This is a genomic window from Pseudomonas sp. GZD-222 (assembly GCF_049310525.1).
In the GTDB taxonomy this organism is placed as follows: Bacteria; Pseudomonadota; Gammaproteobacteria; order Pseudomonadales; family Pseudomonadaceae; genus Aquipseudomonas.
The window spans coordinates 1-54,459 of sequence record NZ_JBMOWO010000015.1 but is presented as its reverse complement, the minus strand read 5'-3'; the positions used below and the strand labels follow the sequence as shown (position 1 = coordinate 54,459).

The window sequence follows — 54,459 nt, the reverse complement described above, 5'->3', positions numbered from 1 at the left end:
GTGAGCGGGAAGTTCTGCACAAAAACGTGGTAGATCACTACAAAGAGCGCCCCCCATCCTCGAATCCCGTCGAGCGTTGATATGCGCTTCGCCCCTGTCGTTATTCCCTGCATGTCGTTCAGTGCCTTAGTGAGTTCACCGCGATAATACTAGAAACCTTAGGTCACACGGGGGAGCGATGTCCGGCAGCATGGTCTCTCGGTGCTGGCGGCGAGCAAGACTGACAGCTGCACATCAGCAGTAGCCAACTGATCACGCAGACGGCTTTGCTTGGTCTGTTCATCGATCAATTCCTGATAGTGAGTTGTATTCTGCGTCTTTAGGCGGCGCTCCCGAGCCAGACGCCGATCCAGCGCTTTCACTACAGCACGGGCGTACAGCCTCAGGCGGTCTTCCAAGCCATTGAGACCGCCATTGATACGGCGGGTGATCGTTTCGAAGTCGCCCTGATCGGCCAAGGTGTTGAGCCCCCGAGTGATGGTGACCGTGCCGAGGGCCTTGCCACTGGCGCTCTGTCCTCCCTGACGTGGCATTACCAGCAACTTGCCGTCGCCGACCTTGGCGGTGCAGTCGTACTGCTTGGCCAGGCGCGTGATGAAGTTGAAGTCCGACTCGTTGAACTGATCGACACGCGGCACCTTGGTGGCCACCGGACACATTGGCTGCCAGCCGTTGCGGGCCGCAAGGTCGCGGACAATCTGCTGCAGCGGCACCTCCTCCCGACTGCCGCTGCGGGTGGTCTTGCCACTGCCGCGCATATCGCTGGCCTTGCCGCGAATCACCAACGAGTCGGTCGGCCCCGACAGCTCGACCTCATCGACCGTGTAACGACCCAAACGTGCCAGCGCCTGCCCTTCATAGCCCAGGTACACCTCGATATGCGCCCCACGACTGGGCAGCTCGTTTATCAGTGCGGTAATGCCCCTGCCATTAGCGACAAGGCGAAAAACAGGTTTCATATACCTGCGCTGCCTGCTTACGGGCGAACGTCCGGTTCTCTTGGTAAACTAGCTTCTTGTCGCGATTGATACGAGTCTGGACGGTGTAGCTGGCTATGCCATCGGCCTTTTTGCGTGCTCTGATCGTTGCCGTGTGGAATTGGTACACGTCGATTTTGGATTGCTACATTGCACCAACCGCTTGGTAAAAACGCCCAAACCCCCCCGAAAATCGGTACAAAACACGTTGGACGAAATGCCCCTAGAATCCGCTGCAACCCCAGTAAACCTGCGCCCTGAGCCGTCCCGCCGCTTCAGCGTTGCGCCTATGATGGATTGGACTGCATAAGCAGGTTTTCCGTGGCTTGCAGATCATATCGTGTGTAATAGCTGTGCAATCGCACGCACACCATCGCTACATCTCTTCTCCACCTCCCATCCGGCTGGACTGATGCTGACTGGACAGATCGATCACTCGACTCCACCAGTCCTGGCACTACCGACTGGCACTACCCATTCTTCTACGGGCCGAGCATGCCCATGAGCCTGGCCATCATCGTGATATGAGATAAGCTGAGTCCACCAAAATGCCGGAGGGCCAAGGACGTGTCAGAGAGAGAAATGGAAGAGAAGCAGCCGCTGATGGATGTCGCGACTCTGGATGACTTCGAGCATATCGATCCGTCCTCGATCTTGGCGCTCAGCAACTCCTTACACTTTCATACCCTGGAGCGTACTTTTTTGAAGGCTTCTCAGGAGGCGGAGGCACGCGGGGATGGGGCAGCAGTTAGGGCCTACAAAGTTCTGGCGGTAATTTGCAGCTATCACTTTAACCCTGATAGACCGGATACGTTCACACCCCAGCTTATAATGGATGGGCAGCGAACCCTGATCCCTAGTGATTTTGTAGGTGAGCAGCAAGATATTCTGGTGGATATAGTTGAAAAGGTTGACCACCCCTTACTACGAGCCAGAATTGCGGACAGCTGCTGGTATATGAACAGAAAACTGCACGAGGTGGCGATGCTGGCCGCTGAGTCCTATCTAGTGGCAGTACAAGACTTTTTCGACAAGAAACTCCTCCATGAATATGAGTCCGACTTCAAAGTACCAGCAAAAATCACCAACCTGATTGAGAGAGCATTTTCAATATACGCCTCAACAGGCAAGAAAAATGAGATACCGCAGATAGCCAAGGACACATTATCTCTAGCTCACGAAACAGCAAAAGAGAACAGCAATTTAATCGCATTTTACGAATTATCGCTTATCCTACAAAGCTATCGCCTGACTGACTGGAGTGTAATAGCAAGTGAAGCTGAGTCCTTAGCATTAGCGAACAGCGCTACTCAATATGCCGAAGCCGTAAAAAAAATCTGGGGACTTGCAGCCCAGGCTTATACCAAGCTTGGTGATAAAGAGTCCGCGAAGCGATGCAAAGTTTCTGCAGTTGATCAAACCTTGCGAATGAGAGACAGCGTTAGTCAGTCGTCAGCAAAAGCGTATTGGACTAAATTAGCAATCGGCGAATACCGCTCCATCAAAGGAATGGCTGAAGAAATTGTAAAGCTGAAAGCTGAGCTACAGATTCTCGAAGAAGAGTCCTTAGATGACCTAGCCGAATTCAGCATGCCACTTGATCTCTCAGACATAAGGAAGCTCACTCAGGAGAAGTTTGAGAACCTTGAAGTTCACGAAATGCTATTCCGACTCGCGCTAATAGATAAACCGCCCCAAAAGGTAGCGCTACATAAAAGCTGCCTATCCAGAAGAGACCGTTACTTCTTTTCTTCAATGGCAGGTAAAACTTTCGCTGATTCGCAAGGAAAGATCATTGCCAACTCTCCGTCAGCACCGTTGGGAGCTCCTCCACCGGAGACCTGGTTCGATCATGAAAGCTTGGTAGATGTCAGCTTTAACTGTCATGTTGCCTCAGAAGGAAACATCAGGGCAGCATGCCAGGCCATGTGTCGCCATCAGCAAATAGACGAACGACATTTGATACCTGTAGTTTCACAAAGTGCTTTTGTCCCATATGGCCACGAGCTCGTATTTGCACTAGGGTTTGCTCGCCTGATTCAAGGGGATATGGTTTCAGCTGCCCACTTACTTATTCCACAACTTGAGAACTCATTGCGTTTCATTTTAGCGAATGACGGATCAAACACAGCAAAACTCAACATTGATCTGACACAGGAAGATCAATCTCTCAGCCAGCTATATTCCAACCAAAGAAAAGCTTTGGAGGCCAGGCTGGGCGTCGACATCACTTACATGCTCCACCTTCTTTTCAACCTAAAAGGCGGCCCCATGCTCAGGCATGAAATGGCACATGGCAAACTGTCTGCAAGCGATTGCTACAACCCTTCATGTGTCTATGCATGCTGGTTGATGTATCACATCACTTGCCTACCACTGCTGAGTCGTTGGAGTTCGCATGTCGCCCCGGCAATCCTAGAACTCGCACATTGACAATGTATGAGCGATTTCGCAATACCCACTTGCGAATTCGCTCTCCCCTATAGTAAATCCGCATTGAGCCTTTGCGAGAACCGCAATTACCCTATGTAGATTCGCACTCCCCAAGAGCGAAACCGCACTCTCCTATAGTGATTTCGCATTCACACCTTGCGAAAGTTTGGTTATACATTCAAATCTCTTAAATTTAATGTTGAAACACCAAAAGCTCCACAAGCACAATAAGCTTAGAGCTTGTTTATAGCCAGTTGTGTCTATGTCAGACAAGTAAGGCTAGATACTCACATCCCTTCGGGTGTTGCGTTAAGAGGCTCGATAACTAGAATAATAAAGGTGGGTCAAAATGAAAACTATTGAGAAGCAAAACAAAGAATCCCGCATCACCCTGCGACTAAACAAGGCTGAACTAGATACCCTGAATGCCAAGGTCGCTGAGGCAGGCTACAAGTCCGCAGGCGCGTTTATCAGAGACTTCGTAGCTAACGGTCAGGTGAAGCCCAAAGTCGGCCAGGAAGTTGTTCAGGTCGCTCGTGAGCTCATGAACCTGGCATCAATGATCAACGCTGACCGTCCTGGTTCCGAACTGCTGGAAAAGGTTAAGTACATCGCCCAAGTGAATCTTGGAGGTGTGAAATGATCGGTAAAATCTTCCCGAAGTCAGCAGGCTCTTTCAAGAATCGCATTCGCTACATCTTTGGCTGCACAAAGCACGACCACGAGATCTCCGGCATCCGAACCCTCAGCTTCAACACGATGAGCAAAGATCCGCTTCCAGGCGTTCTCCAGGGCAATGAGTCAGACCTGTCGGAGATGATCAGGGAATTCGATCAAGTAGAGACACTCCGTCGCTTCTCTCTCGACTCCGACAAGGCTATCAAGCCAGTCTTCCACGCGATGCTAAGCCTGCTCCCTGGAGAGTCCCTAACGTCGTCCCAGTGGCGCACAGCAGTGGACAAGTACATGACTGATCTAGGCTTCGACGAGACGAACCAGTACGTCGCTGTAATGCATCAAGACAAAGACCATCAGCACGTCCACATCGTCGCCAACAGGATTCGCCTCAATGACGAGTTATCCATGGTCAAAGACAGCAATGAGCGAAGCATCAGCCTGGACTCAGTGTCGGGCATAGAAGATCGCTTCGGCCTCACCAAGGCACCACGACCTAAAGACACCTGGGGCGTCTCGATCACCCACGCGGAACTCCAAGCCTCGATACGCGACGGTGACCTGCCACTCAAGCACAAGATGATTGCGAAGATCGCCGGGGCAATAGAAGCCACGAACGACCGGAATGGAGACATGTTCGACTTCGTCCGTGCGCTACGGAAGCAAAAGGTCTACATCAACCTGACACTCAATGACGAAGGCCAGCCGAAAGGCATCAGTTTTGAGTTTGATGGCAAACATATAAGTGGCAGACAACTCAAACGCTCCAGGCTTACCTGGCACAAGCTAACCACCCAAGAGGGAATACACTATGATCCAGAAACCATTCGTGAACTTCAGGTTGAAATTGCAAGAAGAGATAGTGAAGAACAAGAAAGAGCTCGAATCTATTACTATGAATTCGTTGCAACCTCAAGAAAGAGAAGAAGCCCAATCTACGTCAAGTTCACAGCCAGGGACTATGAAGTCCAGAAAATGATTCAGGAGATTCTTGAGCTCCTCGACGCTATTTTTGATGCATTATTTAAGCCCAGGGAATGCAGACTGAAACGTAGCTACATTGAATACATCCCAGGTCGCGCCATTCAAATTCCGGAACACGAAAATTCTCTGTCGGCTTAGTTTCAGGCTGGACAGTAGATCAGTAAACAGTCGAGCTCCCACGCTGTGGAAGCTCTGACCTTTGGCATCAGCTTTTGGCTCTCAATGACTGACTTATTTCATAATAGCCTTCAACGTGGCTTCCTATCTCATCGTAAATTAATCGTTGAATTTCAGCTTTGGCAGCGTTGTATTGCTTGGCAGACTCTTCCTTGGCCACCACGGACGCTTCAAAAGCTTCTTTGTTCTTCAGAATGACACCCATCTGCTCCCTCGCCGCTCGATATGCTTCAGCCATGCCAACGATCTTATGGAGCTGCCCAGGAATAGGTCTTAGCTTGGTGTAGGTAGAATATTTTTTATTTTCTTCTTCTGAGTTATATCTTGACTCATACTTGGTGAAATACTCATAAAGATCAATTTGTTCCTGTATAAGTCCAGCCAGGCTCTTGGTTATGAACTCTTCCATTCTGTACTGCGCACTATCCACATCCTCCATCGCCATGAGTTCAGACAGCTTCTCTGTTATTCTTACTACTGGCTGCTTGAATATAAAGCTAGTTCGAAATGGGACATTTATGGGCGGAGCCTTCTCCTCAAGTAAATCTGTGAAATCCAGCGCGCTGTAGTCTAGCTTGATGGCAGACTCTCCGAATTTTTTATATTCTTCTTCTAGCTTGGATACCTTGCTGTTAAAGCTAGCAGATATGGGCGACATTTTTTTGGCTGCTGCTCTTACTTGTTCAGCATCGAGTTGAGCCGCAAGATATGCAAGGGCATCAGATTCTTTTGCCTCGGTAGCGGAAACAGAAGCTCGCATGATTGCATCATAAACTTTATTTAGCCCATGCAAAGCAATATCTGCCGCTACGTACATTGAAATTCCAGACCAATTCGACACACTTTACTCCGGCGAAATTATTCGTATTTTTCCGAATTTTACCAGCGCAACCATTTGCTGGCAAACCTGGCAAGCGGTACAATCAGGTGTATATGTAAATGGAGGTTGCATGGCTCGTTGCGCATTGATTTACGAAGCATATGTTTTGCACAATGGTAATGAGATTGATGTTGCCGGGCTTACATATGGGGTTATTGATGGGGAGGAGTTTGACGGCGAGTTGAATCAAACTTTCCATTTGCGAAAAGCGTGGATAGATGACATGGGCATTGGAGTCAAAGACATACAGGGGCATGAATACTTGATACTCAGTCTCGACGATAAGCCTGGTGAGCTGTTTGATTCGATGCATGCCTTGCTTGCTCTGAGCTTCCTGCATGAGAAACCTATCGATGTCTGATCAATGGACTTTTCATGATGCAGTCTTTGCGCGCTGGAACGGCGGCATCACGGTGTTTGGCTTTGCTTACAAAACTGCTGACGGCATAGAAAGTGGCACCGGGCACCACACCAGGGTTGCCAAGTCGTGGCTGGAGGGAACCACCCTGCATTTCCAGGGTACTGATGATCGAACGTATCGAGTGATCTCCTGGGAAAGGGCTGAGTTCTCAGACGCTGCTGACGCTTACGATGACGTTGTGAAAATGGCCGGGGGTGATGCATGAGAATTAACTGGATAGTGCCCGTACGAGCGCTGTGGGGCTTGGTGCGCTGGCTCATACACCAGATCAATGTGTGGGGTGGAATACTGATTTCGATCCCGCTGATCCCTGTTATCTGGTTTTTCGTAATGATGATGAAGGGAGCACGCCGCGTGGGCAGGATGATCAAGCGAGCTTTCAGTCCTTCTGACCACGTACTCAGTGAAGTCGTAGCAGACGAAGCAGGTTGGATCTACGGCCAGGTCGATGGTGATACCACAGCTTTCGGGCTGTTCGCAGAGCTCCACGTCGAAGCACGGCTCGTGAAAGAAGGAATGGTTCTGCGCGACCGCACCGGCAAAACCTTCCTTGTGACTTCTTTTGAAAAAGGCCAGAAGCCAGCACCCTTAGCCGCTCTGCTCGCTGAGTCGTTTTTACGAGAGTAAATGCCTCAGCTGCTCTCTCGATAGACGCATGATCTCAGGCACTGTGTAGATCTTCCTGGCCACCAGTGTCTTTGCCATGTCGTAAGCATCAAGATCTCCGCCAACACTCCCCACCGCGCTCATCAGGCCCAACTGGTCATACTCCGATAGCTGAGCCTCTCCTCGGGCCTTTTCGGCCTCCGCTTTAGCCTGCTTCGCACGAACTTGGGCCTCTAATTCGCCAGCTCTAACTTCGGCCCTACTTATAAGTGCGCGTAAGCCGGCTTCGCCGAATACTTCGATTACATCCAGCGCAATATCAATAACTTCCTGAAGTTCCTGGGCATCATCGTGCGCATATTCAAGACCGCACCCACAATCCTCTCTATACAAGTCACCACTTTTAATAAGTGCTCCAGCAATTGCCTGGTGATTAATCGAAACTTTGATACCCATTATTATTTTCCTTTTTCTGGCTGGGATTTATAAACATCATATTGAATTGGACTCGCTCACTCAATAAATAAATGCAATCTATCCGAAGGTAGTTTGATGTCAAATAGCCCGCCCATGCTATTGCACTGCCTGGAACCCCTTATATAATGGGCTCATAGAAGGATTTTCGAGGTTTCCAATGAGCAAAAAGTTGTCGGCATTACTTGTCGCAATCGCATTTCTATTGTCTAGCGTAACTGCAATTTCAGTTGCCTTGGCTATGTATGCACTGATTGAAGATAAGAACCTTGCGCTTCTTTTCGCGTCTGCAGCCGTGCTATTAGATATCTTCAAATATCTGGCGTGGCCTGTTGCTATTCGTCTTTTGCGGGGTGTAAGTGCGGCTTTGACTATTGCATGCGCGCTGATGTTGTCAGGTGTGAGCGGCTGGGCAACTTATGATCGACTAATGACTTCGATCAGTGTCAGTAAGGCTACGCATGAAGTGATGACAACTGAGCGTGTTGCCGCACTTACAGCCATGGCTCAGAAAGACTCAGCATTGATCTCTCAGCTTGATAAAGAGATCTCCGATGCCGGGGCGCAGGCTAATGACTTGCGTAGTCGCGGGATGGTTTCTAAAGCGCTAGAACTCGAAGAGTCAGTAGGTTCTCGTGCAGCAAATCAGCGCGCTCAGGCAATTGGACGCATCAACGCCGGGTCTTTGGAGATCGCGCACATCAAATCAGGTGTTGCTAAAGCGTCAAGCCTACCGCCGCTGCTCGCTCAGTTTCTGTGCCTCGGTTTTGCGCTGTCCCTGGAGATCGTTCCTGCCTTGATTCTGTCTGGTGTTCGTAGCTCTAGACGCTCTAGCATGCATGTTGTAGCCTCATGCGCCATTGAAACGCCATCACCGGAAATTGAGGTGGCTGGCATGCCAGAGGGGGTGACGGAAACGCCAGAAACGCCGAAAACTGGAGAAACGCTGCTCGACTCGAACGCGGAAATCCTGAAAACCCTGGTTGTTCACGCAAAAACCCTGGAACCCGGCACGCCGGTGAAGCTCAAGGAATTCGCGAAAAACTCAAGGATCGGGAACCTCCGGGCTGGTCAGATTTTCAGGAACGCAGAGAGTTTGGGAGTTATTAGAAAAACCACAATTGGGTATGTAACTGCGTAGTAAAAACGCTTTTCATGATAGTTGCCTACCCGTAGCATTGATGCAAACTTATAGAGCAATGGAGTTGTATGCGTATCTATCGAGTGGTGTGGGCAATATTTATGTTTAGCGTCGTCGCGCCAGGTTTTCTACTCGCGTCTGCGACAGAGCTTCAAACTTTCAGCGAGACAGTAATTTCTGCGCGAGATTTTCTGCACAGCTATCATGCTCCAAACATAGTTATGGACTTGCTGGGGTATCCGATTGCGGTAATGGCCACGATATTGCCTGGATCTAGCACATTACTGCCCTTCATCGGTGAGATGATCTGGGAAAATGTTGGAGTAATCTTCCTTGGCGTTGCACTCCTTAATGTTGAGCCCCCGTTTTATAAGCCCGAAGCCGAGGAGTTAGAACATGCTGCGGCGTAAAACTTTCGCTAAGTTTTTTGCTTTTATGTGTATGTTCTGGTTTTTTGGAGAAATCTTCCTGGGTTACAACAGAACGCTGATGGCCGACACATTTACAGGGAATGTTTACCTGTACACGCAAAACAATGGATCGAGACAGCTAACCCCTATTAACGCCAAGATTAAAGTAGATGTGATAGACCGAGGCTATATCAACGACAGAGTAAGTGATATCTCCAGCTCCGGCCTGCGAATAAAGTTCACCGGTGACACAACTGTGCTGAAACAGTACGGCATTGATCCCGGATTGATGAAGGAAGACTCTCAGGGCGGGATGTGCGAAATCAAAAAATCCAACTCACGCACTCAAGAACCTCTATTCCTTGCAGGCATGAAAACTGAGTATGGGGCGTGGAAGTCATATTATGCGTCTGCACATCATCTGACGTTCCTAAAAACCTTAGAGGATGATGTTGACTGCAAGTCCATCCACCTGGGCATTTTAAACTCAAGTAGTATTCAAATCGTTTTCGACAAACTTAACGGGCAAGGGATGTTCTTTGCAGATTTGAAACGCGACAGCCACATACCTCTCCTCCAGCGCCTTGTGATGTCGCTTCGATCCAACAATGATGGTGAACAAGCAAGGTTTCTGGTCAAAAACTAGCTTTACCTGGTCACGCTTACCCTGGTGACCACTGAATCTGCAAACCCTGGCTTTTGAGCACTGATCTCGAAAGTCAGGCTGCTGTAGTAAGCCCCACCATTAAGCACAGCTTCATCAGCAAACGCCCATGACTCCCCAGTGATCCCGCTGACAGTTTTGACGACCGTACTTCCAGACTTCACAACCACCTGATAGCTAGATTCGCTCAACTCGCTTTCGTCATCTCCGTTGAAGACAACAGTTGGCACGGCTCCATCACGCTTCCGCCAAGTCAAAGTAGCAACACCGGAAATCTGCCCACCCTCGACACCATTGACCCTAACTCGACCAGGCGTCCACGGAGCTACGTTCGCTCCGGCAACGCTGTACGAATGCACGACAGCATCATCGACATCGAGCACTCCAGTCTGCGTCCGTGGCAGCATTCTGAGAGACACCGACTCACTCTTCGCATACTGCCAATCGGTAACCCCGAAACCCTCGGAAACAGCCCAAACACGAGCCCCCGCAGGGTGCGCCAGAGGCTTTGTATTAAACAGCCCACGGTTAACCAGGCCAAGTGTCACAGTAGTAGAGTTACTCGGCACAGCGGTCTGATACGAGATCCACTCTTTTCCCAGGGCACTGACGATCAGCATCAAGCCAAGCCCCTGACGAACCTCGTCAGCGGTGATCGACGAAAGCTCAGCAGATGGCCCAGAAAGCACCAGATTCACATCAGTCCACCCAGTCCCCATGGCCTTCATAGTCGAGAACAGCGGCGTAAACGGCATCGCCCCGGCATCAACGTAGCCACTGTCAACACGGCCCTTTACTTGAAGCTGGTAGTCCAGCGCAACGCCAGGATTCTCTGCAACAACAAGCACGCTTGCGGTGGTTTGGTTTGTCGTCAAAACGGTCGGAGCATCAATGATGTCGTAGCGCGTGATGTCTGTTGCGTCGAATGTGGGTTTGCTCCAGGTACGTTCGGAGCCGTCTGCGTACAGGCTCATAAACACGCCAAACACGTCCTGTACCAGTGTCAGCCGCACGGAGCCATCTTGAGGAGCACCAAGGTCGACGCCTGTCACGCGCATCACGAGGTTGTCGACGCCTTCAGCGGGCCAAGACAGCCGCACTACATCACCGACCTCGGTGTGCGCTGGGCCACGGTTGCACTCAGCGGTGCAAGTAGCCAGGGGAACCGATGCGCTGGCCATCTCTCGCATCACGATCTTCGCTGCGGTCTCTCGCGTGCTCACCATTGGCATCTGGACAACCTGTCCATCGGAGTCGCCCTTATGGATGCGCACGGCATTATTCTGAGCGATCACTGTACGCTCAGTGAAGTCGTCCTCGATGCTTGTGTACTTGAGTTTTACCTCGGTGATCGCGGTGTCTAGAGAGCCGCGTGTGAACCCGGAGAGATTCTTGATGTTCGACTGATCGAGCAGTGGCAGCTCGTCGACGATGTAGTCGTTCCTGATCAACCTGAGCTTCAGAGCTCCTGTCGCTGGATCTGTCTGCAATGAACCCTGGATCACACGTTTGACGTCATTGATCACGTCACCTGCAGTAGTCGATGAGTCAATGACTGCTGAGATGCCCAGGCCCTCGTCAAACAGAGTTTTAGCGGCTGACGTGAACGAGTCCAGATCGATTGACGAATGGCCGAGGTCAGCGCCGTAGAGTCCGTGCGTGATCATCTCGTACATGAAGAATGCTGGGTTTGCGTCGAGTCCGATTTGCTCGTAATCCTTGAATCTTTCGTCCGGAGATTTTGGGAATCGAGAAACAACAAAGCTCGTGGCTTGTGGGCTCGATGAATTCCCGATGTACATGCCTTCGAGGACGCAATAAGAAACGCCACGGATCGCAGACACGAGGTCGCTCCCAACCTTACCGACCAGGTATTCATTCGCCGTCTGCGTCAAAGCGCCTGGGTAAAATCGCAGGGTGCCGGACACGCCACCTGAGCCGTTTGTGTCGCCCCCGAACAAAGCAGGTTTGTCGATCTGGATTGGGCCACCCGTGCTCAACCCTGACCACGCGATGTCGTCACCAAATTTGATCTCGCGCAGGAGGACGTCTGGGCCGTGGCATACGCCTAGCTGCACTCCCATAAAGTATTTATAACCAGTTACGACTTTCTTGGAGCTGAACATCCCCTTTGTCACGGTTTTGATGGCTGCATTGCGTAAGTCGCCATACCACAATACGTTCGGCCCTGAGATCCTTCGAGTACCCGCCAGAACCTGAATTGGACGCTCTGCGGCAGACGGGAAACTGAAGTCCTCAAGACCTGCTGCTGTCGGCTTTTCGGTTTTAGGCTGCATCCTTGCGACCATGATCATCGATAAGACGAACATCGCCATCATGAAATAAACCATGCTTACCTTCTTATTATTCTTATGGGTAATTTATTAGTAAACTTGAAACGGGTTATCAGTCGGGATCGTCAAAAAACCTAGGAAGTTATCGAAGTTACCAAACGAATGACACGAAGCCGCAGAGTGATCGCACCCCTTTGCCACTTGAATAGCATCACCAACCTTGAGCCCATCAATCGGAGACATCAGCTTAAATGCATCACCAGAACAGGATGTAATCATGCGGAAGTCACTTCCGTTTTTTGATAACAAACCTGTGAGGTAGTAATCGTCCGGATTCTTCTTGCTGGCAACCTCGACGGTGAAGCCGTTGTCTTTGATCGCCGTTACCCTGGTGTCTTCTTGCCAATCCTGAATCTGCAGGCCGCACCTGGTGTCGTAGAGGTGATGGTTGCACTGGCTTTGGTAGCCGCAGCGAAGCACTTGGCGGGTCAGAGATCTGGAGACAGGGTTGCATGCGAGGCTGGCGATGCTGTTGTTCCAGGTGACGCTGGTGACTTCCCCGGCGAAGATGTTGATCGACTCGCCTGGGAGGTCGCGTTGGGTTTGGAAGACCTTGAGCGTGACGTGGTTGGAAGGTAGGTGATTGCGGAAAAGCAGAGGGACTGGGGAGTCGCCCGGCATGTCGAGAGTGAGCTGGTTTTTGTAGTCCTCAGCTGTGCGCTGGACTTTGCCACGCTTCAGGCTCAGAGGCTTGTAGACCAGGCCGTCTGTGTGCAGATGCTGCCTGCTGCCGGAGGTGTAAGCGTACTTCTCCGTCCCATGCTCAAAGAGGAAGAGTTCGATAGGTCTAGATAGTGAGAGCGCTTTATGTATCGATTGCAGCGTCAGCATAGAGTAGTTGTCTTATGTTTTTAGTTATAGTCGACACTTCGCTGGTGTCGAAGATGTAGCGAAACTCGTCAGAGTCAAATCTTGCAAGATACAGCGGTACGATTGTTTCGATGTCGGTTTGCTTCAGGGCGGCAGTGGTTTCTTTTACTGTGATTGTTTCTGTGCCGTCAGGGTTGCCAGTGGCATTCAGGATTGTTCTGTAAATAGTAGTTCCATTGTACAGCTTAATTGCGACTATTGGGGCGAGCGACCTGCTATTGGTGAAGTTACTGTATCCACTGCTTTTAATCTTAACTTTGTAAGTTGGGCCATAAAGGTCTTCGCTGAGCTCGAAAGCTTGGCCTGGGCCCTCAATGTAAAACTCACCCTGCGCGCCGGTCATGAGTTCTGCGAAGTCCTCGAATCGCTGACGCTCCTGCTCGGAGAAAAAGATGAAGGTTTGTCCAAGGATCTTCACAGTGCCCCTGGCGCGGTCGTAGATGCTGCGTGCTCCGATAAGAGGATCGAGGATCTCGCGGCGTCGGTTGTACTGAGTTGTGACGTCTTTAGAACGGTCTGGGCGGAACGGAAATACTGGCCGGGAATTCAGGCGCTCGAAGTCATCGACCGGGACTGGTTTGCGGATCTGCGTTTCGTCAAGGTCGTACGTGATCGAGTGCTGGTCGAAGCCGCGCAGGATAGAGGTGGAATTCGACTCATCGGCTGGGTACGCGATTCGGGCTGGGAGAACTACCGCGTTGGTGGAAAAGGTTTTCTTAGCCAAGTGTTTTAAGGTCACCACTGTCCCGGCCACGGACTCTATGCTTACCACCTCACACTCATCACCCTCGGAAATCAGGAGCGTGTCGGAAGTTCTCACGTGCGCGTTGATCGCCTCCAAAATAACGGATGTGTCCCCAGGCTGCACTGCGCGTGACAGCTGACATTGCAGCGGCCACAGCGGGACAATCATGCTGCCGGTCGACGTGGATAACTTGTTATCAAACCGATACTGCTGTTCGTCGGTCATGCTGTACATGTAGCTCAGCGAGTAGCGTGGTATGTCTCGAAGAGCGATGCGTTGCTCGGTGCCGTCGAATGCTTCGATCACCTCAGTAAGGTACTGAATGCTCATTTCCGGCTGCGTCGACCAGTCAATCCGTTCCGGCATTACCAAGGCCATCGAAGCTGTCAGATTGAAGCGGTACGCAGACCCAGTGCCAAAGTCGAAACTAGCTGTGTAGTCGACCTCACCCCCCGCTTGGCTCAGGGAAACCTTGTAATCAAACGACTCGAATGATGCTAGCGAACCCGAGGTGACACCGTGGAGCTCGATGCCAAACGCGCCTGTCTGCGTTAGTCCGGTCAGCTGCTTTGGTGATATGAATGAGTGCCAGAGCTCGAACGAAAATTCTGCACCTGGCACAACGACCCCGGCGTCAATCTCCGCTGGGGTTAGGAATACATTGTCGAAGAAATAAGTGCCGAAACTGCGGGCAATTTGATTCATGGCTTAGCGTCCATCAATACGGCAATGCCGAGGTTGAAGTGTGGGTAGCCCCGATCAGCCGGGAAGGCCTTGGTGTACTGCGGAAACACCAGGAACCGATGAGCCCCGAGCTCGTACACGGCACCCGGCTCGAAGGCATCCATCGGCACCAGGAAAATTTCCGGCAGCTCGGCAAATGGAGCAAACCCACCAGAGAACTCAGTAAAGAGAGTGATCGGAACCAGTCCATCCAGCCCACCGACCAACTCTTTTGCTCGTGAGACAGTCCCGACATTTCCGTACTCAGTCCCATTTTGATGGAAGTGCGGAACACCAATCAGCGTACCCTGGCTGATTGGTCGAAGAGGCCCCCACGTCCTGCCACCAACATCCCAACCCGTCCATTCTGAGTGAGCCAGACGAACACCAAACGTTGCGTATGCGTTCGCAAACAGCGGCTGCTTTTGCTTACTCAGATAACTCTCAGTGGACGTCACGAACTGGCCGCCGCTACCAACCGAAAGCACAGGCAGCACACCGAACGACAGACACGAATACAGGCCACCAGCACGCTCAGTGACGAACATCACCAGGTCACCCGAGATAAAGAAGTGGCACACCCCAGCGCCTTCCCCTGACTCGACATAGCACTTAGGTGACGACTGAAAGCCAACTTGATTCACGAAGCCCGCGCTGTCGCTGTATCCACTAGCTGCCGAGACGATCACTCCGTGTTGACCAATTGAGCTGGCAGCGTAGTAATCGACGTAGGGGCTCGACTCTCCGAAGCTGCGCAAGCAGAAGAAAGCCCCGCCTTTCGAGATCATCAACTGGATGCCGATACGCGGATCACTAAAGCCGCCATAACGATTCACAGTCCAACCTTCAATTTCAAGCCGCTGCTTGATCACTGCAACCAGGTCATCAGCAGACGTATACCTCGACGAGTAATGCTTCACGACAACCTCAGCCCGTATGTCTCAGACCCTTTCGACACGTTCGGCACGACAAGGTAGTCGGCCCCATCGACCTTGATGACCGACTCAGCAGCACGCCCCTGTGGGATCGCAACGACGCCATCTAGATAACCCAGCCACACCCCATCATCCGCATTCAGGGTATCTGTATCAGACGACCGCCCAGAGCTCACTAGCAAGGCTGGATACACCACCGCGCCGCCGTCGATTTTCGACCTCAATCTGTGGAATTTCCCATCAAACGGATGAATGAAAGAGTACGAATATGAGTATGGAAATTCGTTAGTAAATGAAGAAGATCCGCCAGAGTTGCCCCCAACGATCTGCCAGCCACCATCAGGCAAAGAGACCTTTGGGCAGTATTGGTTGCCACCCGACATAAAGGGGTACGCCGATTCTTTCGACCCACCGAGCTCGCCCGAGCCACCAATGAAGCAGGGAAACGGGTACACGCGATTTGAACCGAACGGCAGGATCAGCCCCGCGTAAAACGAGTAGTAAGCCGACCCAGCTTTGATGACTCCGCAGAACCGACGCGAATTCACCAACGTCCACACCTTCATCGGCCCAGCGGGCAGCACAAAGCTCGGCAGAAACGGCGAGTACGCATAGCTAAACCCACCAGCCTGTGAAGCGACAGGTTGCCCAGGGTCGAAAACAGGGAATGCCTGAACCTCGACAATCCCAGCACCGATCACAAACGCGACAAACCCCTGATTACCTGGCAGTCCGAACACTTTCTCAGAAGAGGTGTCACGGACTACCGACCAGCCGTTTGACGGCAAAATATCAGCACATAAAGATGAGAGCCAGGCAGCACCACCGGCATAGTTGGATATAGCTACTGTCATTGTTTATATTCTTATTAGTCAGTAGCTATATATTATCACAAGTTTTTCAGCTCAGATCTGTTAGCCCTCATGAAGTTCATGAACACACGCTCACCTTCCGGGCCTTCAAGAGCACTTGCAATAGACGGGGCGTCAATCATGTTATTTATGGTAACCCTTGGTTGTTGATATGACTGCCCGCCATCACTATTTCTACCACCTTTGTCATAATTATCCCTGTGGCGCGGACTGTTCTCAGTTAATACTTCCTCACCTTTCTTTCCGATAATCAGGGCTTCGTCTTTGGTCAAGCCTAGATTTGGCATTTGACCGATAATGCCTCCAGTATGGAACTTTGGTAGCCCACCAGAGCCTCCAGAGCCGCCGAGATTTCCGAGCATTCCCATCAATGTGCCTGCACCCGCGCTGGCACCACCGGTATAGGCCGAAAGCATCGACTGGATCGCAAGCTGAATCAGCAGCTTCGCAATGATCTTCGATACCTCAGTCAGGACGCCCTGGGCAAAGTCAGAAAACGCTTCTTTCGCTGATTTCGTGCCGGAGATAAAGTCAGTAAACAGCCCCTCCAGGCCACCTTGCAGGCTGCTCGACACGTTGTCAGTCAGGGTTTGCAGGTCGAACACTTCGGCCCGAGCGTCCTGAGCCGATTTTTTCACTTTGTCGAGATCTGCCGGGTTGCCAGTGACCTCTGCAGCCTTTGTCCCACGCTCTTCGAGCTTGTTGGCTTGGTCAAGGTAGTCCAAGGGCGAGATCTGATGCTTCTCAAGCTTTGACTTCAAAGCCGCGAACTGGCGCTCGATCTCCTGCATTTCAGCCTGTGCTTTCTTGGCGGAGATGAGCTTCTGGATTGCTGTCGAGTCTTCGCCAAGTGACTCGAGATTTTTGATGGTGTCTTTGAAATCCGACTCGATCTTCTTGATGTCTGCTGAGAACTGATCGCCGCCGATGGCAAGCAGCTCGATCTGTGCATCAGCTTTGATCTGGGCCAGTTGCTGCCTGATCTGACCAATCTCTGCGGCCCTGTCGGCCTTGAGCAATGCGGACTGGTTGACGAGCTCAGCGCCGATTGTTGCTTGATCAGCGCGCTTGCTGGTGATATCAGCTTCGAGTTGATTGATCGTTGCCAGGATGCCTGGGCGGTCATTGAGGTTCTGGGTTGCGGCAAGGAGCTTCTGCTGACCGGAGAGGCTCCCCTGGAGGGCCTTAATGTCGACTTCCAGAGAGCGCTTTTTCTGCTCGCTTAGCTTCTTCGCGGCTTCTATCTCGATTCGGAATTTTTCATCAGCGATCTGGACTGCCGACAGGTTTTCGAGACGCGCTCGCTCCTGCAGGCCGGACAGTTCAACCTGTTTTTTCGTGTCGATCTTCGAGATGGTGATGTCGATCTCTTTTTTGGCGAGATCGGCCTGAAGCTGAGCTTGGGTGGCTGCGATTTGGGCTGAGGCAGCTGCGTTTTTGGTCTGAAGTTTTACGATTTTGTCTTGGTCGGACTTATCCTTTCGTCTCGCTAACTCAGCATTTGTTTTGTCTTCATTTTCAAGAACCTTGGCCTTGATCTTTGCCATGGTTTCTTCGGTTTGTTTCTGATAATCGCCGTCATTCCAGACCTTGAAGTTTTCTAGGCCAGACTTGTGGGCCTCGTCTTTCAGTACCTGGAGTTGCTTGATCGTCTCTCCAATGCTTTTGTTTTCGGTCGCCACTTGAATGGGCTTGCTTGACGATTCCTGAAGTCCGCTCAGAACACCTTGGAACTTAGATATTTGACCGGCAGCAGCGTCCAGGTTGAATGTATTGGCGAACTGCTTCATCGGCTCGATGAAAGTGGAGTTCAGGAATTCCAGATTCTTTGCAAATGCCGCTCTGAAGATGTTTACGAGGCCGTTGGCACTTTTCGTGTAGATCGAGTCGAGAAACTGGAATTGCTTCAAGTTAAACTCGGCAAAGGAAAGAACTACTTCCTTCATTGCACTGTAGGCAACCACGAACGCGTTCTTCACCTGGGTGGTAAAATTTAGGCTGGCTACAACGCCCGAAAATACATCAAGGAAGGTCTGCCCAATGTCCTTGACAGGTGTTTGGGTATCTTTTGAGATTCCGACTATGGCTTCAGTCACCATCTCTGTCAGGGCGGTCAACTCAGGAGCGATGTCGGCAACTATTTTGTTAAATGCAGTGCTACCAACTTTTTCAAGCTGAGCGAATGATTTTCCCAGTTGTGAAACAGTCAGGGTGTCTACATCCGACAGGGTAAGATTTAGTCGTTCAGCCTCGGCGCGAAGCCTTTTGAACTCAGCTCCACCGTTGCGCAGAACTGGAAGCAGGTTCCGCAGGGAGTCAGACCCGATTTGATCAAGAAATGTGAACGCTGAGTTATCAGACATTCCTTTAATCGTCTCTGAAATTTTATCTAGCTGCTCTAGGGGATTGAGCTTGTTAAATTTCTCGGCAGAGATGTTCAGGACTTCAAAGAAGTCGACTGCGCCGCCAGAGCCAATAGAACTGAACTCCTCAACCTTGATCCTGACTTCGTCCAAAGCATCCAGAAACTGGTCAGGCTTGACGTTTGCCCCGTTAAATGCCGCGTACTGAGCAGCAGTTAGATCTTGCATCGTTACGCCCAGGCGCTTCGCAGCAAAGTCCAACTCAGTCATTTGCTCAATAGCATCATGAAACTTGAATGCCAGACCCACGCTAGCAGCCAGTGCAGTAATTTTACTGAAGGAACTCGTGAGTATGTTAGATGCTTCATCCTTGGCTTTAAGGACTAAATTAATTACTGCATTGCTAGCCATGCTTATTGCTCTCCGGCAATTTTCATCATCAGGTCGTTAAACGGTTTAGAATCCCCTGAAACGCAAGATATTCGGCTCAAGTGATTGCCATACATCTCCCCAAATAGCTGCTCGCGGCTAAGTTCTTTTTGAACTACAGCAATCCTGAACAGCTTTCGGATGGAGTATTTGTACGGGTTTAGGTGTGGGGTGTTATGTCCCCTTGATATTAAGAATTCACAGTTTGAGACAAGAACGTCGACAAATTTATCTAACGCTCCACCGTCCTCAGCGCTGTCTTTGCGTTTCCTTTCTGCTTCGAAGTCTTTTACTTTTTCAGCAGCTGTACGATTGTCGGCCCGAGCTTGATCAGGCTTTTTTTTAGACCGTCAGGGAAAGTAAGCGAGAAAACTGCAGCTAGCAGTTCAACCTGGGTCATCAGGGGAAGGTTTTGTACGTGCGCAGCCGCATCAGGTTCTTTGCAGCCAAGTGCGATACACGCAGCACCAAAGCCAGGAAACTGAAGCATGATGCCCTTCGAGTTGTCGGTATCCTTGAGGTCTTCTTTGGCATTCTGCAAGAAGATAGCGCCCAGGATTTTGCCGTGGCTATCAACCAGGCGGACAAAGTCCTCAGTGGTCAATCCATACACATCGAAGGAAACTTCAGGCTTATCTTCGGATGCCTGAGCAATGACAACTTTCTTAAACGGAACAACAAGGTCGAGCAGAGACATGGATGGGCCTTTCTTATTATTATTCTTATATACACATCATATCATTTCGATTGACACAGGTGGGCCACTGGTCAAAAATGGTTTGAGCTCAAAGGCACGAGGCCCATGATGCAAAAAATATCGGAACTAACGCTTGCTGAGCGTGATGATTATGTTTGCCGTCAAAGCATTGCCGTGCTGCAAGTTAGTGGGTATGACATGCCACTTGATGTTGCACTGGATTACTTGTTGGATTCTGAATCGCAGGATGGTTATCGGTTTGATGTACTGGACTGCGTGTTTAACTGCATTTCCTTTTCCTTAGAGCACAAGCGTGATGATGCCGAAGTGAAGGAAGCTATGGAAAATATGCTGCAGCAGGTTGGTGCTGAGCATGTGCATCGACTGACTGACCAGTTATTCAAGATTGCAGAGGCTGCGGCCAAGGACGAGCTGGAGCCGGTCGTATGCTGACGGTTCACTTTGTGCGTCATGGGGAAAGCGCTGCGAACGCTGGCAGTGCTTCGTCAGACCCGGCGCTGATTCCGCTGACTGAGAAAGGCTGGGCGCAGGCTCAGGCTGTTGCGGGGTCGTTCTACCAGGCCCCGAGTTTGATCGTGACGTCTCCGTTTGAGCGAGCTGCTGATACCGCTAGGCCGACCGTTGAGCGTTTCCCAGGTGTGCCAGTTGAGACCTGGGCGATTGAGGAGTTCACATACCTATCGCCAGGTAGTTGTGCAAACACGACGGCTGCTGAGCGGAAGCCTTTGGTAGATGCTTATTGGGGCTCGGCTGATCCGGACTTTGATGGCGGGCCAGGTACGGAGTCGTTTAGCCACTTGATCAGGAGGGCTCGATCTACCCTTATTCGACTGAACGGTATGACCGGCACGGTGGTAATCTTTGGCCATGGCCAGTTTATGCAGGCAGTCCGCTGGCTGATTACCCACTGCCCAGAGACGATTGATTCTGAAGCAATGAAAACTTTCAGGAAATTTGATATTGGCAATACAATTGCTAATTGCGAGTGTATTGAATTCAGGTACGACGGTCGCGCCTGGAACTTTGTAGCCATTGATAAATAAGGGATTGAAATGAGCAAGTTCTCTATGAAGCCAATGGATGTTAAGCGCTTCACCGCCTTGGTTGGGCCATCCAGAACCCCAGGTGCTGCATATATAAGCAAGGAGCTTGCATGGTTTAGCAACTCCGACGAGTCAATCCTTGGAACCATACTTTTAGACATAGAAGATAGTGAATTCGTTTCTATATTGCTGGGTAGAGATGAGGGAAGGAAATTCCGCTTATTCGACTTGGAAACCGGTATCAAATCGCCGAGAAAAGCACAAGAGTGGCTTTCGAAGCGCATGGAACATCACACCGCATCTGGCAAGAAAGTATTTGAGCAAGGGGATTTCACTGGCGAAGTCATGGACTTGTTCACCCCTATCGTTGCAGATAAGAAGCTACATCCATTTTTCTTGAGACTTCGAGACGAGCCGTCCTTCTCCTCTGCGAAGGAGATTATCGCCGAGATGGCTCCTCACTTTGTAGATATTGATGGTAACTACGTTGAGCAGTTTCAGTCCACGGGCTTCGACGCGAGGCTGTGGGAGCTCTACTTAAATGCCTACTTGGTAGAAGAAGAGCTATTCTTTGATCGTGAGCACTATGCTCCTGACTTCATTGTAAAAAAATTCGGCAAAACGGTTGCCATTGAAGCTGTCATCGTTGGGAGAAAGGAAGCAGTCACAGACGAGACAATTAATCAACCTATCGAGCCAATGCCTCCAGAAGAATTGCTAAAGAAAACGATGGATGAAATGCCAATCAAATTTGGTAGTCCTTTGTTCTCTAAGTTGAAGAAAGAATACTGGAAGCTAGACCATGTAGCCGGAAACCCTCTTGTCATTGCCATTGCAGACTTTCACGACAATCAGTCCATGACTTGGAGTGGTACGGCACTAATAAACTATCTTTATGGTGTTCGCCACGAGTTCTCAAAAGACGAAGAGGGAAACTTAGTGATATCCCCGCTGAAAATTGAGACTCATCAGGTCGGTAGCAAAGTGATCCCTTCAGGGTATTTCTTCCAACCTAACGCTGAGAATATTAGTGCGATATTGTACACCGCTGGAGGCACTATCTCGAAGTTTAACCGAATGGGTAAGCAGGCTGGTTTTGGAAGCGCCTCTGTCATTATGCATAGGATGGGAACTCACCATGATCATGATCCCAACGCATCACTTCCAAAAATGTTCGCTTATGAAGTGAATGAGCAGTGCGAGGAAACATGGGGGGAAGGTGTATCGATGTACCACAACCCCAATGCTCTGCATCCAGTCCCCCGCGAACTCTTCCCTTCAATCGCTCATCATAGATTCGATGACGGACAGATTGTAAGCACCCTTCCAGAGTTTCATACGTATTCCTCACAGACACTAATGTTGAATGTCACGGACAAGATATAAATTAAGGGGCCAGCTGGCCCCTTAATTTTAATGTGTCTCAGGCTGCAGTTACGTGCTCTTCAACGAACAGCTTGGAGAGTCCAGCACCTGTAACTGCTTTGGATACCAACAAGGTGCCCTTGATTTCCTGGTCAGCGTAGTCAGAAGACAGGAGCTGACGCTGAGCCGCAGGAGACAGCGAAACCTTGTGATAAACCACCTTTACCGGGGCGTCGTCAGCAGCGATGTTTCTACCATCAAAGGTAATGCGGACGTTCTTACCAGTGTTTGTGAAACCTTCAATCCTGCGAACAGCCGCTTTCTCGTAAACCACATCGATAACGTCTCCATCTTGAATTGCAGAGGTTTTCGGGAAATACAGAGAGCCATCCGATACTACGTAGTCCTGGCCTTCAATCAGGGGCTCGGCTTCGCCTCGAATCGTGGCGCTGGTCAGCGTGGTAATAATACCTGGCACAATAGCGTTGGACTGCTTGAATGCCTTTACAGATGCAGTAGCTCCCGGCACAGCGGCATCCTTATAAAGATCTCCGAACAACAGGATGGCTAAGATGTCTGGATTGTACGATTTGAGCGTCATGGAAAAATCACCAGAGCTCTTGATGACTTTGGACTGCGCAACACCCAGCGTGCCGTAAGTCATATCCATCATCTCAACCTTATCGGTGCTAAGAGCGACTGATGCAGAGGAGGCTTGGCCGACAAATACAGCACCGCCCACTGGCTCGTCGTTAGAGTCAAGCAACTCAAACATTGCGCCGCCGTTTCCGATCCAGCCAATCGTGTTGTCTGGAGAGTTAAATCCGTGAGACATAAATTTACCTATTCTTATTATTATGGGTTTGTTTTGAGCTCAAACAAGCACGATTCGCTGCGACCAGATAACTGACCAGGCGCTAAAGTCTGACTTGCCGTCAGTGACGCCGTTAAATGCTTCTTTGACTAATTGTAACACAGGGATCTTAGTGTTTGTTTTCGGGTCGCCACGGAAGTTCTCAATCATCTTGGCGATTTCAACAGCGGTGTCGGCAGCGATAGATGACATTCCGTGAGTCGTTGGATCTATCTTACCGATCACCCAGGCTCCAAACATCGCATCCAACTCTAGCTTCACTCTGGAGTTCCTGTCCGGGACGTTACCACCGCCGCACGACAGGAGGATGTACGGGCGTTTGCCATCAAGTTTAAGATTCTTGAGGTCATCTACTTCGAGTTCGCCGGAGAAGAACCTAATTGTTGGCTTTGACGGCAAAGCTTCCAGCTGGGTTTTAATTAGTTCAAGGTGATCGGAGATATTCATGCAAGCGCCTTTTCGACGTTCTTTATTAGTATTTTAACATATTCATTTTTCCACTTGTCCGGCAGCCCACGTTCTTTGCTTGGCAGGAACATACGCTGTTTAACTCTAATCCCGTTTTGATGAGTATCTGCGTACTCAAGGGGTGATCCCAGGACGATGCTCAGCCCGCGAACCTCGCCACTGATGCTGTTGCGGAGCATCCCGGTGTCGAGCAGGGGTTGGCCCTGGCGGTGCTTGATGTCAGTCCATTTCTCACCGTAGGGGTTCACGGATTTTCGGAAATTGGATTTGATCCTGTTTTCCCATAGTGCCGCGACTTCCTGCAGGCCTGCCCGGATGTGCGGGGTGTTCGGGCCGAGCTTCTTGACCTTCGCGGCAAGGGCCTGGAGCTGCTTCGTGTTCGCTACGAGCTCTACAGACCTGTCGCCTGATGAGGACGCTGCGAGGGCTCTGGCGATGACAGAGATCATGACTAGGCCCGGAAAAGACGGATGTTGGTGAGCTTCGATCCGGTTGTAGTCTGGCCCTGTGACACAAGGTGGATCTTGCCTGTTGCGACACCTTCAAGGAACGCCAAGGCGTCTTCATATCGCTTGCGCAGGTTTTCGCTGTCGGTGTCTGGCCATGCATTGTACCTGGCGATATCGAGCACTGAGCCTCGGACATCTGCGATAGCTACTGGGTCGACCAAGGGCACTGCAATGCCGTTTGAACGGATGTAGGTGTCTGCGAGCCGCGATGCTCGGTCGATGGCCCTGACAACCCTGGTTTCGGCGTCGTCAGGCAGATCGTCGTCTCCGAATTCATTCCTAAAATCTTCATAGCTTGCGTAAGTCATAAAAGCGTTTCTCTTAGCCAGAGTAGTGGTGGTTGTCCTCGCCCTTCGGCGGGTTTTGATCTACCCCCACTACCTATCGCTTTCTTTTTTTTCTTAAATAAAGAGGTAGTAGATGGGGTGCCCGTGGGCAGTAAACACGAGTCATTCTTGATTCAGAAAAACTTCTTTTGATCTCAGCTGATCAAGGGCAATCACGTGATGTGTATCGAGATCCACGAAGCTTTCCAAGGGCTGTCCGGACTTCCAAAGCCTGTATCTCGCTGGGCCAAGAATCGCTTCCTGCTCGCCTGCAGTCTGCTTCCCCAGCCAGTCTTCATACCCGTCCGTGAAAGCGGGCTCATCATCACTGACTGCGATCATCACCGTGCGACAACCAGGATGAAACGGAGGCACCTTGCGGCCCTTGTCCGTCGTCTTGTAGATCTTCCCGTCCAGCGCTCGGCACACAGGCGTGGTGCGTGAGTCGAGCACGGCACTCAGCTGATACGACCCGAACCCAACACGCTCAAACGTCCTCAATGACGCCTGTGACGTCACATGCGCCGATGCAGTCCGAACCATGACCTCAGCGTTGCGCTTCGCTCCGAGGAATGGGTTACCAGGATCAGCGTACAAGGCCCCAGTTATCTTCGATGTCGACAGGCCATTCAGCACCCCAAGTCGGATGGTCTGCTTCACCTTGATCTGCGTAGCAAGCCGTTGCTCGTCGAGCCATTCGCCCAAGATTTTGCCGTCAAACGGGTCGCTGCTTACGATGCTCTCGACCAGCTTTTCTGTGACCAGGCTGTTGCTGAAATCGAATCCCAAAAGCTTGCTGGTGAATTCCGACTCGTACACAAACAGGTCGCCGAGCTCGCGCTTGAGCGTCTCAGACATGAGCTCGTACTCATCAGTGATGAGCTTGTCGATTGTGACGAACGTCTTGCGTAGCCGTGCTACAGCATTCCAGTTTCGTGCTGTCATCGCTTCGTCGAGCTCAGCTTTCACTGAAGTCTTCAGCGCCTGCAGGTGGAGTGCAGCTTGCTTTGCGATCCGGGTGAATTGCCCCCTCATTGCGACCTGATGCTTGATCGTCTTGTTCGCCAAGGAAGCCATCACTTCACCCCCTGAACAACCTGACGGATGTAGTCCTGGAGCCCCGCGATCTGAGCTTCAGTCGTAACTATTTGCTCTCTGAGACGTAGATAATCCTGTCCAGCATTGGCTGTAAGCGCGGGCTCTCTTGCATCATCCACGCCGGCGGTGCCGGTGCTGGGTTGCACTGCTGGACAGGTGGCACGGACGAGCACGCGCTTAGTGCCAGCAGCGAGCTGATCACGAAGATTGTCGATCTGGTTTTTTGCATCACTCATTTCCTGAAAACGTTGTTTATCTAGGGCATCGCGAGCCTGGAGTGCCTGACTAGCCTGCCGCGCCTGGTGCTCAAGCTGAGCCACTTTGTCATGTGCTTCGTCGATTTCACTCAGCATCGCATCACGATTACTCTTGAGCACAAGACCGCCCAGAAGAGCCGCGACTGCGAACAGGGCGATCAGCAGGTACTTCGTCATAGCCCCACCTCGCACAGCGCACGCTCTTCTGCACGGCGAATAACTAAACCAGGGTATATTTTGCCGCCCGCTCTAACCCATTCGTCCAGCCATGCGCACGACGCTGCCACTTCCCCCTTATTGAGCTCTTTAAGTAGTGTCGAGCGACCAAATTTCGATGCGCCGACATTAAGAGTAAATGACGACAATGCGGAGCGCCTTTCTACCGGAAGCTCATCTTTTGCTAAGGCATCTACGGATTTAATGGCAGCAGTAACATCCAAGCGCAGTAGTTCTAGGCATTCAGCTGCAGTTTTAACCTGTCCCATGACGACGCCAGCGGTATGGCCGTAGCAAATAGTCGGAATTCCGATAGGGTCAAGATAGGCTTCATATCGCACACCTTCGTAGTGCATCACTAATGATGTGGTCAACGCAACTGTGGCGGAAAGAGTGGCGGCAGCAAGACGCTTATTCAGCATGATCAGCTTCCTTTTGCTTTGCCTCACTCTCCTTGGCTTCGCGCTTATTCTTCAGGACTGAGAATGTAATCTGACAAACAAGATATAAAACAGTGAGTGCTTTAATCCAGTCGTCGACAGACATTCCGCTTATCGATGCCGTTATGACTGCAACAGGAGGAGAAAGCTTTGTGGCCTCCACAGTGACATATTGAGAAATTGACATTAGACTTTCTTCTTATTATTATGTGAGTCTATTATTTATTGTAACACTTAAATTGAGGTAGTGTTCATGAGTGCGGATTATGCAAGCGTACTAGAGAAAGAAAACTTCAATCCGGACAACCCATTCCATGTCGCACTCAAAAAACATGGCAAGTACAATTACGACAGAGTTATTGAGCACGCTACAATGCTTCAGATTGATGAAATCGCCAGTGGACAACCGATATCAGGCATCGCTGAGGCAGTAAAACTGAAAGCCCTGGAGATCTTTTCAGATGAAAGATATATGCGAGGCATGAAGCTCGAAGAAGACTTAGGGCTCTGAGGCCTCGACAACCTTCTTCACCCGCGCTTTTCGCACAGGCTTCTCAGCAACTACAGGTTCATCAGGCAGAGAAGCCCCTGGCTCACCAAATCCTAGCCCCCGCCAATAGCCCTCAGCAACACTCCCAACATCCACCAGCACCCGTTCCTCTCCAAGGCCTAGCCACACTGCATTCTTACTCATTGTTTGCCTCCAAAGTCGGCCAGGGATACTCAGCCTTAATTTCTTCAAATCTCGCAATCGCTGCGTCCCGCACTGCCTCCCAGCCATCTTCGCTCATGAGCTGCATCCGCTGGGCTTCTGCGAACAGCCTGTCGCTGCCTGTAAATTCGTTTGCGTATGCTGCTTTGCGCAGGCTCTCAACTTCTTCTTTCGTCAGCACGTTTGCTACGAATGCTCCGATCTCGCCGTGCTGGCTGTCGAGGATTTCCTGGTACACCTGGCGTCCGAGCTCAACGATGTCGTCAGGATGCGCGGAGAAGGGAATCCAGCCGTAGACTTGGTGATTTATCTCGCAGTCGTAACCGCCATTGCCACTAACCCTTGGGTTTCTAACGTCCATCACGCAATCCTCATCCAGATCGTGGCCCTGGCTATATAGTTTGTGCCGCCATTAATTTTCCATGACATCTGTCGCCAAGTGCCAACTCCAGGCGCAACTCCGGCAGTACCGTCCAGAGCCATCATAGTAATCCCAGTTCCTGGCGCAGCTTCGTAATAATCACCAGTCCTGGTTCCGGCAGTTACATCACGAGCAATGCAGTATGACCCGACTTCGTATCTTCCAGGCAGCGCAGATGACCCACCTGAAGGTTTGCTTTCAAGAATGGCAACACGATCATCAAGCTTGTCTAGATCTTCGGCAACAAGAGCAACTTGATCCTTTGCTTGTTGCGCCAAAGTAGTTGCAGCTTCGATATCAGCTGTTTTATCACTCAGAGTAACTGCTGCATCCACGATCTGTTTAATCGTAGCTTTTTGCGAATTACCAGGGCGATGAACATGTAGTGCGGCGTTTTGATTTCCGTCCCACACGCTCTCTAAGTCACTGGGGCGTTTCTTATTAGTAGTCATTTGAAATCCTGTTTGCTTTGAATGCAAATCTTGTTATGTGGATATTGTATCACTCTTCGATGAGTTGATATTCGAGTAGATCAAACTCTCTGTAGTTTCTGGTGAGGATTAGCTTGTCATCTTCGATATCTATCTGCATCAGGCTCGCATCATTTTCTGTTACGAAAACATCTGTGAATGTGATGCCACCATCGTAAGTAACTGTCACAGATCTCGATGCTGCATCGTTTCTAAAGATTGCGAAATCACCCCTTGAATAACCTTCCAGAAGGGCTGAGTCGACGATTGTCTCCTTAGATGAACCATCTTCCAGATTCATTATTGTGATTGATGTGCCGTTTTTGACGTAGAGATACTGGTCGCCCGCAGTGATTTCCCCTGGGCTTTGGACTATTAGCTCGTGAGTGCCGCCGACATGGATCTCATATACTCCAGCGTAGTTTGTAGCTATTGATGTAGCTGTGACGAACGTTCGACCAGCGCCCGATGTTGCCCATCCTGAGTACCGCCCTGTGTTGACACGGATGTCGTCGAATGTCGGGCCTGCAGTGATTTCGAGGGTGACCGGGTTGATAAGATGCGAGAGAGAGAAGTCAGAATTATATAGCCAGTCTTCTTCTCCGAAACTCACAATGTCTGGCACGTTGTCATTGATAACATCAAATACGAGGTTAGTATCAACGCCGTCGAATCGCACCAGCCTATTTCGACCGCCATCTAGTCGAAGATAATAAGCAGTGTGTAATGTTTTGAAGGCGCCACAATATCCGTTGTGCAGGTAATTCTTTTCAACTGTTCGCGGCGTGTTGCTTGCTAGGTCTTGCTCGTCCTCAAATATCAGTGTTTTTTGATCAAATGTAGCTAAGTAAGCACTACCGAATTTAACGATGCCTTTTACATAGCCGCCGAGGTAACCAAGACTAGCTGTGGTGCCAGGCTCAGTATCGACGCCGATTATTTTCTTGATCTGCTTAATGAATTGCTCCCACGCGATATAGCGGCCTGCGTCGTCGACTTCCACGAACTCAAGGCCCGCAAGGTCTGCGTAGATCGCGTCAGGTGCGGATATCGAGCCCGACATTGGATCTGGCTTGGCGTCCACCGCCACATCGCCTGGCTTGGTTCCGGGATCTTGCGCACCTGGGGATACGACAGACCAGTCCCCGTTATCGTCCGCCACGCCCGTGCCCGTGCTCCCATCAGGAAAAGTAACTGTGATCTGATCACCTGGATTCGCTCCACCACCACCAACAGTCACTGAGCCGTCCGGGTTTGGCGTCACGTCATCGACTACAGGCTCACCTGGCTTAGGATTAGTGATGACACCGACGTCGCCAGGATCAAGATCTGGGTTGTGCGGAACATCAGGAAACTCAACTTCCCAGTTACCATCTTCTCCAGCTTCGCCGGAACCTGTCTCACCACCAGGCAGAGTTACTTCTACGTCATCACCAGGATTCGCACCGCCACCTCCAACGACAGTCCCACCACCGTCTCCTGGCTTCACTTCGCCTGGCTCCGGGACACTAGGTTTATCAGGTGTAGGAACCTGATCGATGATTAGATCTGGCGCACCCGGCACAGGCGTCACAGCACCAGGCGACGTCACAGTCCACCCACCACCGTTGCCGACAACACCAGTCCCAACCGACCCATCAGGGAACGTAATGACAATGGTGTCCCCAGGCGTGCCGCCACTACCGCCGACAGTCACCGATCCATCAGGATTAACAACGATGTCGTCGATCACCGGAGAGCCGATCACTAGGCGCACGACACGGCGCAGGTGGTAAACAGTGAGCGATAGGAGATTCCGACCCAGAATATTCATCGACTCATCTCACTTCATGAATCCAGACGGTCGCTGGATCTTCCCCAGCCAACAGCCTGACGCTGATCTGCTTGCCCCTGTTTGCATTCAAATAGCAGCCGCCACGGGCATCGATTGGCGCGTCTGAGTCAGTGACAGAGGTGCCTTCAGCAAGGTGGATCAGGGATTTGCAGAATACGTATACCGCTTGGCCCTGGATGACCTGGCTCGTGAATGCGTTGCCTTGTGTCAGGCCTACTTTGCCGCGAGAGATTCCGGGGGTAACGATTGGCAGGACTGCGCCGTTTCGCTCAATTGTTGCTGTTACTTCACTCATTCCGAGCTCCTGAAAGTGGAAAGCCCCCGCTGCCGGGAAGCGAACGAGGGCTTTAGTGTTGCGAGTGGGCTCCGGGGAGCCCGGTGTATCAGTGTCCGCCGAAGCGCTGAGCCCGCTCACTCGCAGTCACAACGACACCAAACAGGCAGTCGATCTTGGTGTGAGTCATGAACGTGGTTGGGTTCCACCAGCTTGTAACACGCAGCGGCAGCCCAGTCTCAGGGTGAGCCATAGTAGAAATGGTTGCATTGCCAGGGTTCGCAACTGGCTCAAGCTGACGGAATGCGATGGTGATTGCGGAAGGGTGGAAAGCCAGATCCTGACGGTGGTCACCAGCGACTTTGACAGCTGTGCCAGCCTGAATTACTGACTTGGTTGGCTCAGTAACGTAGACCGAAACATTACCGGCCCCATCAGCATCAACAGTTGCGCTGACCGCGAAAGTTTGTCTAGTTCCTGCGACACTAATGGAGTCACCTTCGTTGAATGTAGCTCCAGGGGTGGCCCCTTTAATAACGAGCAGAGTTGCGCCTACAGCGCTTGCGACAGCGAGCGTAAGTGATTTATCTTGTGCAGCAGTGCCTGCTTCGTGGATTCCAACTACGTTATCTTCATACGTGTCAAAGCTGTATTTGCGGCCAAGGTTACCTTCAGTCTCAGCCTTTGCATCGCTACCAGCAGTGAAAACTTTGATCAGCTCACCTGCAGTCTCGTTCGACAAAATGAGATTTCGATTATCCCAGATCTTGAGTTTATTCATATTCTGGCGGGCCAGAATCATGTCGTATTTACTTCGTTCGTTGGCTGAATCAAGCAAACCGGAAATATTACCGATTTTCTTGTACTGCTTCATGAGCGCTTTGTTGATATTCCTGCCCGCAGCATCTGCCATGGCCAACAGAGAATCTGGGGCATACCCAGGAATGGTGCCAGCGTACTCTCTATCAGAAATAGCACGCTCAAGATAAATGTGCTCAGTCAGGCGCAGGTCTACTGTATCGACTTCAAGATCTTCAGGAGTGGAAGGCGCATTAGTCTGATATTTAACGTCTTCAATGTACTGCGGCTTGGGGATGGTAAGAACTTCCCCCTTTTTCTTTGCCTCATCCGCAGTGTTGATTGTTACCAATCTTGCAAGAGGGATGCGCTCATCCATGCGAGCTAGCAGTTGGGGCAGATAGGCTTCAGTTTGGATTTTTGAAAAATCGTTACCGAACGCCCTAAATACAACAAGGCTTTGAGTCATTTGCATACCTATTATTATTTTTATTGTGGGTATATTTTACGGATGCTCCAGGTGAGCATCCGGTTGTCGCATTGCAGAATATCAAACAGCAACAATTTCTCCGCGATTATACTTTGCGAGAATTTCAGCCTTTTCTTTTGGGTTGGCTTTAAGAAGCTTCATCTGGAACTCAGCCAATGGCATTGTATTCGAGCCGCTTCCACCACCTTGCTTACCACCGCTACCTGGCATTTGTTTGAAGTAGTGAGGATGTGATTCCGCCAGGTCTGCGACCCATTCCTTTGGCGTGAGCGCACGACCAGATTTCCCCATCGTGACGTTACCGTGCTGATCCCGACAAATTGGCTGCCCATCATCTGTCAGTTGCCACATTCTAGCAGCGAGGTTGATAAGGTCGTTGAGAGCGGCGGGATGAAAGAATTCATTTTTCAGCGCCTCGTTTCCAAAGTGCTGGTTGATCTGAAATTGCTTCAGTCGACCTTTCTCAGCCTCAACAGCCTTACGCAGTTCTTCTTTCTCTGACTGCTCGGCCTGAAGTTTTTCTTGCCAGGTTTGGTTGTTAGCATTCAAGCGCTTATCAAGAAGCCCCTGAACATCCAGCTTACCGGATTTGAGTGCAGCCTGATCTTCAGCATCTTCTGCCTGCGCCAGGATCGCATTCAATTGATCCTGAACTTTCTTCTTCTCAGCGAGAATCTCAGAGTTCTTTGACTTCAAACCGCCAGTTTCAGCAGCGAGTGCTTTTGCGACTTCGGCTTTGAGAGTTTCTTGGAATTCTGGAGTTTCGTGGATTGGTACTTGAGCCCCTGGCTCTGGACTGCCTTCTTCTTCACCGTAAGCTTTGAAAACGACAAGACCATTGTGCTGCTTCAACATTGATTAAATCCCCCAAGGATTCTTATTATTGTTTTATGTTGTACAGCCATAATATCATAAAAAATGGCTTGGGGGATTTTGTGCAAATAATTCTTGACTATCTTAAATAGCCTTCAGGATTGTGTATTTCGTATCTTGATCGAGCCTGTCGACTCGCTCTACGAACTCGCTGAGAATGTCGAACTTGCCTGCCTTAGCATCTTTTAAGATGTCCGGGATCATTCCCAGGTCGAGCATCGTGAGAAACAGTTCATCTGAACCACGACCACCATAAACCGAGGACTCCCATAACTCATACAGCTCCCTGGCGTTGGGCTTAACGATCCCATTCGCAAGAAGGAAGAGTGTTGCCTTCAGGCCTTCGGCATTCTTTCCGCCCTTGAAAGCTTCATGCGCCTGCATGTACATATCGAACTGATCTACAAATTTACTCATCGTCGCTCTCCTTTTTATTATTCTTCGATGATCTGTGCCATTACGCCCAGAGCCAGCCATTTCAGACTCTCTGGCTCAGTAAAACTTTTCACGTCAAAAACATACCTAACCCCATCAAAAATCAAATCCTCCGCCATCACCAAGGCGCAGATTACTTTTCGCTCAAACCCCTTGATCGCACTGGCGTGCTCCGGGCTGTGATACTCATTGATTTCATCGAAGATCTTATTGCTATCAAAGTTAGATAGGTCACTAGCCGGGTAGTGCTTGCGCTTTGAGTCAAATCCACCGACCAATCGAATTGCGCAAATCTCTTCAGTTTCAGGGGTGAGGTTTAGGATTTTAACTGTCTGCATATCACTTCCCGAGAGCTTGGGCTCTTCTTATATATGGGTATTCTAACTTTTGAGCTTTAACAGTTGCAAATATTTATTCAGCCTCGTTGCGCGACATATTGCTCACTGTCAGAATAGCTAAGTGGACGACAATAAAAATAAGAGAGTACCCATGCTGAAGAACAGCTTTTCCCTGAACCCTCATGTACAGATTATTCCTGGAGAGCCTTACCACTCCTTTGACTGCAATGGAAAGCCAACAGAACTATTGCAACGCTTCACTGCAGTTCGCACCAGTAACGGCAAGTACATTTACTCTGAAGTCCTTCCCGCTTGGGGCAAAAGCCAGGCCGATATACGCGAGTGTTTTCGAGGCTACTTTAGCTTTGAGTTACAATTATCCAGCTTGGATGGTTCGAGTGATAGCGCCTAACTCTGCCCCTACTGCAGACCCGGACATTACTAAGTAGAACTGGGGTCTCCATTACACCGAGCGCATCTGACAATGAGAGCGGAATGCCAGCTCGCTGAGATCACCGGCACCTCGATCATCAGGTTTGACGACAGAGCCTTGCAGGGCGAACTAGCGAGACCATGGACTGAGCGCCTGCCACTTGTCCTGCTGTCTGAGCACGAGCTGCCGCAGGGCGTGGCTTACGAGATTCCGGTCGATTACGTACACTCACTCGATCAGATCGATGCCAGGGCAGCGCTGGAGGGGTGAATGAGTTTTGACTGGGTTTATGACGGCGTCGACATGTCGATTCGAGACTACTTTGCAGAAGCTATCGCGAAGCGGGAGCCTGGTGTGACATTCGACGACTGCGTGCATGACTTCATTGGCTATGAGCTGCAAGAGATGGTCAACGCTAGCGACGTCACTGCTTTCCGCTCAAAAGACGACAGTTGGGTCTACAAGCGGCAGGTGTGGTCGCCGAATCGCGTGTACTTCATCTGCGAAGATGGTCGTCAGCAGGTGCAGTCCAGGCCTCGGAACCCGTCAGCGCATGACTGATATCCCTGCATACTTCATCGACTTCGAGGCTTCTGGGATTGCCCCAGACAGTTACCCAATCGAAGTAGCGGTCGTGTTCCCTGGCGGCGAGTACCAGACCCTAATCCAGCCCGCCAGGTATTGGGATCATTGGAGCCACGACGCGCAGGACATGCATCAGATCACCCGTGAGCAGCTCATCAGCGAAGGCCAGACACCCCTGGCAGTCGCGCAGGAAATGAACCGCCTGTTTGACGGCAAAATCCTCTGCTCCGACAACCCCGCAGACTGCTACTGGCTCGATGTCCTGTACGAAGCCGCTGGCATCGACCCCACGTTTGAAGTCAAACCCATCGAGGCATTTGCGGGTCGTGAAGCTGCGTCTGAGATATTTAAGCGACTTCCTGTGCGCAAGGGGCATCGAGCGCTCGATGACGCCAAGGCATTCTCCTGGACAGTCAGTCAGTGGTTTTCGACGACGTAGCCAGACGCCTTTGCTGCATCAGACAGTTCTTTGAGATCAAGCATCATCTGCGCCCTAGCGTATGTGTTTGACTTCAACATTCGCACGACATCGGGCGCATACGTCGAGCAGGCGTCCTTCACCTCACACATCTTTAGGGCAATTCGGGCTGTCCGGAAACCAATCGACGTGGCTGTGTTTTTATCCGGCTGTGCAGCTCTCATTACCATCCCAAGCCCGTCTTTGACGCCAAGGTTGGAGTTGTAAGCTACTTGAATATAAGCCGCGAGCACTTCATGAAACAGTGACAAGAACTGATTGTTGCTCATGCCAAGCTCGGGCCTGTTCATCGACACAGCGAGATCCCAAGCTTTGCGGTCAATCCGCATTTCAGTGAAATTCTTACAATGAACAGCTTCGTGGAACATCGTAGTTGTCGTCTGCATCTGATTGTGCGAAGCCATGACAATTGCACATGTTCGGCTTACAGACTCGTTACCAGGAACACTAAAGCCGCCTATGGCGTAACCCACAACGCCGTGCACTTGAGAGTCAGGTATGAGCTTAGATACAAAGTAATCGAACGTTGCTTGACCTATGCCTGCCTCTTTAACCGCTTCAGGGTCTAGGGAGGCCATAAGCTCAGCTGCATTATTACCAAACAGAAAAACAGGGGTAACCGTACCCCCTACAACAGGCTTAACGACATCAAACATCTGTGCGGGAATCGACCCAGACTGGTACAGATTGACTGCTGATGAGCCTGTCGACATGACCGCAAGCAAAGCAAAAACTATAGACTTCCCTGACATCGACACTGAACACTTCCTTCCTGGCAATAGGCCATCAATATATCAATATTCATAAGTTCAGTACAGCTCTAGGTTTGTTAGCAAAGCACCTGCGGACATTATTTTAAGAGTATGCTGCAGGATACGCATCTGTGTTTTCAGGGGTTTTAGGGTTATATCGCAACAAAGTTCACTACTGATCAAATATCCATATATACGCCGCGCAGTCTCCTTTTGCATAATACAAGCATTAAGACTCATAAAGGTGCCTCATGGATATCGTTGACAGTTACGCCAGTAATTACATTGATCTTGTTCGGGTAGGTTGGAGTAGTGCCACCTCTATCTTTAAGGCTCTGGAACAATTCGACGCTGAAGACCGCAAGGAAATCGCAAGCCGACTCTATGAGGTCATTGAATTCAACTTTGAGCAGCCGTCTGTGCAGGACTTAGTCAGAAAAAACCTCAAGTCGATTAGCCCAGACGCTGACTTGTCGTGGATTCCGGACTGGAGAAAGGACTATGAAGCTCTTCACGCGTCGACCGAAAACAAGAACTGAGATCGATGAAGAGCAGTTCATCTTAGCCGCAAACTCCCTCAAAACCCTCCAAGTCCCGCTTGGAGGTTGCATGAGCATCGACCCTGAAGAAATTCGCGATCAGATCATTGCAGCAAGAGAGCAATACAAAGACCTGGTGAACCGGGATGGCTAGTTTGACAACAAGGCCTAACGTTTTTTCTGTCCATACAATTTTAGGATTGTTCTGGCGCACTTGAGCCTTTCTTGGTGGCCAAAAGCGAGCTTCATGTACAGGTTTTTGAATAGGGCGAATGTTTGCAGATGTGTCCTGATTTCAAGGTCTTGGTATACCAGCATCATCTTACCCCAATGATCGAAATCTCCGCATGCCTCATGCTCCAGTGTAGATTCACAGTAGTCTATGATGCCAGATTTACGCACTTCGTCTCCCGAGTGATAGAACTGAGCCATTGTCGTGAGGTCGTAGCGCCATGGGAATCTTGAAACTTCGACCTCCCAGAAGTTTAAATATCCAGTGCGCTTTAGGGCAGAAGCAATAGAATCGTCGAGTTCGGGATTCTTCAGCAGTGATGTATGAATATCAGATACGACTCTGACCGACGAGTCTATGTTCTTCAGTTCACTCATTAGTTTCGATGTTGATTCTCTGAAGAGGATGGTTGTGTCGCCCTGTCGTGACAGCAAGTCAATGTCTTCTTGGGTAACAGTAGCGACCGCGTCAGGAATCAGCTCCACTAAATTTGATTTTTGAATCTGCGCGGGAGTGCATGCATCAGGGTTTTTAGTGAACATAATGCCCTGGCTTGCGTAGGCTCTCGATACAAGGCGAGAGCAATACTGCATGCCGTTGCCTTTCATGCCAGGAAGAATAACTGAATTCATTGCCCCAGCTAACGTATATGGCGCTCCGTTTTCGCTGCGTACATAGTCAATTACGCCCTGCATCTGTTCAGGTGAAATGGCTTGTTTTAGTCTATATGCATAGATTGCACAGCTGTCGTCATAAAACATCTTGTCAACATTTCTCGCCTGGACACCTTCACCAGTCGAGTCCATCACTGAGCTGTTAGCAACACATATCATGGCGTGAGATATATCGCTATTAGTGAAGAATTTGATTATTTTGCTTTGGAACTCCACGGATGTTGAGAGGATTATGTCGCCTTTTTTAAGCTTGGACGAATCAATCTTTTTCACTTTTAGTCAATCCTTTCCGATCAGCGGCACAGCGCTTGCCATTCTTCGGCTAGAGCTAAAAACTTTTTCATATCATCGCGCATCATACACACCCACATGAATGCATCATCTTCTACGCTGTCATCGATTTCCGGCTTACCAACTAGGTTGATAATGTCTACCAACTGTCCCAGCAATTCTGTTCGATCTGCACGCTCTCCATGTTCCTTTATTCTTGCCACACAGTCCGTTAAGTCCATCCACACTCTGGCGTGATCCACCCCAAGTGATACTGCCAACTGAAGTGAGTTAGAGAACTTCGGGTAGCCCCATTTTGCAATGAATGTTAGTGATAGAAACTGTCGCAAGTCCGGCTTATTCTTCAGAAGTAACTTAGATGCATCGATCTCTTCTGTTCGCAGCTCATGAAACTTCCCGAGTGGTTCGGCGTGGGCTGTGATCCTATCGTGCAGGAACGTTTCTACAAGCGAAGAAAGTAGGGTGCTAAGAATTCCCTTTGTTTTTTGCTCAGTTCTACGCCTAGGAAATAGCTCAATGACGAGATAAAAGAAATATGCAGAGATCAGGCCGATGAGCAGGTCGCCAGAAATGTCTTCAAAAGCATCCGACTGCAGCGCGGCAATGAGGCTGGGCCAGGCCTTCATCCCATCGGGAACATCGAACTTGATCTTGACTGCGAGTAGTAGGACAAAGGCAATCCAGGCGCCAATGAACAGCCAGAGCTCCCTGCGATCCCTCAAGAAACCGAACATCCATATCTCCATAAGAAAGGGCCCCGCAGGGCCCATTTGCACTCAAACTGACATCATACTGCCAGCCTGCCTGGTCAGCCAGTTGAGCTGCTCAGCACCTGCATGTGCTCCAGGACTTGGTCGAGGAACCGGCTTTCGTCTCCGTAGTAATGTGAGGATGGCTCGTGAACGGCAAATCGGTTCGATCTAACTTTCCAAGCGCGATACCAGGCATCTTGCGGAGCGACATAGACAGCCGGCCTACCTGAAAACTGATCAGCTGTGATATCGACAACCAGGCCATACACCTCCAACCAAGCGTGAGTTGCCCCACCCCGCTTCTCACCGCATACGTAGTTGAATTCGCCAATATCCAAGCTGTTTAGATGCTCTCCCAACAGCTCGGAAATAGTCCCGCAGCAGCCCTCAGGGAAGCCCCGGATATGCCCTGGAACCCATGCGGTCGCCATCACATGCTCGACAGCATCACGGAAGCGACTTACAAGCTGGTTAAGCGAAACCTGGAGCTGGAACTGCACATCGGGGTGGATCATTGGATCACCGAGTGTCGCGAGGTAACCAGGGTACTCAGCCTCAATCAGTCGGTGTTGCTCCTGGTACATACCGTCGATGACAGGTGCGAAACGCGACATGCTCGCTTTCAGGGATTCCCTGGTCTCTGGTGTTTTGGCCTGGCTGAGCGGCATCCAAGATGCGTCGGTGGGGTCTGCACGGTACTTCGACGCTCGCTCGGACACGTTCTTGTAGACAATCAGCCGGTTCAACTCCAAGTGGCTAGGGGACTGGCTTCCGAGCGCTCCGGCCTTGCCCAGGCCTTCGATGACTGTTCGGGTGGACAGGCCGGCCTGCTGCCCGGCTGCAACCAGGTCAGACGTACTCGACGCTGGGTCAACGAGAATCGGGCGTCCGGCCAGGACTACCAGCTCCTGGAAATCCTGAAATACTTGATCTTCCACTAACAAAATCCCCCAAAGCAAAAGGGCCCCGCAGGGCCCGTTTGTACTCAAACTGATCTTACTGAGTGCGCCACGACTCGACAACGTCAGCGCCGAATTCGTTTTTCCATTCTTTCAACTGGCGGTGGTTGCCGCCTTTGGTCTCGATCAGCTCACCGGAGTTCGGGTTTTTGTAGATCTTGACGTCGCGTGGCTTGCGAGTGCCTGTCTTCGATTCTGTGGCAGCAGGAGCACGGCGCGAGGCTTGGGGGTCAAGGATGGCGATGACGTTGCGCAGGCTGTAGCCGTACTCGCCCAACAGGTTGCGAAGCTTCTGCTCGAATTCGATTTCGCGTTTCAGGCCGTCATCATTTTTCAGGGTTTCGAGCTCAGCCAGTTGAGCGGCGAGCTGTTGCTCAAGGGCACGGAATTCTGCGAGACGGGACATTTGACGCTCCTGTATTTTGATAGGCCATTATCCAGCGGCGGCCACGGCCAAGTCTAGCAATCCGCAAACTCAAAGGGAGCTTCAATGCATTTAGTAATGCTCGACACGTGCGTCTGGCTAGATATTTCGACCCAGAAAGCAGAACTGCCAATGCTGACAGCCATTGAACATCTCGTCGAAGACGGAGTGATCAAGCTCCTGGTGCCCGAGCTTGTGCGTACAGAATTCGAGCGAAATAAAGACAAGGTCATTGAGTCCACGCGCAAGCGAATCGCTAGTGAGATCCGCGTTGTCAAAGGCATCATCCAGTCATTCGGCGGTGAAGGAAAAGACAGTGCGCTGGAAACCATTGATGATGTGAACCACCGGCTGCCGATCCTTTCTGAGGCAACCCAGGGCAGCGTCAACCGAGTGATCAAGCTGTTCGACCTGGCTTTTCAGACGCCAATCTCGGATGCAGCCAAGCTCAAGGCAGCCGACCGAGCAATCGACAAGAGAGCCCCATTCCACAAGCAGAAGAATAGCGTTGCTGACGCGGTGCTGGCCGAGGCATTCCAGGAATTCCGGGTCGAGCAGGCAGCTAATTTCGAGAGCTTCAGGTTCGTGACTCACAACGTCACTGACTTCTCAGGCAAAGATCACAGGCAGCCCCACGAAGACTTTTCAGACATCTTTGATGGCAAAACATCCCTGTATTTCAATACCACGAAGTCGGCAATCGAAGATCTGTTAGACCTTGAGGAATTCCACTATGAGAACGAGTGGACATGGGAAGATCAGACGCGTGGCCTTCAGGAAATTCTGGGGGCTATGGACGAGCTGGTCGACAAGGTTTGGTACAACCGGCACATGAACATGATGTACCGAATCGAGGAAGGGGAAATCGAGATCGTACCAGCGGGTACACAGCGGTACGGTAACAACGTGATTCACGAGGATATTTTGGTACGGGCCAAGGCAGCTGCCGAGAAAAAACGAGCCAAGTATGAGGATACCGGGCCCTGGACAGATTTTGAGTGGGGCATGCTCAACGGAAAGCTGTCAGCCCTTCGGTGGATTCTGGGTGATGACTGGGACATGCTCGACACTTGAGAGAATGGAGGGGTTGCGGCCCCTCCACGACAATCAGGCTAGCTCGGTAGACAGGCGATCTTCATTATCTGAGACGCTGAACTCATTGCGCAGGGTACCCCGACGCTTCATCTCCAGCAGGAAGTCTTCCCTGGACAGGTCACCCATCGTGCGGGCGTTCGCCAGTGCTGTGAGGTCTTCGGAGGTGGAGCTGATTCCATACTCAGTGTCGACATGAACCTGAAAATCTGGCTCAGCGATCTTGTTGAAATATGCGATCCAGCCCAGCCCAACCTCAAGGGCGTTCCCGACACTCAGCGCAAGCATCGCGATCCTGTTGTTCGTTTCCCCGGCTCTCAGCGCATGACCGGTGGCAGTCTGTGCAACACCGCTGTTTTCAAGCAAGCCAAGCCCATAAGACTCCATTTTGGTCTCAAGGTCTTTGAGTGAGTCACGACCCGCGCCAATCGCATTGCCGGTGTGCTCGACGTACTTCAAGTCTGCGCCTGCCTCACCTTTGATCGCATACTCAGAGCCAATCGTGATCACAGCATCATCACTCACCCCAGATGCGAAGAGCACGGGCACACGAGCGATGCGGAGGATGTTCGACTGATCTGAGCTTTCTTGATAGTGCTGGATGTTCATGTAAGCCAGATCCAACAGCGGCGGAGAAGCCTGCAACTGATCTGACGCAATGGCCTCGGCTGCATGGATGGGGGTTACTGGGATCTCTTTGAGAGCAAACGGTTGATCCAGGGCGATTGGGGCATCAGTCTCGCCGTCGTACAGTGACCACGTGACAACATCACCATCCCTGTCGAACACCCTGACGCGCTTCACTTCTTTTTCGCCCCACTGCCCATCCTGGACGACTGCAGTTTCGAGGATGCGAATATGGATGAGCTTGTCATCTTCGTTCTTGCGCGCAGCCAGGATGTTTTCGCCAGGCAACAGATAGAGGTAAGGCCTTCCACCGTTGACCGCGCAATCCCCTGCTAGGAACGTCGACCCCATTGCCACCGCATCGGCAGTGCATGCATGGGCCAGAGTTGTGGCACTGGTGCCTCGGCCATCCACATCGGCTAGATACTCAGCAGCAAGCTCTGGGTAGCGCTCGCTTTTGATACCTACCGGCATACTGAATGGTTTCGATGCCAGGTTAGCAACAGTGCGCTGGAAGTAGTTTGTTAAGAAAGACCTGTTTAAGCGTCTTTTATAAGCTTCAGGTGTTTCACCGGGTTCTTTTGGCAGGTACTCAACTCCAGCAGCCCTGATAGCCACCGTTCCACCTTGAAGTGTGCGAATTACCTTTCGGATCTCATAATCTTTCTGACTGCGCATGGAGCGCTGACTTACTGACATATATAGCGCCTATTCTTATTATTATTTGGCTACAACTATTGTACTTTGTTTTTACAAATATATTTGCGTTTGCTCCTTGAAATCCTGCGTGATCCTTTTGCACAATACATATATGACACAAGGAGAGAACAATGGACGAAATAAACGCTTTTAGACAATGGCATCGCCAGGCAGATATGCCAATGAAAGTTAATGGCGTCTGGCAAGACTTGGAAACAGGACTTCCATTCCGTATGAAAGAGTGGCTGCCCAAGCGTCCTGCAATGCCTCATCTCTCTGGCTCAGAAAAACAGGTGAGCTGGGCAACCAAAATCCGCAATGAATTCCTATCGAAGATCAGTGACATCGAAACGAAGAAGCGTTTGATCGCAAAGCATTTGTCGTCAAAGTTCTGGATTGATAACCGCACGCTCACTCCTGGTGAAATGAGCGCGTTGGTTTAGCGTATGCCCTGCTGCACTGAGGTTACTGGGCGCTTCCATGTCAACCGATATGCGAGAGCGTCCCATGCATGGTCATCCCCGCACTTAGCCACGCTATCCAACTGATCTTCATCTCTCTGAAGCTCCGGAATCGACGAGTTCAGGAACCGGCAGTTGGTGAAAAAGTAAATGTGTGGCTTACCTGGGTCTTGCTCAATTGTTGCTTGCAAACGACCAAACATAAGTTGAGCACTCGTTACCCTTGAGCCCGGAGACTTGTCGGAGTTCACGAATGTCATGCCTTCTGCAGCCATATCCTTTGCAACCGTAGGCGCGCTGCCCTGGTCAACCTTAGAGCCGTTGTAAATCTGATTGTCAGCGGGGCCCGGCTTCACCTTTGAGTGATTTTTCAGAATCGATTCCTGAAGCTTCAGCTCACGTTGCTTGAGCCGTTTGCCGATGTTACCTGCACTCATGAATAGACCGAGGTCACGCTTCTGTTGAGTACCATCCGGGTTGAGCGGAGTGCCGTAGTCTTCACCCACGACGATGATCGATCCCTTCGGTGGACAGAACGGACGACCATTGATCATCACGGATTCGCCATTGGTTTCGGCAGTCCAGAGACAGCAAAACGGCGTGGATTGCCCGTAGTCGAAGGAGCGCTCGACTTTCCAGTGCGCGGGGATCGTGAATGGCTGCATGAGCAGCACATCCTTCTTCCAGAGCGAGGCGAACATCGCCGTGTCATCGACGGCTTCCCAATCTCCAAGCAACCAGGATGAACGCTTCGCCGGATCGCTGATCGTCCCCAGCCAGGCTTTGTACTCGTCGTTAAGGTGCGGGTTTTCGAACACCGTGCCAAAGATCGCACACTTGTCCCGCTGCCCATTCTTGTACTCAATCTGACCGCTGATTTTGCCATCGATGAACCTGGCTTTGACCCAGCGCTTTCCGACGCCCCAGGGGTTTGTGGTCGACCTGACCTGCAGGGGTGGCATCAGAGGCTGAGCCCTGGTGGGCTGATATGACGTCCGAAGCGTGGACATCATTGACTCATAGATCTCGTCTGTCGCCCAAGTAGTCAATTCATCAAAACCGATGAAGCTGTACTCCTGGCCGTGAAACTTAGCTTCGTACTGCTCAGGTTTTTCAATGTAATCGAAGATCAGAACTTCACCTGTTGGGAATGTCCACTCTCGATTACTCTTGTTATAGGTGGCCCCAGGGAACAGTTTTGGGAAAATGCGATGGCTTTTAACTATCAGGTCTTTCAGCGAAGAGAACTGCCTGCGCAAGATGACTCCACGCCAAAAGCTTCCCCACCCGCCACCGACGTGCTGACCGAAACTCATTAGCAGGGAATCGGATTTAGCACTACCTCGTGATCCGTGAGCCAGCACTTCTCTAATCAGGTTTTGGGGCTGGCCGGTTATGAGAAACATTGCTTGCGAACTCAATCCGCCATTAGCACCTGGGATCGGCTCCCAAACGACTTTTCTGACTGCCCTGGCGATAGGGATAATGTTCCCGATTTTGCTCTTTAAGCCGTTCCAGGCCCTTAATGTGTTCATTTGGTAACCTTATAGTTCTTATTATTTGGTTATGATTTGTTCTATCTGTGGATCACAAGACATCTTCCCGTACCGCATGCAGTACAAAGGAAGAGCCATGTTTGCGCACAAGCGCCTGCCCCTGTTTGATCACAAACACAGCATCGACACACACGTACTCGCTGACGCTCCGAAGGCCATCGACCGAGGGTGCTGGGTCAAGGATGTTTTTGCCGTCAAAGAAGACTTGGTGGATCACGCCTGAGGGGGTGAGGACTTGCAGGATTGCGGGGTGGCCGAAGGTTTCAAGGATGTCTGGATTGGCTGTCGACATGCTGATGCCGCTGGCTTTGACGAAGCCTGGGAACGCGGTATACACGGGTGCGTAGCCTAGGGCGAAAAGGATCGACGCGGTTTGCTGGATCGTGACGCCGTTACGTTGCTTATCCTGGCCGTAAAGATCGATAGACTGCTCGTATGTGATGCCCAGCGCGTTCGCGAGCGTGGCGATGCCGCAATCAAATGGGGTGCGTTGACTGATCATCAGCTGAGCTCGCTTGTCTTGGTCTTTGCGAGCAACAGGGCATCGGATTGCTGTTGTTGGAGTAGCTGATCCAGGTCGTTGTCGCCCGACATGGATGGGATCAGGGCGATACCAGTGCTGGATTCTTCGCTTACTTCTTGCCTGATAGTTACTTCTTTGCGATTCCAGTCACCAAATTCTTCCGGCATACGACGAGACAGGAGACGAGCAGCCTGGTTGGCATCGCCTTCTTTGATCGCCTTCATCACGGCATCAATAGCAGGCTTACATGACTTCGCCTTGGCTAGGTCTACGCGCTCCAAAAATTCCAACAGCAAGAGCTCATCTTTGGTTAAGTCAGACTCGTCTTTGCCTTCTTCCTCGATCTCTTTAGCAGCCTTTTGCCACACATAAAAAGTGGACGACGGCACACCTGCGCATCCACAGGCGATCTTCAAACTGGTCGTCTGAGTGATGTACTTTTCGAGATCACTGATGATCTTTTTCGTGAGTGCCTTGGTCGCCATCAGTCACTCCAAAAACCTAACGCCGTACTTGGCAATCATCAGGCTGTCGGAGATGCCATCGAAAGTCCTACGCTTAATTTCGCCTTTACGCTTATAGGGCTTTCCGTAAATAAGCTCTTCGCCAAAAATCTCGTAAGCAATTTCGGCGACTTGATGCTTAGATAGTCCAATGAGCCCCTGAAAGCCCTTCCATTCTTGTGGCCTTGAATACCTAACGTCTGGGCACAGGCACTCAGCAACGGCCCGGACAACACCGAACGCATCACCGAAACTGAACATGGAATTAACACCATTGCCAGGCATAGCGCCAACCAGCTCCACGACCGTTAGTTCAGGCTGATGAAGAGTGATGAAGTCAAATATGGGGCGCGGATCAACGCGACATTTTTCGCCGCCGAGGTTTATAGTTGGCATGTGCATCGACGCAATCAGGTTGAATTGCTCATCGATAACGGATAACCCACCATCCTTGCCTGGATCAATCCCCAAGATTTTTCGCATGTCGTGCTCTTTATTATTATTCTTATGCACCTATTGTAACACTATTATAAGGCTTTTATTTGTGCGCAAAATTTAAGCAAAAAAAAGAGCCATCGTGGCCCTGTGTTTTTTGTACGTCATGTAGTTTTGGTGTTTCAGCGTTTGCGCTTCATTCTCTTTGCGAGACTGTAGCTGTTCGGCTTTGCGTCGTACCGCAGGGGCTCTTTGCTTTCGAGTTGCTCAGTAAGTGTATTGAGTCCTTTCCCGACGTTTTCAACCAGCCAGCCGAAGTGTTCAGTTTTCTTGAATTTTTCCACTTCACCCATGTAGCAATAGTCGAAGCCATTGTTTACGCACCACTCTTCGAGAGTCATCCTGGTGCCGTCTTTTCTTGGTGGCCTTGAGAATGTCCAGGGACAGGTGATATCTCTTGACTGAAACACGAAGATGAAATGGACGTGGTTTTGCTTAGCGGAGTTGACGTATTTCTTGGCGTCAGTAAGAGTGGATATTCTGCCCTTACATTCCCAGACGATACGACTGTTCAGGATTTCGTTAGTATCTGATTGATATGTGCTCTGGATAACGTAATCGAGCTTAAATCGTTCAGGTTCGTATTCGTACCCAACCAGGCCACCAAATTCAAACTCGTAAGCTTCGTTGTGAGACCTGTAGGGCTTGTAAACCGGATAGACCGACGGAAGCATGACAATCTCTTCACCCGCTTCCAAAACACCTGTGCGCTGTCGATTGTATGTATTCCACTCAACACCTTCCATCGCACGCAGGCTCTCGTCAATCGTGTACTTCAGAAGATTACGATCAATAGATCTGCTTCCGGAGAGAAGAAGGATGCGGGCTTCATCAAGTAGCTTAGGATTTGGGTTCGCGGGGTCAAAGACCTCAGGAGCGTCATTGAGAATGACTGAGTGTTGCTTGACGCTTTTCTCTACAATAGACCAGAGTTTACTGTCCTTGTTCTTGAGTTCAGCCTCAAACAGCTTTTCAATATCAAGCTCTACATAAGAAGTCATGGCCTTTCCTTTTTTATTCTTGCTATACCTTTCATCATAAATATGAGCATTTGGCCGTTCAATAGCTTTTAGCAAGTTTGTCAAAATATTTATATTGGGTATATTGCAGCGCCTTCCTTGGCGCTTGGTACATCAGATGTAGCGGGTCATTTGAGCCAGGGATTTCGCAGTGATCACGTAGAAGAACTGCTTGCCTGTTGTCTCGTGCTTTTTGACGACAAGTCCGAACTGACTGAAGATCTTCGTAATATCAGCTTTCTTTGCCTGGTCGCTTTTGGCGGAGCTAATCCTGATGCCGGTTTTGAGGACGTCAGTGCGGATCGCGTTCAGGCTGTCGAAGAGTGCGACACTTTGATCACCTGTCCAACCGTTGCCCGATTTCATTGCGGTCAGTGCTGGCTTCAGCAAAGCCATTACCTTTTTCGTGCTGCGCTCATCTGTTGCGGCAAGGGCTTCAGTGGTGCTCATCAGCTCGCGGAATTTGATGATTTTAGATTCACCTTCGCCATGTCCCCAGATCATCGCGTCATCCAGATCAAAGTCCGATACCTTCATCACCTCAATTGCCCTTGCACGAGACGCCTCCATGTATTCCTGTTCATTTACCGAGCCGAACTCTTGAACACGCTGAGCAGTCACTGGGTCAGCCTTGACGGCGTTGTTGAGGCCTTTGGCTACGTCACGCTTAACAGCCTTGCGGGACTGACTGTCTGCTTTGAATCCAGCCAGAGAAAGGTCATCGTCATGCTCCAGAATCTCGACAGCGAATCCACGCACCAGGAGGCTTGCGGGTAACGTGCTTTGAATGTTGTCGCGCAACCAGGCTTCGTTTTTTCGGTGCGTGTACTCCAGGAACTGGAACTGCAGAGCACTGAGTTCTGATCGCACGAGAGCTTCGGCCTTAGCTCGTTCGCCTTCCTTGAAGCTCAGGGTCGCGAGCAGGTAGTCGAGGCACACGGGCTTGCACTTGTACGACGCCTCAACAACTTCAGACTTGCTGTACTGGGGTTGTTTGATGCCGACCACAAAGGACGTGGCAGTGCGGTCACGGCGAAGCATCTGGATCGCGTCACTCGGCACTACCTGGCCTTGGAATATTCCGTAATGCGATTTGAAGTGACCCGACGTGATCGAGAGAGCAGATGTGATGACGGGGCTGTAAATCACGACCTGGTGAGTCGTTACATTCGGGTTCGCAATGAACGCGGCTTGCTCAGGCCATTGGGCATTGCCAGCCGTGATCACCAGCACCGCAGGGCCACCATTCTTCTCAATCGACTTTGCGATGGCCAAGGCCTCTTTAACCGCATCGCAAGCGATCAGCGTGTTCGTCCTGCATGCCGACTCAATGGCCAGTGCACGAACGTGATTGATATCGCCGGTTTGCACCTTGATACCAGCGTGGGCAGCTGGCTTCTTGAACAGCTTGTAGTCGCCGATCATTTCAGCGCAGCGTGCGTCGATGTCAGCGTCGGACATGATGACGTTAGGCGTGTTTTTGACGACAAAATTCAAGGTTTCCCACACGCTCTGGCGGTTCTTCACTTCACCGCCCAGGACGTGCGAGATCACTTGGGAAGCTTCGTCGATGACCACCAGGTCGACTTCTGAGATGAAGCGTTTGAATTTCAGGGCGTTGAGAGAGTTTACGACGATCTTCAGGCCCTTCGCGTTGAGCAGGACTTCAGGTTGGTCACACTCGTCGTAGCTGACGATGCCGGGTAGGTTTGCCAGGGTTTTGTTGATTGATCGTCTGTGAGAGATCACGAGGACTCTTTTGCCTGCGGCGAGGTATGCCTTCAAGACGGGTTCGTTGATTTGCGTCGACTTGCCGGAGCCTGTTCCTGCACATACAAGAACCTTGCCGCCACCCCTCAGAAACTCATCACGAACTGCTTCCATGCTTTCAATACTCACCCCGGCGTCGTTCAGGGGGTTTGTCTTGGTGTTCATCCTGTCGGTCAAGACTGCGAGTTTGCTGGTGATGAGAGCCTCGCAAGCGTCTTGAGTGCGTCCTGTTGCTTCAGCGAGAGCCTGGGCTTTCTCCTGGGTTTTGCCGGAGACAAATACATCACGAGCGATCTCAAACGCGGCTGCGTCGAGTGCCTTGTCGCTGCTGTCGGCTTTAACGATCATCAGAGCGATTGCGATTTTTGACATCGTGTAAATCGACTTCGTGATCTGGCCGTCATTCGCGCTGTGGAGTCCTGATGCTGTCTTATAAGCAACTGAAATGGCGTTGAGGACGTTGCCCTCGATTGACATGAGTCGAGTAGTGTTCGCGTACTCTCTCAGCTCAAGAGCAGTTGCAAGGGCTTCTCTGTTGTTTTCGATAACTACAGTTTTTGATGCGTTGTTCATATTGCATTCCTTTTCTTTTTTGGAGCTCTCACACTCCGATGAATCTAGTATTGAAAATGAGCAAGCAGTGCCGCAATCCCCCTGTCGAGAGTTAGGTAAAGTAATTAAGTCGGGTATACGTAAAACTCTTCAACTGTCGCACTTCAGGTTTCTCTGAATCAAAGGAGTGGGAACCACCCCATCTACTCTTTCAATCCATGTTTCTTTCTTAAATAAAGAGTGGGTAGGTGGGGTGCCCCGGAGCAACAGGACTATATCTTTGATTCAGAGGAACCGCTCGGTCAACACCCTAATTGAAATAAACACTAATGACCCAGCAATGAACACCTGAAGACCCATTCAAGACCCAACCAAAATATTTTATTGCACGAAGGTATTGCACGGCCCTTTGCTCCATTTGTTTAATAGATACAGATGAGCGCAAGACTCATTAAAAAGGAAGAGTGAAATGATTAACTACTCAACGCAATCCTGGGCTTCAACTAACACCCTGACATCATCTAAAGTCAGCAATCTGCATGAGCTTTTTGAGAAGAGCTTCGCAAGCCCACTTGTACTTGCAGATAAAGAACGCGCTCAGACTTTCGTACCTGCTAACTTTCGTGTTCCGGTACGCCACGCCGAAAACGTGATCAATTCCACGCTGGTTGTCTTCGATGTAGATCAGAAGCTGGGAGAGGGATATGACGACGACATGATTCAGCTCGAAGAAGTTGAAGATGCCCTGATCGACCTATGTCTTGAGCACGTCGTATACACCAGTCATTCGCACGCCCCTGAAGCCCCACGCTTCCGAATCATCCTGAAGCCCTCGCGCCCGGTTTTCCCTGAAGAGCACGACACGATCTACGCTGCCATCCTTGAGCAGATTGACGAGTTCCTGGGAGGACGCATGCTCCGGGCGCTAGACCCTTGCTGGAAGAGCTTGTCGCACTGCTTCTATGTGTACACAGCGCATCCTGAGCGCAAGCAGTTCGCTATCAGCTTCTATAACCCCGGAAACCCAGCCGATGTCGACGACTACAAGCTGCATCAGTCGACCTATGGCCTTGATGTCGAATACAAGCCTGGCGCTCCTCGTAAAGCCACAGGTGGGACAGGTGCAAGAGGAAGGTCTTATCAGCTCAACCGCATTGTTGGTGGCATGATCACCTCGTCAACGGAAGACGAAATTGCTCAGCGATTGTTTGAGTTCGATAACACTGAGCACGCTGGAGATGGATATTTCCGAGACAGACAATACACCCGTAACCGTCCACGCCCAGGTGAGACCGAGGAAGCCGCAGCATGGCGTTCTTGCAAGATCTTCGCGAAGTCACACATAAATTCTCTAAAGCGCAAATTCCGCAAACAAGACGACATCAAGATCGTTGACGCGAAAGCACAATCCCGAGAGCCGATGCCAACCCACGACGCGATGGTCAAGTTCAGGTCTGTCAAAAACCAACCAACCAAAAAAGGAGGACAATCAGCGCTAGTTGAAATGCAGGTAATGTCAGGTGAGCACGCCGGACGACACTTTTGGCACAGGTTTTATGGCGACGGCAACCACCCAACGGCAATCAAAATTAGTAAATCAATACAAGACAAAATCGCCAAAGCCACCAAAACGGATATGCAACAACTGATGGACTTGATTAAAGCGGAGGGCCATATAGTTCTTGCAAGAATTAAACAAAACCCTGGAACTAACGGATTCCCTGCGCAGAACGAAATCGGTGACTTACATTTGTCAACAAGCCACACAAACTAAAAGAATGTGGTATCATTAGTCATGCCTTGAAGTTTAACTCCTTTTCCTTCTTGGTTTGCCCACTAGCCCCGCTCGGTCTCTCTCCCGGCGGGGCTTTTTTATGCGCGCAGGATTAACACTAAGGCTATCAGAGTATAGTTTAAGAATACTTTGATTAAGGGTATGCCCTGCGTAGACTGTTTAATAAAGTGCAGGTTGCGCCTTGACGGACACTGGGAAAACATTTCTCATGTATTGACACAAGCGAGCCAGCTTGAGTGAGCTCCCTGGAATGATACCTGGCGCTCCAACGGTGTAGTGGTGGTGCTGACAGTCAAGATGACGAGCGCTGCTGAGCTTTTAGATATGCAAAAGGAAATCGTACAACAAATGGGCTTTTTGACCGAGGAAGACATGACTGGCGTCTTCAAGGTTACGAGAACCACGCTCGAAAATTGGCGCCGTCATGGAACCGGCCCGATCTACGCCCATGTCGGCAATCAGTTCTTCTATCCCATCCAAGCAGTAAGTGAGTTTCTCACAGGAAGGTTGCGGAAAGTGGTCAGTCAATGATGGAGCTTGCTGCCGTTCAAACAGCTACTCGTGACAGCCTGGCTAATGGTTTGGGTTTTATGACTGAAGAGCAGCTCGCACTACTGGCAATGGTCAAGCCATCCACAGTGGAGGACTGGCGGAAGCGAGGAAACGGCCCCAGCTACACTCGCTTCGGATCAGCATATTTTTACGACATTAACGACGTTAAGGAGCACCTGCGGTCGTTGACTAAGCAAAAGAGCAGAGAGGCCATCCTTCGGTCGATTTAATCTGCTGGAAGGCTCTTTGCTGCTTGAACACCAAGCAGGTCGCTGAACGCCTTCTGCACGTCCTTGGCTTTGATATGCGTGTATCTCCGGAGCATTGCCCAATCGCGGTGACCGGAGATCAGCGCCACTTGCTCGATCCGAAGCCCCACGGTAAAGAGCTTACCAATAGCTCCATGCCGCAAATCGTGGAAATGCAGGTCTTCGATTTCGCACTTCTGGCAAATCCTGGTGAAAGATGAGCTAACCGATCTCTGATTGAACGGGAATACTCGCCCTTTCTTACGTTCACCAACATGCGTCATAACAATGTCCCAGGCTGCTGGAAGCAGTGGCACCGTCTGGTCGTTCCCTAGTTTTTCCTGGGGGTGCTTTCTGTTTCTGATTACGACTGTCTTGTCTTCGTAGTTAATGTCTTCGATCAGAATCGAGCACACCTCCTCCTGGCGCATCGCGGATGCCAGTGCAAACGCTATCAGATGGGGCATTGGAATTTGTAGTCGTGAGCCCTTGGCTTCATAAGCTTCGAAGATCTTCTCAAGCTCAGATTCGGTTGCCTCTCTCTCCCTTCTGTTGCTTCTAGTGCTGATTCCCCTTCGCGCAAGACTCCCTCGAATTTCGTTCGCAATGCCTGCATTCACATCGTAATGCTTAACGTCACGAGCCCAGTGCAGGATCGTGGAAATATACGAGAGATCAACAGCGATAGTGACGCCGGAAACGGTGGTGCCAGCCTGGGTTTTTGTCTTCACTCGCCTGTCGACGAACTCACGAAGGTGAAGGATTGAGAAATCCGACATGAGCACACCCTTGAACTCGGACTTCAGCCTTACCAGGGTTGCTTTCTTATTTTTACCATGCGGCTTCACCGGATCTGTCTCTTCGACATACTTGTCAATGAAGTCAGCGAATGTCGATCCCTTTGGGGGTTTAGCTGTCCCAATGGCATTGATGCTCTCTAGCTTGCTCTCCATTTCAGCTGCCCAGCGCTTGGCATCAGCATGCTTCTTGAAGGTCTCTCCCTTGCGCACGCCATTTCTCATCACCTGAGCGCGCCAGCTGCCGCTCGGAAGCCTTACAATACTCGCCATCGTGTGCAATCCGTGTTCAGTCCTAGACACCTGAATAATACGCTGCACACACACCTCATGCACACCGCGTGTGCAACGAAGCTACACACGAAGGCATTTTAGTGAATTTCAACGATAGAAAAACCGTTATAAATCAAGGCGTTATAAGTAGACGGTTCTCGGTTGCACCCATGATGGACTGGACTGACCGCCACTGCCGGTTCTTCCTGCGCCTGCTCTCCAGCAATGCCCTGCTTTATACCGAAATGGTCACCACCGGCGCCCTGCTGCATGGCGATGCCGGGCGCTTCCTGCGTCATGACGAGGCCGAGTACCCCTTGGCCTTGCAACTGGGTGGCAGCTTACCGGCGGATCTGGCCGCATGCGCCAAGCTCGCGCAGGATGCCGGTTACGATGAGGTCAATCTCAACGTCGGCTGCCCGAGCGACCGGGTGCAGAACAATATGATCGGCGCCTGCCTGATGGCCCATCCGGCGCTGGTGGGCGATTGCGTCAAGGCGATGCAGGATGCGGTGCAGATTCCGGTGACGGTCAAGCACCGTATCGGGATCAACGGCCGCGACAGCTATGCCGAGTTGTGCGATTTCGTCGGCCAGGTGCGCGACGCCGGCTGCCGCAGTTTTACCGTGCACGCGCGGATCGCGATTCTTGAGGGGCTGTCGCCGAAGGAGAATCGCGAGATTCCGCCACTGCGCTACGACGTCGCCGCACAGTTGAAGACGGATTTTCCGGATCTGGAGATCATCCTCAACGGTGGTATCAAGACCCTGGCCGAGTGCCAGGAGCATTTGCAGACCTTCGACGGGGTGATGCTCGGGCGTGAGGCGTATCACAATCCGTATGTGCTGGCCGAGGTCGACCAGCAGCTGTTCGGCAGCCAGGCGCCGGTGATCAGTCGCAGTGAGGCACTGGCCAAGCTGCGCCCTTACATTGCCGCGCATCTGGCCTCCGGCGGCGCCATGCACCATGTTACCCGTCATATTCTCGGCCTCGGCCAGGGCTTCCCGGGCGCGCGCAAGTTCCGTCAGCTGCTCTCGGTGGACATCCACAAGAGCAAGGATCCACTGGCCCTGCTCGACCAGGCCGGCGAGCTGCTGCAGGGTCGCTAGCGCCGGAACCTGTGCGCCTCTGGACACTCGAAGGCTTATCCCTTCGCCCCGCCTGCCAGCCAGCCCTTGAGCGGCTGGCAGCGCTCGGGTAATGTCGATCCATTGCACAGGACAGAGCACGCCCATGACCTCCAAGCTGGAACAACTCAAGCAGTTCACCACTGTGGTTGCCGACACTGGTGATATCGATGCCATCAGCCGTCTGAAACCGGTCGATGCCACTACCAACCCTTCCCTGCTGCTCAAGGCCGCCGCCATGCCCGGCTATGCCGAGCTGCTCCAGCAATCGGTCGCACACAGCAAGGGCGATGCCGGCCTTGCCTGTGATGCCTTTGCCGTGGCGGTGGGCGCTGGCATCCTCAAGGTGATTCCGGGGCGTATCTCTACTGAAGTCGACGCGCGCCTGTCATTCGACCAGCCCGCACTGCTGGCCAAGGCTCGGCAGTTGATCGCGCTCTATGAGCAAGCCGGTGTCGGCCGCGACCGTGTGCTGATCAAACTGGCCTCGACCTGGGAAGGCATCCGCGCCGCCGAAGTACTGGAAAAGGAAGGCATCCAGACCAACCTGACCCTGCTGTTCTCGTTCGCCCAGGCCCAGGCCTGCGCCGACGCCGGGGTGTTCCTGATTTCGCCGTTCGTGGGCCGTATCTACGACTGGTACAAGAAATCCACCGGCAAGGAATACGTGAGCGCCGAAGACCCGGGCGTGCAGTCGGTGACGCGAATCTACGACTACTACAAGACCAACGGCTACAACACCGTGGTCATGGGCGCGAGCTTCCGCAATATCGGCCAGATCGAGCAACTTGCCGGTTGCGACCGCCTGACCATCAGCCCCGAACTGCTGCAGCAGTTAAGTGAAGACCAGGGCGAGCTGCCCCGCATCCTCAAACCGGGCAACAAGGGTGAAGCCCGCCAACACCTGAGCGAGGCGCAGTTCCGCTGGGCTTCCAACGAAGATGCCATGGCTACCGAGAAGCTGGCCGAGGGTATTCGCCAGTTTGCCCGGGACCAGGAAAAGCTTGAGGCGTTGTTGGCAGCAAAGGCTTGATACAAATCGGCATTTGCCACTGAGGCGAGGAATGCTGAGTATCCTCGCTTTTTTACGGCCTTGACGGCCTCATCGCGGGGGGAAAAGACCCCCCACACCAACGGTGAGGGGAGGTGGAGCCACCGA

The 54,459-nt window shown here is 51.1% G+C and carries 62 protein-coding genes and 1 pseudogene (1 of these 63 only partly in view); 23 read left to right on the top strand and 40 right to left on the bottom strand.

Annotated features, from left to right (window positions below; all coding sequences use genetic code 11):
• From ACO6VD_RS02570 to ACO6VD_RS02560, 3 genes and pseudogenes are all read right to left on the bottom strand, one after another.
• A protein-coding gene (locus tag ACO6VD_RS02570; RefSeq protein ID WP_422416830.1) for an acyltransferase family protein crosses the window boundary here: on the bottom strand, positions 1-113 show its 5' portion. The gene continues 946 nt to the left of window position 1, outside the view; only the first 113 of its 1,059 coding nucleotides appear in the window; it begins with the start codon at positions 111-113; the stop codon falls past the left edge of the window.
• A 45-nt stretch (positions 114-158) separates the two neighbouring features.
• Entirely contained in the window at positions 159-959 is an 801-nt protein-coding gene (locus ACO6VD_RS02565; RefSeq protein WP_422416828.1) for a hypothetical protein, read from the bottom strand.
• A pseudogene (locus ACO6VD_RS02560) lies at positions 958-1,107 on the bottom strand (site-specific integrase); the annotation flags it as partial. The pseudogene ACO6VD_RS02560 and the gene ACO6VD_RS02565, both read right to left, overlap by 2 nt.
• Before the next feature lie 452 nt (positions 1,108-1,559).
• On the opposite strand from ACO6VD_RS02560, the gene ACO6VD_RS02555 reads away from it, so the two are divergent.
• The 3 genes from ACO6VD_RS02555 (at position 1,560) to ACO6VD_RS02545 (ending at position 5,207) form a co-directional block, all read left to right on the top strand.
• The gene (locus ACO6VD_RS02555; protein WP_422416826.1) at positions 1,560-3,410 is read left to right on the top strand and encodes a DUF7380 domain-containing protein; all 1,851 of its coding nucleotides are present in this window, start codon (positions 1,560-1,562) and stop codon (positions 3,408-3,410) included.
• A gap of 349 nt (positions 3,411-3,759) precedes the next feature.
• Positions 3,760-4,053 carry a plasmid mobilization protein gene (locus ACO6VD_RS02550; protein WP_422416824.1) on the top strand — a complete coding sequence of 98 codons (294 nt, stop codon included), beginning with the start codon at positions 3,760-3,762 and terminating at the stop codon, positions 4,051-4,053.
• A complete protein-coding gene (locus tag ACO6VD_RS02545) occupies positions 4,050-5,207 on the top strand; it encodes a relaxase/mobilization nuclease domain-containing protein (RefSeq protein WP_422416822.1) in 1,158 nt (385 codons plus the stop codon). Before ACO6VD_RS02550 ends, ACO6VD_RS02545 begins: the two co-directional genes overlap by 4 nt.
• A 67-nt stretch (positions 5,208-5,274) precedes the next feature.
• Here ACO6VD_RS02545 and ACO6VD_RS02540 read toward each other — a convergent pair whose 3' ends face one another.
• A complete protein-coding gene (locus ACO6VD_RS02540) occupies positions 5,275-6,063 on the bottom strand; it encodes a hypothetical protein (protein WP_422416820.1) in 789 nt (262 codons plus the stop codon).
• A gap of 133 nt (positions 6,064-6,196) precedes the next feature.
• Between ACO6VD_RS02540 and ACO6VD_RS02535 the strand changes: the two genes are divergently transcribed.
• Genes ACO6VD_RS02535 through ACO6VD_RS02525 form a run of 3 tightly spaced genes read left to right on the top strand, consistent with a single transcriptional unit; the run spans position 6,197 to position 7,174 of the window.
• Positions 6,197-6,487, top strand: a complete 291-nt coding sequence (locus ACO6VD_RS02535; protein WP_422416818.1) for a hypothetical protein — start codon at positions 6,197-6,199, stop codon at positions 6,485-6,487.
• A complete protein-coding gene (locus ACO6VD_RS02530; RefSeq protein ID WP_422416816.1) occupies positions 6,480-6,752 on the top strand; it encodes a hypothetical protein in 273 nt (90 codons plus the stop codon). The genes ACO6VD_RS02535 and ACO6VD_RS02530 overlap by 8 nt, the downstream gene beginning before the upstream one ends.
• A complete protein-coding gene (locus tag ACO6VD_RS02525; RefSeq protein ID WP_422416812.1) occupies positions 6,749-7,174 on the top strand; it encodes a hypothetical protein in 426 nt (141 codons plus the stop codon). Before ACO6VD_RS02530 ends, ACO6VD_RS02525 begins: the two co-directional genes overlap by 4 nt.
• Here the strand turns inward: ACO6VD_RS02525 and ACO6VD_RS02520 are convergent.
• Positions 7,163-7,609: a hypothetical protein gene (locus ACO6VD_RS02520; protein WP_422416810.1), complete on the bottom strand. Its 447-nt coding sequence runs from the start codon at positions 7,607-7,609 to the stop codon at positions 7,163-7,165. The genes ACO6VD_RS02525 and ACO6VD_RS02520 overlap by 12 nt on opposite strands.
• Before the next feature lie 178 nt (positions 7,610-7,787).
• On the opposite strand from ACO6VD_RS02520, the gene ACO6VD_RS02515 reads away from it, so the two are divergent.
• From ACO6VD_RS02515 to ACO6VD_RS02505, 3 genes are all read left to right on the top strand, one after another.
• The gene (locus ACO6VD_RS02515; RefSeq protein WP_422416808.1) at positions 7,788-8,768 is read left to right on the top strand and encodes a hypothetical protein; all 981 of its coding nucleotides are present in this window, start codon (positions 7,788-7,790) and stop codon (positions 8,766-8,768) included.
• A 68-nt stretch (positions 8,769-8,836) separates the two neighbouring features.
• The gene (locus tag ACO6VD_RS02510) at positions 8,837-9,178 is read left to right on the top strand and encodes a hypothetical protein (RefSeq protein ID WP_422416806.1); all 342 of its coding nucleotides are present in this window, start codon (positions 8,837-8,839) and stop codon (positions 9,176-9,178) included.
• Positions 9,165-9,824, top strand: coding sequence for a hypothetical protein (locus ACO6VD_RS02505; RefSeq protein ID WP_422416804.1), 660 nt, complete (start codon positions 9,165-9,167; stop codon positions 9,822-9,824). Before ACO6VD_RS02510 ends, ACO6VD_RS02505 begins: the two co-directional genes overlap by 14 nt.
• 2 nt (positions 9,825-9,826) lie before the next feature.
• On the opposite strand, the gene ACO6VD_RS02500 is transcribed toward ACO6VD_RS02505, so the two are convergent.
• The 7 genes from ACO6VD_RS02500 to ACO6VD_RS02470 form a co-directional block, all read right to left on the bottom strand.
• Positions 9,827-12,193 carry a phage tail protein gene (locus ACO6VD_RS02500; RefSeq protein WP_422416802.1) on the bottom strand — a complete coding sequence of 789 codons (2,367 nt, stop codon included), beginning with the start codon at positions 12,191-12,193 and terminating at the stop codon, positions 9,827-9,829.
• Between the two features lie 33 nt (positions 12,194-12,226).
• Positions 12,227-13,027 (bottom strand): phage BR0599 family protein, encoded by an 801-nt coding sequence (locus tag ACO6VD_RS02495; RefSeq protein ID WP_422416800.1) that lies wholly within the window; start codon positions 13,025-13,027, stop codon positions 12,227-12,229.
• Positions 13,002-14,516 carry a hypothetical protein gene (locus tag ACO6VD_RS02490; protein WP_422416798.1) on the bottom strand — a complete coding sequence of 505 codons (1,515 nt, stop codon included), beginning with the start codon at positions 14,514-14,516 and terminating at the stop codon, positions 13,002-13,004. The genes ACO6VD_RS02495 and ACO6VD_RS02490 overlap by 26 nt, the downstream gene beginning before the upstream one ends.
• Entirely contained in the window at positions 14,513-15,454 is a 942-nt protein-coding gene (locus ACO6VD_RS02485; protein ID WP_422416796.1) for a hypothetical protein, read from the bottom strand. Before ACO6VD_RS02485 ends, ACO6VD_RS02490 begins: the two co-directional genes overlap by 4 nt.
• Positions 15,451-16,323 carry a hypothetical protein gene (locus ACO6VD_RS02480; RefSeq protein ID WP_422416794.1) on the bottom strand — a complete coding sequence of 291 codons (873 nt, stop codon included), beginning with the start codon at positions 16,321-16,323 and terminating at the stop codon, positions 15,451-15,453. Before ACO6VD_RS02480 ends, ACO6VD_RS02485 begins: the two co-directional genes overlap by 4 nt.
• A 35-nt stretch (positions 16,324-16,358) precedes the next feature.
• Positions 16,359-19,115, bottom strand: coding sequence for a phage tail tape measure protein (locus tag ACO6VD_RS02475; RefSeq protein WP_422416792.1), 2,757 nt, complete (start codon positions 19,113-19,115; stop codon positions 16,359-16,361).
• Positions 19,116-19,422: 307 nt separating this feature from the next.
• Complete coding sequence (locus tag ACO6VD_RS02470; protein ID WP_422416790.1) at positions 19,423-19,830, bottom strand: phage pre-tape measure protein; 408 nt, start codon at positions 19,828-19,830, stop codon at positions 19,423-19,425.
• Between the two features lie 108 nt (positions 19,831-19,938).
• On the opposite strand from ACO6VD_RS02470, the gene ACO6VD_RS02465 reads away from it, so the two are divergent.
• The 3 genes from ACO6VD_RS02465 to ACO6VD_RS02455 are packed head-to-tail and all read left to right on the top strand — an operon-like array spanning position 19,939 to position 22,280.
• Positions 19,939-20,283, top strand: a complete 345-nt coding sequence (locus ACO6VD_RS02465) for a hypothetical protein (RefSeq protein WP_422416788.1) — start codon at positions 19,939-19,941, stop codon at positions 20,281-20,283.
• A complete protein-coding gene (locus ACO6VD_RS02460; protein ID WP_422416786.1) occupies positions 20,277-20,894 on the top strand; it encodes a histidine phosphatase family protein in 618 nt (205 codons plus the stop codon). The genes ACO6VD_RS02465 and ACO6VD_RS02460 overlap by 7 nt, the downstream gene beginning before the upstream one ends.
• Positions 20,895-20,903: 9 nt before the next feature.
• On the top strand, positions 20,904-22,280 hold the full coding sequence (locus ACO6VD_RS02455; RefSeq protein ID WP_422416784.1) for a hypothetical protein: 1,377 nt from the start codon (positions 20,904-20,906) through the stop codon (positions 22,278-22,280).
• Between the two features lie 37 nt (positions 22,281-22,317).
• Here ACO6VD_RS02455 and ACO6VD_RS02450 read toward each other — a convergent pair whose 3' ends face one another.
• The 7 genes from ACO6VD_RS02450 to ACO6VD_RS02420 form a co-directional block, all read right to left on the bottom strand.
• The gene (locus ACO6VD_RS02450) at positions 22,318-23,094 is read right to left on the bottom strand and encodes a hypothetical protein (RefSeq protein WP_422416782.1); all 777 of its coding nucleotides are present in this window, start codon (positions 23,092-23,094) and stop codon (positions 22,318-22,320) included.
• A 39-nt stretch (positions 23,095-23,133) separates the two neighbouring features.
• On the bottom strand, positions 23,134-23,580 hold the full coding sequence (locus tag ACO6VD_RS02445; RefSeq protein ID WP_422416780.1) for a hypothetical protein: 447 nt from the start codon (positions 23,578-23,580) through the stop codon (positions 23,134-23,136).
• Positions 23,577-24,050, bottom strand: coding sequence for a phage virion morphogenesis protein (locus tag ACO6VD_RS02440; RefSeq protein ID WP_422416778.1), 474 nt, complete (start codon positions 24,048-24,050; stop codon positions 23,577-23,579). Before ACO6VD_RS02440 ends, ACO6VD_RS02445 begins: the two co-directional genes overlap by 4 nt.
• 2 nt (positions 24,051-24,052) lie before the next feature.
• On the bottom strand, positions 24,053-24,418 hold the full coding sequence (locus ACO6VD_RS02435; protein WP_422416776.1) for a phage protein Gp36 family protein: 366 nt from the start codon (positions 24,416-24,418) through the stop codon (positions 24,053-24,055).
• A gap of 141 nt (positions 24,419-24,559) precedes the next feature.
• Positions 24,560-25,513, bottom strand: a complete 954-nt coding sequence (locus tag ACO6VD_RS02430) for a minor capsid protein (protein WP_422416775.1) — start codon at positions 25,511-25,513, stop codon at positions 24,560-24,562.
• Positions 25,513-25,968 (bottom strand): lysis protein, encoded by a 456-nt coding sequence (locus tag ACO6VD_RS02425; RefSeq protein ID WP_422416774.1) that lies wholly within the window; start codon positions 25,966-25,968, stop codon positions 25,513-25,515. The genes ACO6VD_RS02430 and ACO6VD_RS02425 overlap by 1 nt, the downstream gene beginning before the upstream one ends.
• Complete coding sequence (locus ACO6VD_RS02420; protein WP_422416773.1) at positions 25,965-26,429, bottom strand: lysozyme; 465 nt, start codon at positions 26,427-26,429, stop codon at positions 25,965-25,967. The genes ACO6VD_RS02425 and ACO6VD_RS02420 overlap by 4 nt, the downstream gene beginning before the upstream one ends.
• Before the next feature lie 271 nt (positions 26,430-26,700).
• Here ACO6VD_RS02420 and ACO6VD_RS02415 point away from each other — a divergent pair, with 271 nt between their 5' ends.
• Positions 26,701-26,958, top strand: coding sequence for a hypothetical protein (locus ACO6VD_RS02415; RefSeq protein WP_422416772.1), 258 nt, complete (start codon positions 26,701-26,703; stop codon positions 26,956-26,958).
• Positions 26,959-27,133: 175 nt separating this feature from the next.
• Here the strand turns inward: ACO6VD_RS02415 and ACO6VD_RS02410 are convergent, their stop codons facing one another.
• The 8 genes from ACO6VD_RS02410 to ACO6VD_RS02375 form a co-directional block, all read right to left on the bottom strand.
• On the bottom strand, positions 27,134-27,520 hold the full coding sequence (locus ACO6VD_RS02410; RefSeq protein WP_422416771.1) for a hypothetical protein: 387 nt from the start codon (positions 27,518-27,520) through the stop codon (positions 27,134-27,136).
• Positions 27,520-28,032, bottom strand: a complete 513-nt coding sequence (locus tag ACO6VD_RS02405) for a hypothetical protein (RefSeq protein WP_422416770.1) — start codon at positions 28,030-28,032, stop codon at positions 27,520-27,522. Before ACO6VD_RS02405 ends, ACO6VD_RS02410 begins: the two co-directional genes overlap by 1 nt.
• Positions 28,033-28,081: 49 nt before the next feature.
• Entirely contained in the window at positions 28,082-29,863 is a 1,782-nt protein-coding gene (locus ACO6VD_RS02400) for a hypothetical protein (protein WP_422416769.1), read from the bottom strand.
• Between the two features lie 4 nt (positions 29,864-29,867).
• Positions 29,868-30,179 (bottom strand): hypothetical protein, encoded by a 312-nt coding sequence (locus ACO6VD_RS02395; protein WP_422416768.1) that lies wholly within the window; start codon positions 30,177-30,179, stop codon positions 29,868-29,870.
• 88 nt (positions 30,180-30,267) lie between these two features.
• A complete protein-coding gene (locus tag ACO6VD_RS02390) occupies positions 30,268-31,425 on the bottom strand; it encodes a hypothetical protein (protein ID WP_422416767.1) in 1,158 nt (385 codons plus the stop codon).
• Positions 31,426-31,506: 81 nt separating this feature from the next.
• Positions 31,507-32,301 carry a hypothetical protein gene (locus ACO6VD_RS02385; protein WP_422416766.1) on the bottom strand — a complete coding sequence of 265 codons (795 nt, stop codon included), beginning with the start codon at positions 32,299-32,301 and terminating at the stop codon, positions 31,507-31,509.
• Between the two features lie 102 nt (positions 32,302-32,403).
• Positions 32,404-32,736, bottom strand: a complete 333-nt coding sequence (locus ACO6VD_RS02380) for a hypothetical protein (protein WP_422416765.1) — start codon at positions 32,734-32,736, stop codon at positions 32,404-32,406.
• 17 nt (positions 32,737-32,753) lie between these two features.
• Entirely contained in the window at positions 32,754-33,092 is a 339-nt protein-coding gene (locus ACO6VD_RS02375) for a hypothetical protein (protein ID WP_422416764.1), read from the bottom strand.
• 151 nt (positions 33,093-33,243) lie between these two features.
• Here ACO6VD_RS02375 and ACO6VD_RS02370 point away from each other — a divergent pair, with 151 nt between their 5' ends.
• The 3 genes from ACO6VD_RS02370 to ACO6VD_RS02360 all read left to right on the top strand — a co-directional run bounded on the left by ACO6VD_RS02370 (position 33,244) and on the right by ACO6VD_RS02360 (position 34,549).
• Positions 33,244-33,504, top strand: coding sequence for a hypothetical protein (locus ACO6VD_RS02370; protein ID WP_422416763.1), 261 nt, complete (start codon positions 33,244-33,246; stop codon positions 33,502-33,504).
• Positions 33,505-33,795: 291 nt separating this feature from the next.
• On the top strand, positions 33,796-34,086 hold the full coding sequence (locus ACO6VD_RS02365) for a hypothetical protein (RefSeq protein ID WP_422416762.1): 291 nt from the start codon (positions 33,796-33,798) through the stop codon (positions 34,084-34,086).
• A complete protein-coding gene (locus ACO6VD_RS02360; protein WP_422416761.1) occupies positions 34,079-34,549 on the top strand; it encodes a hypothetical protein in 471 nt (156 codons plus the stop codon). Before ACO6VD_RS02365 ends, ACO6VD_RS02360 begins: the two co-directional genes overlap by 8 nt.
• Here the strand turns inward: ACO6VD_RS02360 and ACO6VD_RS02355 are convergent.
• Entirely contained in the window at positions 34,528-35,346 is an 819-nt protein-coding gene (locus tag ACO6VD_RS02355) for a hypothetical protein (RefSeq protein ID WP_422416759.1), read from the bottom strand. The two genes, ACO6VD_RS02360 and ACO6VD_RS02355, sit on opposite strands and share 22 nt — an antisense overlap.
• A 245-nt stretch (positions 35,347-35,591) precedes the next feature.
• On the opposite strand from ACO6VD_RS02355, the gene ACO6VD_RS02350 reads away from it, so the two are divergent.
• The gene (locus ACO6VD_RS02350) at positions 35,592-35,879 is read left to right on the top strand and encodes a hypothetical protein (protein ID WP_422416758.1); all 288 of its coding nucleotides are present in this window, start codon (positions 35,592-35,594) and stop codon (positions 35,877-35,879) included.
• A 168-nt stretch (positions 35,880-36,047) separates the two neighbouring features.
• On the opposite strand, the gene ACO6VD_RS02345 is transcribed toward ACO6VD_RS02350, so the two are convergent.
• The 4 genes from ACO6VD_RS02345 to ACO6VD_RS02330 form a co-directional block, all read right to left on the bottom strand.
• Positions 36,048-37,058: a YiiX/YebB-like N1pC/P60 family cysteine hydrolase gene (locus tag ACO6VD_RS02345; protein ID WP_422416757.1), complete on the bottom strand. Its 1,011-nt coding sequence runs from the start codon at positions 37,056-37,058 to the stop codon at positions 36,048-36,050.
• Between the two features lie 20 nt (positions 37,059-37,078).
• On the bottom strand, positions 37,079-37,810 hold the full coding sequence (locus ACO6VD_RS02340) for a hypothetical protein (RefSeq protein ID WP_422416756.1): 732 nt from the start codon (positions 37,808-37,810) through the stop codon (positions 37,079-37,081).
• A 74-nt stretch (positions 37,811-37,884) separates the two neighbouring features.
• Complete coding sequence (locus ACO6VD_RS02335) at positions 37,885-38,766, bottom strand: hypothetical protein (protein WP_422416754.1); 882 nt, start codon at positions 38,764-38,766, stop codon at positions 37,885-37,887.
• Positions 38,767-38,824: 58 nt separating this feature from the next.
• Positions 38,825-39,193 (bottom strand): histone-like nucleoid-structuring protein, MvaT/MvaU family, encoded by a 369-nt coding sequence (locus ACO6VD_RS02330; RefSeq protein ID WP_422416752.1) that lies wholly within the window; start codon positions 39,191-39,193, stop codon positions 38,825-38,827.
• Positions 39,194-39,277: 84 nt separating this feature from the next.
• On the opposite strand from ACO6VD_RS02330, the gene ACO6VD_RS02325 reads away from it, so the two are divergent.
• Complete coding sequence (locus ACO6VD_RS02325) at positions 39,278-40,285, top strand: PIN domain-containing protein (RefSeq protein WP_422416751.1); 1,008 nt, start codon at positions 39,278-39,280, stop codon at positions 40,283-40,285.
• A 33-nt stretch (positions 40,286-40,318) separates the two neighbouring features.
• Here the strand turns inward: ACO6VD_RS02325 and ACO6VD_RS02320 are convergent, their stop codons facing one another.
• Positions 40,319-41,629, bottom strand: a complete 1,311-nt coding sequence (locus ACO6VD_RS02320; RefSeq protein WP_422416750.1) for a DUF4055 domain-containing protein — start codon at positions 41,627-41,629, stop codon at positions 40,319-40,321.
• A 131-nt stretch (positions 41,630-41,760) separates the two neighbouring features.
• Between ACO6VD_RS02320 and ACO6VD_RS02315 the strand changes: the two genes are divergently transcribed.
• Complete coding sequence (locus ACO6VD_RS02315; protein WP_422416748.1) at positions 41,761-42,072, top strand: hypothetical protein; 312 nt, start codon at positions 41,761-41,763, stop codon at positions 42,070-42,072.
• On the opposite strand, the gene ACO6VD_RS02310 is transcribed toward ACO6VD_RS02315, so the two are convergent.
• From ACO6VD_RS02310 to ACO6VD_RS02285, 6 genes are all read right to left on the bottom strand, one after another.
• A complete protein-coding gene (locus ACO6VD_RS02310; RefSeq protein WP_422416747.1) occupies positions 42,069-43,625 on the bottom strand; it encodes a terminase large subunit domain-containing protein in 1,557 nt (518 codons plus the stop codon). The two genes, ACO6VD_RS02315 and ACO6VD_RS02310, sit on opposite strands and share 4 nt — an antisense overlap.
• Positions 43,626-43,677: 52 nt before the next feature.
• Positions 43,678-44,148, bottom strand: a complete 471-nt coding sequence (locus ACO6VD_RS02305) for a hypothetical protein (RefSeq protein WP_422416746.1) — start codon at positions 44,146-44,148, stop codon at positions 43,678-43,680.
• Positions 44,148-44,654 carry a hypothetical protein gene (locus ACO6VD_RS02300; RefSeq protein ID WP_422416745.1) on the bottom strand — a complete coding sequence of 169 codons (507 nt, stop codon included), beginning with the start codon at positions 44,652-44,654 and terminating at the stop codon, positions 44,148-44,150. The genes ACO6VD_RS02305 and ACO6VD_RS02300 overlap by 1 nt, the downstream gene beginning before the upstream one ends.
• A 3-nt stretch (positions 44,655-44,657) precedes the next feature.
• Entirely contained in the window at positions 44,658-45,155 is a 498-nt protein-coding gene (locus tag ACO6VD_RS02295) for a hypothetical protein (RefSeq protein WP_422416743.1), read from the bottom strand.
• A 134-nt stretch (positions 45,156-45,289) separates the two neighbouring features.
• Positions 45,290-46,168, bottom strand: coding sequence for a hypothetical protein (locus ACO6VD_RS02290; protein WP_422416742.1), 879 nt, complete (start codon positions 46,166-46,168; stop codon positions 45,290-45,292).
• A gap of 132 nt (positions 46,169-46,300) precedes the next feature.
• Positions 46,301-48,529, bottom strand: coding sequence for a DEAD/DEAH box helicase family protein (locus ACO6VD_RS02285; RefSeq protein ID WP_422416740.1), 2,229 nt, complete (start codon positions 48,527-48,529; stop codon positions 46,301-46,303).
• Positions 48,530-48,977: 448 nt separating this feature from the next.
• Between ACO6VD_RS02285 and ACO6VD_RS02280 the strand changes: the two genes are divergently transcribed.
• Positions 48,978-50,282, top strand: a complete 1,305-nt coding sequence (locus ACO6VD_RS02280) for a hypothetical protein (RefSeq protein ID WP_422416739.1) — start codon at positions 48,978-48,980, stop codon at positions 50,280-50,282.
• A gap of 303 nt (positions 50,283-50,585) precedes the next feature.
• Positions 50,586-50,834 carry a hypothetical protein gene (locus ACO6VD_RS02275; RefSeq protein WP_422416738.1) on the top strand — a complete coding sequence of 83 codons (249 nt, stop codon included), beginning with the start codon at positions 50,586-50,588 and terminating at the stop codon, positions 50,832-50,834.
• A 247-nt stretch (positions 50,835-51,081) separates the two neighbouring features.
• Here ACO6VD_RS02275 and ACO6VD_RS02270 read toward each other — a convergent pair whose 3' ends face one another.
• On the bottom strand, positions 51,082-52,173 hold the full coding sequence (locus tag ACO6VD_RS02270; RefSeq protein WP_422416737.1) for a tyrosine-type recombinase/integrase: 1,092 nt from the start codon (positions 52,171-52,173) through the stop codon (positions 51,082-51,084).
• 128 nt (positions 52,174-52,301) lie between these two features.
• Between ACO6VD_RS02270 and dusA the strand changes: the two genes are divergently transcribed.
• Positions 52,302-53,282, top strand: coding sequence for a tRNA dihydrouridine(20/20a) synthase DusA (dusA, locus tag ACO6VD_RS02265; RefSeq protein WP_422416921.1), 981 nt, complete (start codon positions 52,302-52,304; stop codon positions 53,280-53,282).
• A 124-nt stretch (positions 53,283-53,406) separates the two neighbouring features.
• Positions 53,407-54,333 (top strand): transaldolase, encoded by a 927-nt coding sequence (gene tal / locus ACO6VD_RS02260; protein ID WP_422416736.1) that lies wholly within the window; start codon positions 53,407-53,409, stop codon positions 54,331-54,333.
• Positions 54,334-54,459 lie beyond the last annotated feature (126 nt).

Bases quoted from the DNA above. Each gene is read 5' to 3' on its own strand.
- ACO6VD_RS02565 (WP_422416828.1), bottom strand. From the start codon at position 959: ATGAAACCTGTTTTTCGCCTTGTCGCTAATGGCAGGGGCATTACCGCA.
- ACO6VD_RS02555 (WP_422416826.1), top strand. From the start codon at position 1,560: ATGGAAGAGAAGCAGCCGCTGATGGATGTCGCGACTCTGGATGACTTC.
- ACO6VD_RS02550 (WP_422416824.1), top strand. From the start codon at position 3,760: ATGAAAACTATTGAGAAGCAAAACAAAGAATCCCGCATCACCCTGCGA.
- ACO6VD_RS02545 (WP_422416822.1), top strand. From the start codon at position 4,050: ATGATCGGTAAAATCTTCCCGAAGTCAGCAGGCTCTTTCAAGAATCGC.
- ACO6VD_RS02540 (WP_422416820.1), bottom strand. From the start codon at position 6,063: ATGTACGTAGCGGCAGATATTGCTTTGCATGGGCTAAATAAAGTTTAT.
- ACO6VD_RS02535 (WP_422416818.1), top strand. From the start codon at position 6,197: ATGGCTCGTTGCGCATTGATTTACGAAGCATATGTTTTGCACAATGGT.
- ACO6VD_RS02530 (WP_422416816.1), top strand. From the start codon at position 6,480: ATGTCTGATCAATGGACTTTTCATGATGCAGTCTTTGCGCGCTGGAAC.
- ACO6VD_RS02525 (WP_422416812.1), top strand. From the start codon at position 6,749: ATGAGAATTAACTGGATAGTGCCCGTACGAGCGCTGTGGGGCTTGGTG.
- ACO6VD_RS02520 (WP_422416810.1), bottom strand. From the start codon at position 7,609: ATGGGTATCAAAGTTTCGATTAATCACCAGGCAATTGCTGGAGCACTT.
- ACO6VD_RS02515 (WP_422416808.1), top strand. From the start codon at position 7,788: ATGAGCAAAAAGTTGTCGGCATTACTTGTCGCAATCGCATTTCTATTG.
- ACO6VD_RS02510 (WP_422416806.1), top strand. From the start codon at position 8,837: ATGCGTATCTATCGAGTGGTGTGGGCAATATTTATGTTTAGCGTCGTC.
- ACO6VD_RS02505 (WP_422416804.1), top strand. From the start codon at position 9,165: ATGCTGCGGCGTAAAACTTTCGCTAAGTTTTTTGCTTTTATGTGTATG.
- ACO6VD_RS02500 (WP_422416802.1), bottom strand. From the start codon at position 12,193: ATGGTTTATTTCATGATGGCGATGTTCGTCTTATCGATGATCATGGTC.
- ACO6VD_RS02495 (WP_422416800.1), bottom strand. From the start codon at position 13,027: ATGCTGACGCTGCAATCGATACATAAAGCGCTCTCACTATCTAGACCT.
- ACO6VD_RS02490 (WP_422416798.1), bottom strand. From the start codon at position 14,516: ATGAATCAAATTGCCCGCAGTTTCGGCACTTATTTCTTCGACAATGTA.
- ACO6VD_RS02480 (WP_422416794.1), bottom strand. From the start codon at position 16,323: ATGACAGTAGCTATATCCAACTATGCCGGTGGTGCTGCCTGGCTCTCA.
- ACO6VD_RS02475 (WP_422416792.1), bottom strand. From the start codon at position 19,115: ATGGCTAGCAATGCAGTAATTAATTTAGTCCTTAAAGCCAAGGATGAA.
- ACO6VD_RS02470 (WP_422416790.1), bottom strand. From the start codon at position 19,830: ATGTCTCTGCTCGACCTTGTTGTTCCGTTTAAGAAAGTTGTCATTGCT.
- ACO6VD_RS02465 (WP_422416788.1), top strand. From the start codon at position 19,939: ATGCAAAAAATATCGGAACTAACGCTTGCTGAGCGTGATGATTATGTT.
- ACO6VD_RS02460 (WP_422416786.1), top strand. From the start codon at position 20,277: ATGCTGACGGTTCACTTTGTGCGTCATGGGGAAAGCGCTGCGAACGCT.
- ACO6VD_RS02455 (WP_422416784.1), top strand. From the start codon at position 20,904: ATGAGCAAGTTCTCTATGAAGCCAATGGATGTTAAGCGCTTCACCGCC.
- ACO6VD_RS02450 (WP_422416782.1), bottom strand. From the start codon at position 23,094: ATGTCTCACGGATTTAACTCTCCAGACAACACGATTGGCTGGATCGGA.
- ACO6VD_RS02445 (WP_422416780.1), bottom strand. From the start codon at position 23,580: ATGAATATCTCCGATCACCTTGAACTAATTAAAACCCAGCTGGAAGCT.
- ACO6VD_RS02440 (WP_422416778.1), bottom strand. From the start codon at position 24,050: ATGATCTCTGTCATCGCCAGAGCCCTCGCAGCGTCCTCATCAGGCGAC.
- ACO6VD_RS02435 (WP_422416776.1), bottom strand. From the start codon at position 24,418: ATGACTTACGCAAGCTATGAAGATTTTAGGAATGAATTCGGAGACGAC.
- ACO6VD_RS02430 (WP_422416775.1), bottom strand. From the start codon at position 25,513: ATGGCTTCCTTGGCGAACAAGACGATCAAGCATCAGGTCGCAATGAGG.
- ACO6VD_RS02425 (WP_422416774.1), bottom strand. From the start codon at position 25,968: ATGACGAAGTACCTGCTGATCGCCCTGTTCGCAGTCGCGGCTCTTCTG.
- ACO6VD_RS02420 (WP_422416773.1), bottom strand. From the start codon at position 26,429: ATGCTGAATAAGCGTCTTGCTGCCGCCACTCTTTCCGCCACAGTTGCG.
- ACO6VD_RS02415 (WP_422416772.1), top strand. From the start codon at position 26,701: ATGAGTGCGGATTATGCAAGCGTACTAGAGAAAGAAAACTTCAATCCG.
- ACO6VD_RS02410 (WP_422416771.1), bottom strand. From the start codon at position 27,520: ATGGACGTTAGAAACCCAAGGGTTAGTGGCAATGGCGGTTACGACTGC.
- ACO6VD_RS02405 (WP_422416770.1), bottom strand. From the start codon at position 28,032: ATGACTACTAATAAGAAACGCCCCAGTGACTTAGAGAGCGTGTGGGAC.
- ACO6VD_RS02400 (WP_422416769.1), bottom strand. From the start codon at position 29,863: ATGAATATTCTGGGTCGGAATCTCCTATCGCTCACTGTTTACCACCTG.
- ACO6VD_RS02395 (WP_422416768.1), bottom strand. From the start codon at position 30,179: ATGAGTGAAGTAACAGCAACAATTGAGCGAAACGGCGCAGTCCTGCCA.
- ACO6VD_RS02390 (WP_422416767.1), bottom strand. From the start codon at position 31,425: ATGACTCAAAGCCTTGTTGTATTTAGGGCGTTCGGTAACGATTTTTCA.
- ACO6VD_RS02385 (WP_422416766.1), bottom strand. From the start codon at position 32,301: ATGTTGAAGCAGCACAATGGTCTTGTCGTTTTCAAAGCTTACGGTGAA.
- ACO6VD_RS02380 (WP_422416765.1), bottom strand. From the start codon at position 32,736: ATGAGTAAATTTGTAGATCAGTTCGATATGTACATGCAGGCGCATGAA.
- ACO6VD_RS02375 (WP_422416764.1), bottom strand. From the start codon at position 33,092: ATGCAGACAGTTAAAATCCTAAACCTCACCCCTGAAACTGAAGAGATT.
- ACO6VD_RS02370 (WP_422416763.1), top strand. From the start codon at position 33,244: ATGCTGAAGAACAGCTTTTCCCTGAACCCTCATGTACAGATTATTCCT.
- ACO6VD_RS02365 (WP_422416762.1), top strand. From the start codon at position 33,796: ATGAGTTTTGACTGGGTTTATGACGGCGTCGACATGTCGATTCGAGAC.
- ACO6VD_RS02360 (WP_422416761.1), top strand. From the start codon at position 34,079: ATGACTGATATCCCTGCATACTTCATCGACTTCGAGGCTTCTGGGATT.
- ACO6VD_RS02350 (WP_422416758.1), top strand. From the start codon at position 35,592: ATGGATATCGTTGACAGTTACGCCAGTAATTACATTGATCTTGTTCGG.
- ACO6VD_RS02340 (WP_422416756.1), bottom strand. From the start codon at position 37,810: ATGTTCGGTTTCTTGAGGGATCGCAGGGAGCTCTGGCTGTTCATTGGC.
- ACO6VD_RS02330 (WP_422416752.1), bottom strand. From the start codon at position 39,193: ATGTCCCGTCTCGCAGAATTCCGTGCCCTTGAGCAACAGCTCGCCGCT.
- ACO6VD_RS02325 (WP_422416751.1), top strand. From the start codon at position 39,278: ATGCATTTAGTAATGCTCGACACGTGCGTCTGGCTAGATATTTCGACC.
- ACO6VD_RS02320 (WP_422416750.1), bottom strand. From the start codon at position 41,629: ATGTCAGTAAGTCAGCGCTCCATGCGCAGTCAGAAAGATTATGAGATC.
- ACO6VD_RS02315 (WP_422416748.1), top strand. From the start codon at position 41,761: ATGGACGAAATAAACGCTTTTAGACAATGGCATCGCCAGGCAGATATG.
- ACO6VD_RS02310 (WP_422416747.1), bottom strand. From the start codon at position 43,625: ATGAACACATTAAGGGCCTGGAACGGCTTAAAGAGCAAAATCGGGAAC.
- ACO6VD_RS02305 (WP_422416746.1), bottom strand. From the start codon at position 44,148: ATGATCAGTCAACGCACCCCATTTGATTGCGGCATCGCCACGCTCGCG.
- ACO6VD_RS02300 (WP_422416745.1), bottom strand. From the start codon at position 44,654: ATGGCGACCAAGGCACTCACGAAAAAGATCATCAGTGATCTCGAAAAG.
- ACO6VD_RS02295 (WP_422416743.1), bottom strand. From the start codon at position 45,155: ATGCGAAAAATCTTGGGGATTGATCCAGGCAAGGATGGTGGGTTATCC.
- ACO6VD_RS02290 (WP_422416742.1), bottom strand. From the start codon at position 46,168: ATGACTTCTTATGTAGAGCTTGATATTGAAAAGCTGTTTGAGGCTGAA.
- ACO6VD_RS02285 (WP_422416740.1), bottom strand. From the start codon at position 48,529: ATGAACAACGCATCAAAAACTGTAGTTATCGAAAACAACAGAGAAGCC.
- ACO6VD_RS02280 (WP_422416739.1), top strand. From the start codon at position 48,978: ATGATTAACTACTCAACGCAATCCTGGGCTTCAACTAACACCCTGACA.
- ACO6VD_RS02270 (WP_422416737.1), bottom strand. From the start codon at position 52,173: ATGGCGAGTATTGTAAGGCTTCCGAGCGGCAGCTGGCGCGCTCAGGTG.
- tal (WP_422416736.1), top strand. From the start codon at position 53,407: ATGACCTCCAAGCTGGAACAACTCAAGCAGTTCACCACTGTGGTTGCC.